General features: G+C 33.6%; 46 protein-coding genes and 4 tRNA genes (2 of these 50 cut by a window edge). 17 read left to right on the top strand and 33 right to left on the bottom strand.

Translation table 11 applies throughout. The features are described from left to right. Positions 1-548: the 3' portion of a phosphatase PAP2 family protein gene (locus tag EDB96_RS05715; RefSeq protein WP_134139612.1), read on the top strand. It extends 214 nt beyond the left edge of the window; 548 of the gene's 762 nt are visible here — the last part of the coding sequence; its start codon lies off the left edge, out of view; the stop codon is at positions 546-548. Between the two features lie 162 nt (positions 549-710). On the opposite strand, the gene EDB96_RS05710 is transcribed toward EDB96_RS05715, so the two are convergent. After that, positions 711-1,484 carry an XRE family transcriptional regulator gene (locus EDB96_RS05710; RefSeq protein ID WP_134139672.1) on the bottom strand — a complete coding sequence of 258 codons (774 nt, stop codon included), beginning with the start codon at positions 1,482-1,484 and terminating at the stop codon, positions 711-713. An 85-nt stretch (positions 1,485-1,569) separates the two neighbouring features. Here EDB96_RS05710 and dinB point away from each other — a divergent pair, with 85 nt between their 5' ends. From dinB to EDB96_RS05675, 7 genes are all read left to right on the top strand, one after another. Then, positions 1,570-2,751, top strand: a complete 1,182-nt coding sequence (dinB, locus tag EDB96_RS05705) for a DNA polymerase IV (protein ID WP_134139610.1) — start codon at positions 1,570-1,572, stop codon at positions 2,749-2,751. Next, complete coding sequence (locus EDB96_RS05700; RefSeq protein WP_134139609.1) at positions 2,751-5,804, top strand: DNA polymerase III subunit alpha; 3,054 nt, start codon at positions 2,751-2,753, stop codon at positions 5,802-5,804. The genes dinB and EDB96_RS05700 overlap by 1 nt, the downstream gene beginning before the upstream one ends. A gap of 44 nt (positions 5,805-5,848) precedes the next feature. Next, on the top strand, positions 5,849-7,234 hold the full coding sequence (locus tag EDB96_RS05695; protein WP_057117035.1) for an exonuclease domain-containing protein: 1,386 nt from the start codon (positions 5,849-5,851) through the stop codon (positions 7,232-7,234). A gap of 53 nt (positions 7,235-7,287) precedes the next feature. Further along, positions 7,288-8,064 carry an exodeoxyribonuclease III gene (gene xth, locus EDB96_RS05690; protein WP_134139608.1) on the top strand — a complete coding sequence of 259 codons (777 nt, stop codon included), beginning with the start codon at positions 7,288-7,290 and terminating at the stop codon, positions 8,062-8,064. A gap of 8 nt (positions 8,065-8,072) precedes the next feature. Beyond that, positions 8,073-8,699 carry an alpha-ketoglutarate-dependent dioxygenase AlkB family protein gene (locus EDB96_RS05685; protein ID WP_134139671.1) on the top strand — a complete coding sequence of 209 codons (627 nt, stop codon included), beginning with the start codon at positions 8,073-8,075 and terminating at the stop codon, positions 8,697-8,699. 156 nt (positions 8,700-8,855) lie between these two features. Further along, the gene (locus tag EDB96_RS05680; protein ID WP_057117037.1) at positions 8,856-9,317 is read left to right on the top strand and encodes a DUF1810 domain-containing protein; all 462 of its coding nucleotides are present in this window, start codon (positions 8,856-8,858) and stop codon (positions 9,315-9,317) included. Between the two features lie 149 nt (positions 9,318-9,466). After that, positions 9,467-9,871: an MFS transporter gene (locus tag EDB96_RS05675; RefSeq protein WP_134139606.1), complete on the top strand. Its 405-nt coding sequence runs from the start codon at positions 9,467-9,469 to the stop codon at positions 9,869-9,871. A gap of 80 nt (positions 9,872-9,951) precedes the next feature. Here the strand turns inward: EDB96_RS05675 and EDB96_RS05670 are convergent, their stop codons facing one another. Continuing rightward, positions 9,952-11,361 carry an APC family permease gene (locus EDB96_RS05670; protein ID WP_134139605.1) on the bottom strand — a complete coding sequence of 470 codons (1,410 nt, stop codon included), beginning with the start codon at positions 11,359-11,361 and terminating at the stop codon, positions 9,952-9,954. A gap of 158 nt (positions 11,362-11,519) precedes the next feature. On the opposite strand from EDB96_RS05670, the gene EDB96_RS05665 reads away from it, so the two are divergent. The 6 genes from EDB96_RS05665 (at position 11,520) to EDB96_RS05640 (ending at position 16,224) form a co-directional block, all read left to right on the top strand. Continuing rightward, entirely contained in the window at positions 11,520-12,230 is a 711-nt protein-coding gene (locus tag EDB96_RS05665) for an SDR family NAD(P)-dependent oxidoreductase (protein WP_134139604.1), read from the top strand. 233 nt (positions 12,231-12,463) lie between these two features. Then, positions 12,464-12,802 carry a hypothetical protein gene (locus EDB96_RS05660; RefSeq protein WP_057117040.1) on the top strand — a complete coding sequence of 113 codons (339 nt, stop codon included), beginning with the start codon at positions 12,464-12,466 and terminating at the stop codon, positions 12,800-12,802. A gap of 52 nt (positions 12,803-12,854) precedes the next feature. Then, on the top strand, positions 12,855-13,199 hold the full coding sequence (locus EDB96_RS05655) for a hypothetical protein (RefSeq protein ID WP_134139603.1): 345 nt from the start codon (positions 12,855-12,857) through the stop codon (positions 13,197-13,199). Positions 13,200-13,226: 27 nt separating this feature from the next. Beyond that, positions 13,227-13,985, top strand: coding sequence for a methyltransferase domain-containing protein (locus EDB96_RS05650; RefSeq protein WP_134139601.1), 759 nt, complete (start codon positions 13,227-13,229; stop codon positions 13,983-13,985). 672 nt (positions 13,986-14,657) lie between these two features. Beyond that, a complete protein-coding gene (locus tag EDB96_RS05645; protein ID WP_241774358.1) occupies positions 14,658-15,851 on the top strand; it encodes a sensor histidine kinase in 1,194 nt (397 codons plus the stop codon). After that, on the top strand, positions 15,841-16,224 hold the full coding sequence (locus EDB96_RS05640) for a response regulator (protein ID WP_057117044.1): 384 nt from the start codon (positions 15,841-15,843) through the stop codon (positions 16,222-16,224). The genes EDB96_RS05645 and EDB96_RS05640 overlap by 11 nt, the downstream gene beginning before the upstream one ends. Positions 16,225-16,227: 3 nt before the next feature. Here the strand turns inward: EDB96_RS05640 and EDB96_RS05635 are convergent, their stop codons facing one another. The 5 genes from EDB96_RS05635 to EDB96_RS05615 form a co-directional block, all read right to left on the bottom strand. Then, positions 16,228-17,385: a peptidoglycan endopeptidase gene (locus EDB96_RS05635; protein ID WP_134139600.1), complete on the bottom strand. Its 1,158-nt coding sequence runs from the start codon at positions 17,383-17,385 to the stop codon at positions 16,228-16,230. Positions 17,386-17,730: 345 nt separating this feature from the next. After that, positions 17,731-19,995 (bottom strand): aconitate hydratase, encoded by a 2,265-nt coding sequence (locus EDB96_RS05630; RefSeq protein ID WP_134139599.1) that lies wholly within the window; start codon positions 19,993-19,995, stop codon positions 17,731-17,733. Between the two features lie 127 nt (positions 19,996-20,122). Beyond that, complete coding sequence (locus tag EDB96_RS05625; protein WP_057117047.1) at positions 20,123-22,894, bottom strand: bifunctional aconitate hydratase 2/2-methylisocitrate dehydratase; 2,772 nt, start codon at positions 22,892-22,894, stop codon at positions 20,123-20,125. A 414-nt stretch (positions 22,895-23,308) separates the two neighbouring features. Next, complete coding sequence (locus EDB96_RS05620) at positions 23,309-24,262, bottom strand: AAA family ATPase (RefSeq protein ID WP_057117048.1); 954 nt, start codon at positions 24,260-24,262, stop codon at positions 23,309-23,311. A gap of 78 nt (positions 24,263-24,340) precedes the next feature. Next, positions 24,341-25,774 carry a peptidylprolyl isomerase gene (locus EDB96_RS05615; protein WP_134139597.1) on the bottom strand — a complete coding sequence of 478 codons (1,434 nt, stop codon included), beginning with the start codon at positions 25,772-25,774 and terminating at the stop codon, positions 24,341-24,343. A gap of 498 nt (positions 25,775-26,272) precedes the next feature. Here EDB96_RS05615 and EDB96_RS05610 point away from each other — a divergent pair, with 498 nt between their 5' ends. Beyond that, positions 26,273-27,712 (top strand): alpha-amylase, encoded by a 1,440-nt coding sequence (locus EDB96_RS05610; RefSeq protein ID WP_134139596.1) that lies wholly within the window; start codon positions 26,273-26,275, stop codon positions 27,710-27,712. Positions 27,713-27,857: 145 nt separating this feature from the next. Further along, on the top strand, positions 27,858-29,450 hold the full coding sequence (locus EDB96_RS05605) for a peptide chain release factor 3 (RefSeq protein WP_057117050.1): 1,593 nt from the start codon (positions 27,858-27,860) through the stop codon (positions 29,448-29,450). Between the two features lie 289 nt (positions 29,451-29,739). On the opposite strand, the gene EDB96_RS05600 is transcribed toward EDB96_RS05605, so the two are convergent. From EDB96_RS05600 to EDB96_RS05510, 19 genes are all read right to left on the bottom strand, one after another. Then, a complete protein-coding gene (locus EDB96_RS05600) occupies positions 29,740-30,051 on the bottom strand; it encodes a DUF3467 domain-containing protein (RefSeq protein WP_012024017.1) in 312 nt (103 codons plus the stop codon). 10 nt (positions 30,052-30,061) lie between these two features. Further along, positions 30,062-34,369 (bottom strand): DNA-directed RNA polymerase subunit beta', encoded by a 4,308-nt coding sequence (gene rpoC / locus EDB96_RS05595; protein WP_057117051.1) that lies wholly within the window; start codon positions 34,367-34,369, stop codon positions 30,062-30,064. Positions 34,370-34,627: 258 nt separating this feature from the next. Further along, entirely contained in the window at positions 34,628-38,440 is a 3,813-nt protein-coding gene (gene rpoB / locus EDB96_RS05590) for a DNA-directed RNA polymerase subunit beta (RefSeq protein ID WP_057117052.1), read from the bottom strand. Positions 38,441-38,703: 263 nt separating this feature from the next. Beyond that, positions 38,704-39,075: a 50S ribosomal protein L7/L12 gene (gene rplL, locus EDB96_RS05585; RefSeq protein ID WP_026730429.1), complete on the bottom strand. Its 372-nt coding sequence runs from the start codon at positions 39,073-39,075 to the stop codon at positions 38,704-38,706. 89 nt (positions 39,076-39,164) lie between these two features. Further along, positions 39,165-39,668, bottom strand: a complete 504-nt coding sequence (rplJ, locus tag EDB96_RS05580; protein WP_057117054.1) for a 50S ribosomal protein L10 — start codon at positions 39,666-39,668, stop codon at positions 39,165-39,167. A gap of 22 nt (positions 39,669-39,690) precedes the next feature. Continuing rightward, positions 39,691-40,380: a 50S ribosomal protein L1 gene (gene rplA, locus EDB96_RS05575; RefSeq protein ID WP_057117055.1), complete on the bottom strand. Its 690-nt coding sequence runs from the start codon at positions 40,378-40,380 to the stop codon at positions 39,691-39,693. A 13-nt stretch (positions 40,381-40,393) separates the two neighbouring features. Then, positions 40,394-40,831 carry a 50S ribosomal protein L11 gene (rplK, locus tag EDB96_RS05570; RefSeq protein ID WP_057117056.1) on the bottom strand — a complete coding sequence of 146 codons (438 nt, stop codon included), beginning with the start codon at positions 40,829-40,831 and terminating at the stop codon, positions 40,394-40,396. A 66-nt stretch (positions 40,832-40,897) separates the two neighbouring features. Continuing rightward, positions 40,898-41,449 (bottom strand): transcription termination/antitermination protein NusG, encoded by a 552-nt coding sequence (gene nusG, locus EDB96_RS05565; protein WP_057117057.1) that lies wholly within the window; start codon positions 41,447-41,449, stop codon positions 40,898-40,900. A gap of 10 nt (positions 41,450-41,459) precedes the next feature. Next, positions 41,460-41,657 carry a preprotein translocase subunit SecE gene (secE, locus tag EDB96_RS05560; RefSeq protein WP_008466927.1) on the bottom strand — a complete coding sequence of 66 codons (198 nt, stop codon included), beginning with the start codon at positions 41,655-41,657 and terminating at the stop codon, positions 41,460-41,462. A gap of 19 nt (positions 41,658-41,676) precedes the next feature. Beyond that, positions 41,677-41,747 (bottom strand) — tRNA-Trp (locus tag EDB96_RS05555). A 59-nt stretch (positions 41,748-41,806) separates the two neighbouring features. Next, on the bottom strand, positions 41,807-42,994 hold the full coding sequence (gene tuf / locus EDB96_RS05550) for an elongation factor Tu (RefSeq protein WP_057117058.1): 1,188 nt from the start codon (positions 42,992-42,994) through the stop codon (positions 41,807-41,809). 55 nt (positions 42,995-43,049) lie between these two features. Further along, positions 43,050-43,121, bottom strand: a tRNA-Thr gene (locus EDB96_RS05545). Positions 43,122-43,201: 80 nt separating this feature from the next. Then, positions 43,202-43,282, bottom strand: a tRNA-Tyr gene (locus EDB96_RS05540). Between the two features lie 60 nt (positions 43,283-43,342). Continuing rightward, positions 43,343-43,416, bottom strand: a tRNA-Thr gene (locus EDB96_RS05535). Positions 43,417-43,506: 90 nt separating this feature from the next. Then, positions 43,507-43,809, bottom strand: coding sequence for a ribosome hibernation-promoting factor, HPF/YfiA family (gene hpf / locus EDB96_RS05530; RefSeq protein WP_057117059.1), 303 nt, complete (start codon positions 43,807-43,809; stop codon positions 43,507-43,509). A 33-nt stretch (positions 43,810-43,842) separates the two neighbouring features. Beyond that, positions 43,843-44,736 (bottom strand): tyrosine-type recombinase/integrase, encoded by an 894-nt coding sequence (locus EDB96_RS05525; RefSeq protein WP_134139595.1) that lies wholly within the window; start codon positions 44,734-44,736, stop codon positions 43,843-43,845. A 95-nt stretch (positions 44,737-44,831) separates the two neighbouring features. Beyond that, entirely contained in the window at positions 44,832-45,026 is a 195-nt protein-coding gene (gene rpsU, locus EDB96_RS05520; RefSeq protein WP_026730435.1) for a 30S ribosomal protein S21, read from the bottom strand. 150 nt (positions 45,027-45,176) lie between these two features. Further along, positions 45,177-46,319 carry an acyl-CoA dehydrogenase family protein gene (locus EDB96_RS05515; protein WP_134139594.1) on the bottom strand — a complete coding sequence of 381 codons (1,143 nt, stop codon included), beginning with the start codon at positions 46,317-46,319 and terminating at the stop codon, positions 45,177-45,179. 13 nt (positions 46,320-46,332) lie between these two features. Continuing rightward, on the bottom strand, positions 46,333-47,223 hold the full coding sequence (locus tag EDB96_RS05510; RefSeq protein WP_134139592.1) for a helix-hairpin-helix domain-containing protein: 891 nt from the start codon (positions 47,221-47,223) through the stop codon (positions 46,333-46,335). A gap of 273 nt (positions 47,224-47,496) precedes the next feature. Between EDB96_RS05510 and EDB96_RS05505 the strand changes: the two genes are divergently transcribed. Further along, entirely contained in the window at positions 47,497-48,963 is a 1,467-nt protein-coding gene (locus EDB96_RS05505) for an APC family permease (RefSeq protein ID WP_057117062.1), read from the top strand. 49 nt (positions 48,964-49,012) lie between these two features. Here EDB96_RS05505 and EDB96_RS05500 read toward each other — a convergent pair whose 3' ends face one another. The 7 genes from EDB96_RS05500 to EDB96_RS05470 form a co-directional block, all read right to left on the bottom strand. Next, the gene (locus tag EDB96_RS05500) at positions 49,013-49,240 is read right to left on the bottom strand and encodes a PspC family transcriptional regulator (protein ID WP_008466940.1); all 228 of its coding nucleotides are present in this window, start codon (positions 49,238-49,240) and stop codon (positions 49,013-49,015) included. 105 nt (positions 49,241-49,345) lie between these two features. Beyond that, a complete protein-coding gene (locus tag EDB96_RS05495) occupies positions 49,346-50,617 on the bottom strand; it encodes a DUF2851 family protein (protein WP_134139590.1) in 1,272 nt (423 codons plus the stop codon). Between the two features lie 76 nt (positions 50,618-50,693). Further along, positions 50,694-51,176, bottom strand: coding sequence for a 3'-5' exonuclease (locus EDB96_RS05490; protein WP_134139589.1), 483 nt, complete (start codon positions 51,174-51,176; stop codon positions 50,694-50,696). 80 nt (positions 51,177-51,256) lie between these two features. Beyond that, positions 51,257-52,618 (bottom strand): pyridoxal-phosphate dependent enzyme, encoded by a 1,362-nt coding sequence (locus EDB96_RS05485; RefSeq protein ID WP_057117065.1) that lies wholly within the window; start codon positions 52,616-52,618, stop codon positions 51,257-51,259. 47 nt (positions 52,619-52,665) lie between these two features. Beyond that, on the bottom strand, positions 52,666-54,651 hold the full coding sequence (locus EDB96_RS05480; protein WP_134139587.1) for a putative porin: 1,986 nt from the start codon (positions 54,649-54,651) through the stop codon (positions 52,666-52,668). A 250-nt stretch (positions 54,652-54,901) separates the two neighbouring features. Beyond that, positions 54,902-56,416: a SusD/RagB family nutrient-binding outer membrane lipoprotein gene (locus tag EDB96_RS05475; RefSeq protein WP_243839310.1), complete on the bottom strand. Its 1,515-nt coding sequence runs from the start codon at positions 56,414-56,416 to the stop codon at positions 54,902-54,904. 3 nt (positions 56,417-56,419) lie between these two features. Next, positions 56,420-57,671: the final stretch of a SusC/RagA family TonB-linked outer membrane protein gene (locus EDB96_RS05470; RefSeq protein WP_134139585.1), read on the bottom strand. The gene runs 2,036 nt beyond the window's last position; 1,252 of the gene's 3,288 nt are visible here — the last part of the coding sequence; its start codon lies off the right edge, out of view; the stop codon is at positions 56,420-56,422.

The following is a 57,671-nucleotide window of genomic DNA, read 5'->3' as shown; positions in this document are numbered from 1 at the left end:
TTACTGAAGACATTGACGAGAAAATTACTATTGACGATTTCTCTCAATACGCACCCGCAGCATCTGTTTATGCTTTGAATGCTTTTGGAGTAAAAGGTAAAAACAATCTACGAGATCGTTCTGTAATATTTGTGACTTCTTATGTTATAATGGCTTCAACGGTTTTAGGTTTAAAATCGATTGTGCATGAAGAACGTCCAGACGGAAGTTCGAACAATTCTTTTCCTTCAGGACATACTGCGACTGCTTTTGCCGGAGCCGAGTTTTTATGGCAGGAATACAAAGATAAATCGATTTGGTACGGAATTGCCGGATATGCCGTTGCAACCGGAACTGGATTATTTAGAATTTACAATAACCGCCACTGGTTAACCGATGTCGCTGCAGGAGCTGGAATTGGAATTTTGAGCACCAAATTAGCGTATTGGATGAATCCTTATATTACCAAAAAATTATTCAAATCTTCTTCTGAAAGTAAGTCAACTTCTATGGTAATGCCTTTTTATAATGGGCAGCAATATGGATTGGGTTTTGTGAAAGTTTTTTAGCGTTTTTAACCACAGAGATTAAAAGGATTAAAAAGATTTTTTGACTAATGTTGTCTATATTTTTCCATCACGAATTTACGAATTACTTTAAATCAAAATTCATAAATTCGTGGCGGAAAAAAATAATCCTTCAAATCTGTGCAATCTGTGGCAAAAAGCCTTTTAAGTGTTCGAAGTATTATTCTTAATCTCCATCACTTCTCTTTTTACTTCAAGAAGCAGTTCTTTCATACTTTCAGTTTCAGATAAGGTTTGTTTTTTATCAGATCGGCCGATGTTGCATTCGTACTCCCAAATCTCTAAAATATCAGAAGCTTTCACTTCATAATTTGGGTAAAAACTATTATCAGATTCCAAAACTAAAGAATTCTTTTTGTTTTTATTGAGACGTTTGTAGACCATACCTTCATTTTTGGTAATCAAGATATAGGTCTTACCATCCATCACCTCTCCTAACCTTTCCACATAACGTCCGATAATAATAGAACCATCTTCGTGTGGCGGCATCGAATCACCTTCTACAGGAAATCCGCGGTGTTTACCAGGCCCTAAAAAAGGAAGCGAAACCTGCTGCAAACTTTCAATGTATTCTGGATCGGCATAACCGTTGAGGTAACCGGCTTTTGCTTTTTGAGATACAATTTCGATATAATTCTCCCCAAAACTATCTACCTGTATGGGTAAAATAAGTCGATTGCCTTCTAGTTTTATTAAATTTTCTACGTTTATTTTACGTATATCGACAGACAATAACAAATCGATACTCATATGAAAATATAAAGCGATTTGCTTTAAAATGTCATACGGCGCTTCGGAAGTTCCATCTTCGTATTTAACGTATCTACCTCTTGTAATTCTTAGGTTTTGGGCTAACTTTTCTTGTGATATTTTATGCTTAACCCTTAATGCTCTGATATTGTCTGAAAATAAGGACATAACTAATTTGTTATAATTTGGAACAGCAAATATACAAAAAATTGTTATCATCTGTGTTAATTTTGTTTCATACAAAAACAAGAAAATGGCAAGGGCAATTGTACACATGGATTTGGATACTTTTTTTGTATCCTGTGAACGACTAACCAACTCAGAATTAAGAGACAAACCTCTTATTATTGGTGGAGGTGATCGTGGCGTTGTAGCCTCTTGTTCTTATGAAGCCCGCAAATTTGGGGTGCGTTCTGCAATGCCTATTCAAATGGCGCTAAAACTTTGTCCAGATGCAAAAGTTATGAAAGGCGACATGGAATTGTATTCACAATTATCGCACGATGTTACTCAAATTCTTCAGGAAAAAGCACCCGTTTTAGAAAAAGCCAGTATCGATGAATTTTATCTGGATATTACTGGAATGGATAAATTTCACGGAAGCTATAAATGGACAGATGAATTGGCAAAATCTGTAATAAAAGAAACTGGACTGCCTATTAGTTTTTCGCTATCTATTAATAAAACTGTTTCTAAAATTGCAACTGGCGAAGGCAAACCTGTAGGGAATCTCGAAATTCCTGAGCAGGGAGTACAGGCTTTTTTAAATCCATTATCGATTCAAAAAATCCCGATGGTTGGAAATGTCACGTTCCAGCTTTTATCCCGAATTGGTGTTCGTAAAATTCAGACTTTAGCAGAAATGCCTCCTGAGGTTTTACAGCAGATGATTGGAAAAAATGGTTTGGACATCTGGAAAAAGGCCAACGGAATCGACCATACGCCTGTAGAACCTTACAGTGAAAGAAAATCAATTTCTACCGAACATACTTTTTCTCAAGATACAATTGATATTGCCAAACTAAAAAGAGTGCTTTTAGGAATGGTCGAAAAACTGGCTTTTCAGCTTCGGTCGGAACAATGGTTAACCTCAACAGTTACGGTTAAAATACGTTATGCCAATTTTGATACAGAAACCAAACAATACAGAGTAGCTTATACATCAGCAGATCACGTTTTGACCAAAAATGTAATGGAACTTTTTGAAAAATTGTATCAGCGTCGTATGCGTTTACGTTTGATTGGTGTTCGCTTTAGCGGATTAGTTCGCGGTACCTATCAAATTGATCTTTTTGAAGATACTCAGGAAATGCTTTCACTTTATGCTGCTATGGATAAAATGAAAAACCGTTATGGCTTTGACGCCGTAATGCGCTGTGCCGGTGCTTCTTTTAAACCCAATAACAAAGACGAAATTTTAAAACGCAGCAAATAATGTATCTCAATTGTCATTCATATCATTCATTACGTTACGGCACAATTCCTCTTGATAAACTTATCGAGGAGGCCGTTTCTTATGGTGTTAAAGCAATGGCACTTACTGATATTAATACAGTAACGGGAATTTATGATTTTATAAAAGCATGTATTGAAAAAGAGATTAAACCATTGGTCGGAATGGAGTTTCGATGCAGTCATGAGTTTCGATATATCGGTTTGGCTCAAAATGCTGAAGGTTTGGCTGAAATGAATCGTTTTTTAACGAATCATAATTTCAGCGGAGAAAAACTGCCATTAACTGCACCCGAATTCAAATCGGTTTTTGTAATTTATACTTTAGAAAATGCTCCGAAAGTTCTTCGTGAAAATGAATTTATCGGCATTCGTCCCGAAGAAGTTTCAAGACTTTTCACATCAGAACATAAAGATAAAATTTCTAAAATGGTTGTACTGCAATCGGTAACTTTTAGAAATAAAAAAGAATTTAATCTGCATAAAATTCTGCGTGCAATTGATACGAATATTATCTTATCAAAATTAACAGAAGCTGATTATTGCAGAACTTCTGAAAAAATGCTGCCTGTAGAATCGCTGTTACCTTTTTATGAAAAGTATCCTGAAATTATAATTAACACAGAAAAAATTATTAATTCCTGCAATTTTGAATATGATTTTTCTACTCCAAAAAACAAAAAATTCTTTACTACAAGTCGTCAGGAAGATTTAAAAATGCTTACCGACTTGGCTATGAAAGGATTAAAAAGACGTTATGGAAACGAGAATCTAGAAGCAAAAAAGCGTATAGAAAAGGAACTAAAAGTGATCGATGAATTAGAATTCAGCGGTTATTTTTTAATTACTTGGGATATTGTACGCTACAGCAATAGTCAGGGTTTTATGCATATTGGCCGAGGCAGCGGTGCCAATAGTATTATAGCCTATTGTTTAGGCATTACAGATATTTGCCCATTAGAATTGGATTTGTATTTTGAGCGATTTTTAAATTTAAATCGTAAAAGTCCGCCCGATTTTGACATCGATTGGAGCTGGAAAGAGCGTAATATAATTTTAGAATATATTTTTGATAAATATGGCCGCGATCATGTTGCTTTTTGCGGTACCAATGTAGAATTCAAACACCGTTCTATTTTCAGGGAAGTCGGGAAAGTTTTTGGTCTTCCAAAAGAAGAATTAGATATGCTGGCCAAAAATCCAATGGCATTGCAAGAAACTAATTCTATTGTACAGCTGGTTCAGTATTATAGTCTTATGATGAATAAATACCCCAATCAGCGCAGTATGCATGCCTGCGGTATTATTATTTCTGAAGAACCAATCACCAATTATACGCCGTTGGAAATGCCTCCAAAAGGTTTCCCTATCGTACTTTTTGATATGCATATTGCCGAAGAAATTGGTTTCGAAAAATTCGATATTCTAAGTCAGCGCGGCATTGGGCATATCGATGACAGCGTAAAACTAATCGAAAAAAACCGAGGCATAAAAGTAGATATTCGTGACACTTCTATATCTAAAGATGAAGCTGTATGCAATGTTCATTTGGCACAAGGAAAAACCATTGGCTGTTTCTATATCGAAAGTCCCGCAATGCGTGGATTATTGCGCCGTTTAAATTGCGATAATTACAGGATTCTTGTAGCAGCTTCTTCAATTATTCGTCCCGGCGTTGCACAATCTGGAATGATGAAAGAATATATTTTTCGTCATAATAATCCAGATCAATTTCAATATTTTCATGAGGTTTTCAAAGAACATCTTGGCGAAACCTATGGTATTATGGTCTATCAGGAAGATGTGATCAAAATTGCCCAGCATTACGGAGGCGTTCCTGCTGCAGACGGCGATATTCTTCGTCGTGCTATGTCTGGAAAAGGGCGTTCTAAAGAAGCGCTTCAAAAAGTAAAAGATAATTTCTTTGCTTCCTGTGCCCAAAAAGGACATCCTGAAGGGCTTAGTCAGGAAATTTACCGCCAGATTGAGTCTTTTGCAGGATTTTCATTTTGTAAAGCGCACTCTGCTTCATATGCGGTAGAAAGTTACCAAAGTTTATATCTCAAGATCAATTATCCTGTCGAATTTATGACAGCGGTTATTAATAATCAAGGCGGATTTTACAGAACAGAAGTTTATGTACACGAAGCACGTATGTCTGGAGCAACAATACTTAATCCGTGTGTGAATAAAAGTGAATATCAAACTACGGTTTATGGAAATGATATTTATCTAGGTTTTATGCATCTGCAGGGCTTAGAATCGAAAATAGCAAATTTGATCGAATCGGATCGTGAGAAAAATGGTGATTTTCTTTCTTTGGAGGATTTTATTAACCGTATTCCAATTGGCATTGAAAGTATTAAAATTTTGATTTTTATAGATGCTTTTCGCTTTACAGGAAAAACCAAGAATCAGCTTCTCGTTATTGCAAGTTTACTTTTAAATAATTTTAAACCAGAAAACAGAAGTTTGATGCTTTTACAAGAACCCGTTAAAGAATATAAGCTTCCAACTTTAGATCGTTCTGTTTTTGAAGATGCTTTTGATGAAATCGAGCTTTTGAGTTTTCCTGTATCCTGTACCGTTTTTGATTTATTACAAACCAAATACCGCGGCGATGTTATGGCAAAAGATCTTGTCTCGCATCATAAAAAACAGGTTCGAATGCTGGCTTATTTAATTGCCCGAAAACAGGTTCCTACCAAAAAAGGAAATATGTATTTTGGAACTTGGATTGATCATGAAGGCTCTTATTTTGACACGGCGCATTTTCCTGATAGTCTCGCGCAGCATCCTTTTCAGGGCGGAGGCTGTTATTTGCTTTTAGGAAATGTAGAAGTCGATTATCACTTTCCAACCATAACGATCCTCAAAATGGCCAAGATGCCTTTTATCCCCGATCCTCGTTATATGGATGCAAAAGATCAGTTTAAAACACAGCGATTAATTAAGGAGGATGTTAGTCCTACGCATCGCGAACCTTATCCGCAGGGACATGAAATTAATCTGCCGAGACATCGAATGAAATTTTAGCATTAAAATAACAAATGAAGAAATAGATTTTACGTTATATAAAGATGAGAAATACGGAATATGCCATAGTCGATATTGAAACCACAGGCGGGAATGCCAGTGGCAGCCGCATTACAGAAATTGCCATTATTATTCATGATGGTAAAAATGTAATTGACCGTTATGAAACGCTTGTAAACCCCGAAAAAGAAATACCACTTTCTATTTTTGGTTTAACAGGGATTAATAACGAAATGGTGGCCAATGCACCTATTTTTGATGATATTTCGGAGAAAGTACTTGAAATGCTTACCGATCGTATTTTCGTCGCGCATAACGTCAACTTCGATTATTCATTTGTTCGTCATCAATTGGAACAAGCTGGTTTTAAATGGACTGCCAGAAAATTGTGCACCGTTCGCGCAGCACGAAAAATTAAACCAGGATTGGGATCATATAGTTTGGGAAATCTCTGCAACTCCTTAAATATATGTTTAGAAAACAGGCACCGCGCCGGCGGAGATGCAGATGCTACTGCTATATTATTTTCTTTATTATTGGAATGGGATGATGCTGGCGAGATCAACAAAATGATCAAAAAAACATCTGAAGACCAGCGTTTGCCACCAAATTTACCTCCAGAAGATTTTAGTAATTTACCCGAAAAGCCAGGAGTTTATTATTTTTATAATCAGCAGAAAAAAGTGATTTATGTTGGAAAAGCGATTAACTTAAAAAAGCGCGTCGCTTCTCATTTCAGCGGGCATAAAATTAATTCCCAAAGACAGCATTTTCTGCGTGATATTCACGGAATTTCGTTTGAAGTCTGCGCAACCGAATTAATGGCTTTGTTATTAGAATGTACCGAAATCAAAAAACTCTGGCCAACTTACAACCGAGCATTAAAACGCTTTGAAGCAAAATTTGGAATTTATCAGTATGAAGCAAGAAACGGATATAAATATTTAGCCGTTGGAAAACTAACCAAATTTCAGACTTGCATTCATGAATTTAATAGTTTGTATAACGCTATAAATTTACTGAGAGAGCTCTCTGAACAATTTGAAATTGATCAAAGATTCTGCAAATATTCCAGACCTGAAGATGGGGAGCTTTTTCATCATAATGATATGAAAAGTCTGCCTGATGCCTTGCTTCATAATCAGCAAGTTGATAATGCAATTGATTTTCTGTTAAACAACCGTCCCACTTTTGCCATTATTGATAAAGGGAGAACCAAAGACGAACGCAGCTGTATTTGGATTGAAAATGGCCATTTTTATGGTATGGGACATATTCCAACAGATGTTTCGATTACAGATCCATCAGAAGTAAAAAACTATGTTACGCCCTATAAAAGCAATCAATACATTGTGCATTTGATTTTTGCTTACGCAGAAAAATATCCAGGTAAAGTATTCTTTAAGAAACAGTTCCTTAACCAAGAATAGAATTAAATGCTTAATTATCAGTAAATTTAATATTACAACTAATTAAATGAAACATGAAAATAGCAACCTATAATGTAAACGGAGTTAACGGACGCTTAAATGTATTACTGCGCTGGCTTGAAGAAGCTGCTCCAGATATTGTCTGCCTTCAGGAATTAAAAGCACCACAGGATAAATTTCCGCTTAAAGCGATAAATGATGCGGGTTACAATGCTATTTGGCATGGACAAAAACAATGGAACGGCGTGGCAATTCTTGCCCGTAACATGGAGATTGAAGAAATAACCCGTATTCTTCCAGGTGATGAAGAAGATATCCAAAGTCGTTATGTCGAAGCTTTAATTAACGGAATTGTAATTGCCTGTCTTTATCTCCCAAACGGAAACCCTGCGCCAGGACCAAAACTTGAATATAAACTGAAATGGTTTGATCGCTTGGCCGAGCGTGCAGAAACCCTATTGAAGTTAAAAATTCCCGTAATACTTGTTGGCGACTATAATGTTATGCCAACAGAATTGGATGTTTATAAACCTGAAAAATGGGTAAAAGATGCGCTTTTCCTGCCTGAAGTCAGAAAAGCTTTTGCAACTATTGTTTCGCAGGGATGGACAGATGCTATTCGGAAATTATATCCTGATAAGAAGATTTATACTTTTTGGGATTATTTTAGAAATGCTTATGAACGTGATGCAGGATTGAGAATTGATCATTTTTTACTGAGTCCGCAAATTGCAAAAGAATTGCGCTCTGGCGGTGTTGACCGTCATGTGCGAGGCTGGGAAAAAACAAGCGATCATGCTCCTGTGTGGATTGAAATTGATAAAAAATGAATGCAACAATGACATTATTTAACGACACCGAATTATTTACCCCAGGTTTGGCAGGAAAAAAAGTATTTGACATTCCTGATTCTGAATTGATTTTGATCGATAATTTTTTCACCAAAGAAGAATCTGATCGCTTTTATGAAAGACTGCTCCGTAAAACCAAATGGAGAGAATACGAAATGGAAATTTACGATAAAATCTACACCGTTCCCAGAATGATTGCCTGGTATGAAGACAAGGATAATCCAGGAGCAGATCCAAAAGGTCCGGACTGGAATTACGAATTATTGACTATTAGAGGCCGCGTAGAGAAAGAAACACAGCTTGATTTTAATACCGTTCTGCTTAATTTATACCGAGATGGAAATGACGGTGTGGGCTGGCATAGCGACAAAGAACACAATACTGGACCAAACCCGATTATTGCATCGGTTACTTTTGGTGAAACTAGAATGTTCAGGCTTCGTCATAAATTCAACAAAGACATTCCGCAGGTTGAAATCCCGCTGCATCATGGCTCTTTTTTATTGATGTCCGGAACAACAAATAGCTTTTGGCAGCACCAAGTTCCGAAAACCGCGCGAGATGTTTTACCAAGAATCAATTTAACATTTAGGCAAACCCGCCGAAATGTGTAAGTTATTAGTAACTAAAAATGAGCCAGTTTTTTGGCTCAATAACGAAGAGGAAAATTCTGTCGAAAAAAGTTAAATTACTGATTGTATGAACGTTTTATTAGGCAGACCCTATCTTTTTTAGTATTTTTGCAACCTTTTTTTAAATACAATACCGTAATGGCATATTCAAACAATGATTTAGCGCGCTTCTTAGATGCGCAAAACAAACTTTATCTTACCGCTCTTTCTGAAATCAGTAAAGGGAAAAAGGAAACACACTGGATGTGGTTTATTTTTCCCCAAATTAAAGGTTTAGGAAAAAGCGATACTGCAATTCTTTACGCCATTAATGATTTAAAAGAAGCATCTGATTATTTAGAACATCCAATTCTAGGAAAACATTTAATCGAGATTTCAGAGCTTTTATTAACCTTCAAAAGAAAATCTGCAGACGGAATTTTTGGCGATTTAGACGCTCGAAAATTACGTTCTTGCATGACTTTGTTTTCTTTAGTAGAAAATACAAATCCGATATTTAACGAAATTCTGGATGCTTTTTTCTCTGGAGAATGCGACCCACTGACTTTGTCTATTATTAATTCAACTATAAAATCATCTACTGAGCCTTCTATTGTATAATTTACAATACTCATAGATTTTTTACATTTTAAAGACACTACAATTGCGTAGTGTCTTTTTTATTTTAAAGCCAAAAAATATCAAGAAGTAAAGTTTTATATTTGATAGCCTTTTAAGTTTTATCTTGCATTATCCTAAAATTCAATATCATGAACGAGAAAATTAAAACTTTACAAGTTATTCATCTTGCTATTTGTGCCGGAACAGTTCTTGCTTATTACTTTTTAGGAGAGCTTTCAATTGAAAAATTAGACATTCCAACAATAGATTCAACATCTCTAGTTTATGTATCTATACCTGTCCTCGCTTTCGTTTTTAGCAGTTTTTTATTCAAATCACAATTAAAACAAATCGATCCAAAATTCAAAGCGGAAGAAAAAATGCGAATTTATCAAGCAGCATCTATTATGCGATGGGCAGTTTTAGAAGGCGCAGCTTTTTTAATATTACTTTTAAAACCAGATTTTGTATTATTCGGAATACTTATTATTATATATATAATTTTCCTGAGACCAACAGAAGAAAGAATTAACAACGATCTATCAGATTCTTAAATAGAATTTACTCAAAAAAGAACGCCCTGTGAAGTACACAAGGCGTTCTTTTTTATATTGGATTTTACAACTTGAACTAACTATTCTTTCGGCTTTGTTAAATAATAAACTGGAATACCCGTCAGCATAATTAAAACTCCCCAGCCGCAGGTAGAGAATTTTGTGATTAGCAAAGAGATACAAATTGCTGCTGCCGTAATAATATACAACATTGGCAAAAACGGATATCCAAAAGCTTTGTAAGGCCTTTCTACATCTGGCATTTTTTTGCGTAAAATGAAGATTCCGTAGATTGTTAAAATGTAAAAAATCAAAACAATGATGATTACAAAATCTAGTAAATCACCATATTTACCTGTCAAACATAAAGCCGAAGCCCAAACACACTGCGCCCAAAGTGCCCAAGCTGGAACACTAGAACTATTTAAAACAGCCGCTTTTTTAAAAAACAATCCATCGTTTGCCATTGTGTAATAAACCCTTGCTCCTGCCATAATTAATCCGTTGTTACAGGCAAAAGTCGAAATCATAATCATGATTGCAATAATCAGTGTTCCAATGTTCCCGAAAATATATTGTGACGCTACAACCGCGACACGATCAGATTTTGCTGTTGCAATTTCGTCTAACGGAATCACTGCCAAATACATAATATTTGTTAAAACATAAATAATCGTTACAATAAAAGTTCCTAAAAACAAACTGAAACCCACATTACGTTTAGGATTTTTAATTTCACCAGCAATAAAAGTTACACCGTTCCAGGCATCGCTAGAAAATAAAGATCCAACCATTGCTGCAGAAATTCCAGTTATTAAAGCTGATCCTCCAATTGGGAGCCATGATCCAGTTTCTTTGTCAAATGCACGAGTATTCCATCCATCTGCCCAGTTTGCATCCCAAACAGAAGCTTTTGCTGCAAGCGTTAATCCAAAAACTATTAATCCCAGCAATGATAAAATCTTAATAATCGTTAAAACTGTTTGCAGAATTTTTCCGTTTTTGACACCTCGGCTATTGATGTAAGTCAATAAAACAATTGTAAAAATAGAAACTAACTGCGCAGCATTAAGTTTAAAAGAACCTAACTCATAAAGAATATTTTCATCACTAAAAGGTTCATACAAATAAGCAGCAAATTTCGAAAAAGCTACTCCCACCGCTGCAATTGTTCCAGTTTGAATCACAGCAAAAAAACTCCAGCCGTACAAAAAGGCAATTAATTTATTATAAGCTTCTTTTAAGTATACATATTGGCCTCCCGCTTTTGGGAACATTGCACTTAATTCACCATAACTTACGGCAGCAATAATGGTAATCAATCCAGAGATCAGCCAAATTAAAGTCAGCCATCCAGCAGATCCTACTTGTCTGGCGATATCGGCGCTAACAATAAATATCCCAGATCCGATCATAGAACCCACAACAAGCATGGTTCCGTCTAATAATCCGAGTTCTCTTTTAAAATGTTCTTGGTCGTTTTCTTGCATTTTTATTGGTTTAGGGTTGGTTAAAGATATACTTTTTTTAGAAATTTTAGATTTTAGAAAATAAATCGCAAATACGTTTTGCATTCTAAAAGAAAAATAAAATTACAACAAAATATTTTTTGTAGTATTTTTACGCATTATTTATAAAAATTTAAAGTATGAATTTATTTAGTAATTCTGTTGTAATCTTAACAGGAGCTGACGGTGACATAGGAAAAGCTTTCATAGAAGAGTTATTAAATCAAAATGTAAGGAAAATATATATTACAGGAATAAATATAGAAAAACTATCTGCTCTTGCATCTCTACATCCTAACAATTTATTTCCATTTCTTTTAGATGTAACAGATAGTAATCAAATCAAAGATTTTTGCTCTAACCACACAGATATTAACATATTAATTAATAATGCTGGAATAGAGTTGAAATCTAATTTTTTGAATTTAAAAGCTCATGAATATGCTAAACTAGAAATGAATATAAATTATATTGGAGTTGTAAATCTCACCAACGAATTAATCCCTACTCTAAAATCAAATTCAAATGCAGCTATAATTAATATTTTATCAATTGCAAGTCTTTATGTTATTAAAAGATTATCAACGTATTGTGCATCAAAAACGGCAGCACATATTTTTACGCAATTAATCAGAGAAGATTTAGCAGAAGATAATATTAAAGTATTTGGAATATATCCTGGTTATGTCGATTCAAAAATGTCTTCAGACGTAGAATATAATAAAATTTCACCTCAAGCATTAGTCAAAAATATCTGCAATGATATAAATTTAGATTTCTATGATGTATTTCCAGACCCAATGTCTATTGCATTTAAAAATAGTAATAAATTAACTATAGATTATATATAAGTATTTTGTAAATGGTTGTAGTCATTTTTGGCATGACCTTAAAGCTATTTCAAATTTATAAATTAAGATAAAAAATAACTTTTCCAATATTTTCTCTAAACTGCAAGCTTCACAACTTGCAGTTTTTTTTATAAATAAATTTCATCCTTACGCTTTCCCGTAAACATTTACGATTTCAAGTATTTATATTTGATCGACTAATCAAAATAAACCAAAATCTAAAAAATCAATTTATGGAAACCAGTGCAACAAGTTCATTAGAAATTTCAAGTCAGTTTTACAATTATGCTGCTGACTTGATGGTAAATCAAGAGAAATCTGCTTCTGAAACCAAAAATGCTTTGATCTCACAAGGCCTTACTCCAGAAAATGCAGCATTTGTTGTTGAGAATATCGAAGGTCAAATAGAAGAAGCAAAAAATGATAAAGCTAGAAAAGACATGATTTATGGAGCTTTATGGTTTGCTGGCGGTACTATTTTGACTCTTTCAAATATTGGCTTTATTTTTTGGGGAGCTATTTTATTTGGCGGTATTCAATTTTTTAGAGGATTGATAAATTTAAATTCTTAACTTTAATTCAGCATTTCAAAATTATTCTCTCATTTTTCAAAACTCAAAAAACATGAAAAAAATTACTTTTTTGCTTTTATTCTTTTTTGCTTCGTTAAACACATTTGCCCAAGATATTACAGGTGATTGGAAAGGAGTTTTGAAAGTGCCAGGCGCAGAACTTAATCTTGTTTTGCATGTGACAAAAACTGAAAATGGTTTTAGCGCCACTTTAGACAGTCCAGATCAAAAAGCATTTGGACTTCCAGTGACAACAACAACATTCGCAAATTCAACCCTCAAATTTACTGTAGAAAATTTAGCGGTAGAATATGAAGGCGTTCTGGATAAAGATCAGGTTATAACTGGAACTTTCAAACAAATGGGACAAGCGATCCCATTAATTTTAAAACGTTAGCAATACTATATTTTAAATAAACTGATTATGACTTGGGATCCAAAAAAATACAACGAGTTCAAAGAAGAACGTTCGAAACCTTTTTTGGATCTTACAAGTCATATTGTTGATAAACCAAACCTAAAAGTTATCGATTTAGGATGCGGCACAGGCGAACTCACAAAAAAACTGTCCGAAAAACTTACTAATCCAATTGTATTGGGTATCGATAATTCTGCTGAAATGTTGGCAAAAGCTCCCTTAGGATCGCATCTTAACTTTGAAAAAAGAACAATTTTAGAACAGCTCGAAAATGAAACCAAATGGGATTTAATTTTTTCTAATGCGGCATTGCAGTGGATTGATAATCACAATGAACTTTTTAAAAAAATTATTTCTCGTATAAATCCAGGCGGTCAATTAGCTGTTCAAATGCCACAGCAAAACGAAAATATTCTTAACAAAATACTTTTAAACCTAGTTCAAGAAGAACCATTTTCATCTTACTTGAATAATTGGACACGTCCTTCTCCGGTATTAACTCTAGATGAATATGCTAAAATTCTTTTTGAAAATAACTGCAAAGATTTGGTTCTTTACGAAAAAGTATATCCCTTAATTTCTGCTAATAAAAACGATTTTTTCGATTTTATTTCTGGCTCTGCATTAACAGTTTATCAGGAACGTTTAAAACCAAATGAATTTGAAGAATTGTCAAATGAATTTAAAAAAAGAATCGATACCTATTTTCCAGTTGTCCCTTCTATTTATGCTTTTAGACGATTGATTATATATGGTAAGTTTTAATTAAATTCTTGGATTCAAAAAGCATAATTTTTTCTCTACTTTTAATTTAACGATTATTCAAAAATCATTAAACAAAAAATCATTTACAATTGATTGCTCAAGGGTTTTAATATTCCCTTTGTAAACTCATTTTATCTTCTCAGAAAAACAATTCATTCTTATATGAAAATTAAATACAAAAACACAAAAACCTAGAAAACAAATAATTAAGCAAAAGCAAACCTTGATTTTATATTCTTTTGGACAGTTATTTTTTTTGTAAAAATAATAAGATAAATTTTATTATATTTGAGAAAACCATTCCAGATATTTTTTTCAATGACAAATAATTTTAACAAGTGTTTAATTTATATTAGCTGATAAGCTTTCCCCATAAGTTTATTTCTAAGTCTAGAAAAGCACACAAAAGGCACTTTATATTAACCTATTAATTATAAGATTATGTCTAAGTTACAAGCATTAAAAAACTTTCGTTTTCCAAAAGTTTTCATTCTTATTTTAATAGTTTTTATCTCGTGTGCACTGCTAATCTGCATTAACTTTTTTACTATCAAAATTTTATCCGCTAATCGAGCTTATGTTAATGGTGAATCTCATTATTCGAAAGGACAAAAAGACGCATCAAGACATCTTATAACTTATCTATATACTAAAAATCCAAATCAGTGGAAATTGTATTTAGAAGAATTAAAAGTTCCTCAGGGCGATGGTATTGCTCGAATTACACTTTTAAAAGCCGGCGACAATAAAATTGCTCGTAACGGATTTTTAATTGGCCGAAATCATGAAGAAGATTTAGATGATATTATTTGGCTTTTTGACAATTTTAAACAGATTTCTTATCTATCAAAAGCAATAGATGAATGGGGAAAAGGTGACAAATTGATTTTCAAATTATTTGTTATCGGCCAGCAGATTAATGCTAAAATTGAACGGAATCTTTTGACGATTGAAGATCAGCAGCAATACTTAAAACAAATCAGCGCTATAAGTGATCAATTAACTATTAACGAACGGAATTTTTCTAATGTTTTAGGTGAAGGAACCCGAAAAATAAAGGATTTATTGATTATTTCGAATGTCTTTTTTATTCTAATAATAATCTGCAGTGTTTGTCTTTATTATTCTATTATGGTCAAAAGACTGCTTGTTTCCAAAAAAGAGACTGAGATAAAAAATGAAAATCTTATTATCGTAAATCGCGAATTAGACCGATTTGTATATAGTGCATCTCATGATTTAAGATCTCCTATAACTTCATTAAAAGGTCTTATAGAAATTACGGCATTAGAAGATGATGTAAATCAAGTTCGAAATTATCTTGAAATGATGCATCAGAGTCTCGCTCGACAAGATCAATTTATTAGCGATATCATTGATTATTCTAAAAACAAAAGAAAAGAAGTAATCATGGAGCCAGTAAGCTTGAAAGAATTGTTTAATGAAGCTATTTTACAATTAATGCATATTGAAAATGCAAGTAAAATCAAATTTACGCAGGAACTCGAAGTAGATCAGATTGAAAGTGATGGTCTTCGTTTAAAAATCATTATTAATAATCTGCTTTCAAATGCCATAAAATATGCTGACTGCAGCAAACAAGAAATGTTTATTACTATTAAAACATATTTTAGTGAAGGCTTAAATAAAATTGAAGTAGCAGATAATGGTATTGGAATTCACGATGATCATAAGGACAATATTTTTGATATGTATTTTGGAACAAACAAAAATAAAGGTTCTGGACTAGGTCTTTATATTGTAAAAGAAGCTGTAGAAAATATTAAAGGCGATATTTCTGTTTTTTCAGAAAGTACTGTTGGAAGTAAATTTATTGTAACGATACCTAATTCAAATGCAATTTAAACCGCAATTTCTAATTATAGAAGACAATTTAATTGACCAATTTATCATTAAAAAACTGCTAAAAAAAGGATTAGATATCAATCCTTTATTTATAGCTAATAATGGAAAAGAAGGAATAGATTGGCTTGTCCAAAATCCAGATCATAAATCGCTGATTATTCTTTTAGATATTCAGATGCCTATAATGAATGGATTTGAGTTCTTAGCAGAATTTGCCACTCTAGAAGAAAACTTAAAAGCTAAAATTGAGATTTTTGTTCTTTCATCAACTTTGGATATTGACGAAATTAAAAAGGTAAAAAACAATAAATATGTTTCAGATTTTTGGAACAAGCCTTTACGACTGGATTTACTAGAAAGTATTTCTCTCTAACTATTATTCTAAAACGCGATTTACTTGAGAAAATGCTCTAGTGTAGTACGGTTCTTTTGTAGAAGAAATCATAACACCTCCGTGAGTTGATGAATGAACAAATTTTATTTCACCATCGGCAACTTCGACAATCATTCCAACGTGATTAATGTGGCGTCTCCCATTGGTTCTAAAGAAAATTAAATCTCCTTTTTGAGCTTCTTCTGTGTTCACTTTTGTACCAATACGAGATTGTTCTATTGAACTTCTTGGCAATTTAATATCAAAATTATTAAAAGTACAAATCATTAAACCAGAACAATCAAACCCTGCTTTTGTGGTCCCGCCCGATCTATAACGCACTCCAATGTTTTCTGTAGCATTTGCAATAAGCTGATCTATTAATTCTGAATGACTGCCAGTTGATAATCTAACAAATGTAGAATCTTTTTTAATTTCAGCAGTTTGTGCTATTTGCACTGGTGAAGATACTACAGCATTTTGTGATTCTTTAATTGCAATAGCCGATTGAATCGCGTCTGCTTTTTCTTTTGGAACTCGAATTTTTAAAAGATATCCAACAGGTACTTTCCCTTTTATAGACGGATTCTGGCGCTCTAATTCTGCAACAGTAATTCCATATTCTTTAGAAATACCGTATTTCGTCTCTTTCGGTTTCACTTCTCTATAAAGCTCAACTTCTGTAGAGATAACTTCTGGTGCATTCTCACGTGGCTTTTCATTTGTGGATGCAACAACATCAGAAGAATTAGAAGGAATTGTTATTTGCTGTCCAATTTTCAATCCTTCCGTTTCCAAAAGCGGATTAGCTTTCTTTAAATCATCAACAGAGACGTTGTATTTTTTTGAAATTCCCCACAGCGTTTCTTTGGCTGCTACTTCGTGTGAATTTGGGCTAGTAGTTATAACTACTTCAGATTTAGGCTCAGACTTAGTTTTAACGTTAGCATTATTTTTATTTGGAATTAAAAGAACCGAATTTAGTTTTAAGATTTTAGAAGCGTTTGGATTTGCATCAGAAATCTCTTTAACTTTTACTCCATATTTTTTAGCAATAACAGAAAGATTTTCTCCTTTTGAAATTTTGTGCTTAACAAAATTATCTTGTGCAAATACTCCAACACTGAAAAAAAACATTCCTATTATTAATCTAAAAATCATAAATTACTATTTAAGTTAGTATTTCTTTTTTTTAAGTTTAGTTACATAATTAAACTTAAAAATTATAAATATATTACCTCAAAGGCGAATTTAACTCTTAAAACCAGAAAAACCATAATTTTTAACAATTAATTTATTCCAAAATGTCAAATTTAAACTTGACTTAATATCAAAAAAAGCTTCATTATTGATTTTCAGATAATTAAAATTTAAGCTTATTTTTCTTATAAAATGATGTCACAAAACAGTAATTAAAAAAATAAGTTTTTCCATTTAGCGATCTTAAATAAAAAACGCCCCGTTTTCACAGAGCGTTTTTTTAATATATAAGGTAAATCTTAAAGATTAAGCTTTTCCAGCAGCAATTAAGTTTAAAGCAGAGCCTGCAACAAACCAGCCAATTTGACCTGCGTTGTAAGTATGGTTCGCCAAGATTATATCTTTTGTACCATCTGCATGAACAAACTCTAATGTTAATGGTTTTCCTGGAGCAAATTCAGTTAAATCTAAGAAGTTGATTGTATCATCTTCCTGAATTTTATCGTAATCTGCTTCGTTAGCAAATGTCAATCCTAAAAGACCTTGTTTTTTAAGGTTTGTTTCATGGATACGAGCAAATGATTTTACTAATACTGCTTTAACTCCTAAGAAACGAGGCTCCATAGCAGCGTGCTCACGAGAAGAACCTTCTCCATAATTATGATCTCCAATTACTATAGACGGAACCCCAGCTGCTTTGTATGCACGCGCTACAGCAGGAACGGCATCGTAAGTACCTGTTAATTGATTTTTAACCGAATTTGTTTTTTGGTTGAATGCATTTACAGCACCAATCAACATATTATTAGAAATATTATCTAAATGTCCACGGAAACGAAGCCATGGCCCAGCCATAGAAATGTGGTCAGTTGTACATTTTCCAAATGCTTTAATCAGCAGTTTAGCACCTGTAATGTTTTTACCATCCCAAGCATCAAAAGGAGCTAATAATTGTAAACGCTCAGATGTCGGGCTGACTACTACCTGAACTCCTGAACCGTCTTCAGCCGGAGCTTGAAATCCTGGATCTTCAGCATAGAAACCTTTAAGAGGAAGTTCGTCTCCAGTTGGAGCATCAAGCATTACTTCTTCTCCGTCTTCGTTTATTAATTTATCTGTTAATGGGTTAAATCCTAAATCTCCAGCAATGGCTAACGCAGTTACCAATTCTGGAGAACCTACAAATGCCAAAGTGTTTGGATTACCATCTGCACGTTTTGAGAAATTACGGTTGAAAGAGTGAACGATTGTGTTTCTTTCTTCTTTCTCTGCTCCTTCTCTATCCCACATACCAATACATGGTCCGCAGGCATTAGCAAATACAGTAGCATTGATTTTATTAAAAGTTTCTATAAAACCATCTCTCTCTATTGTAGAACGCACCACTTCAGAACCTGGAGTAATAGTAAACTGAGCTTTAGTTTTTAAATTCTTAGCCGCAACTTGTTTTGCCAAAGATGCTGCACGAGAGATATCTTCGTATGATGAATTTGTACATGAACCGATTAAGCCTACTTGAATTTGTAATGGCCAGTTATTTTTAATTGCTTCCTCTTTCATTTTAGAAATTGGAGTAGCTAAATCTGGAGTAAAAGGACCATTTAAGTGTGGTTCTAATTGAGATAAGTTAATTTCAATAACCTGGTCAAAGTATTTTTCTGGGTCAGCATAAACTTCTGGATCTCCAGTTAAATAAGCAGCTACTTTGTCTGCCGCATCGGCAACATCAGCTCTGTTTGTAGAACGCAGGTAACGACTCATAGAATCATCATAACCAAAAGTTGAAGTTGTAGCTCCAATTTCAGCACCCATATTACAAATAGTTCCTTTACCCGTACAAGACATTGCAGTTGCACCTTCTCCAAAATATTCAACGATAGCACCTGTACCACCTTTTACAGTAAGAATACCAGCCACTTTAAGAATAACATCTTTAGGAGCAGTCCAACCTGATAATTTACCAGTTAATTTAACTCCAATTAATTTAGGAAATTTAAGTTCCCAAGCCATACCAGACATAACGTCTACAGCATCGGCTCCACCAACTCCAATTGCCACCATTCCTAAACCACCTGCATTTACAGTGTGAGAATCGGTACCAATCATCATTCCACCAGGGAAAGCATAATTTTCAAGTACTACTTGGTGAATAATTCCAGCTCCTGGTTTCCAGAAACCAATTCCGTATTTATTTGAAACTGACGACAAGAAATCGAAAACTTCATTACTTTGTGTTTTTGCTCTGGCCAAATCGGTTTTAGCATCTACCTTTGCTTGAATCAAGTGATCACAATGCACTGTTGTAGGAACTGCTACTTTAGATTTACCAGCATGCATAAATTGTAATAAAGCCATTTGAGCAGTTGCATCTTGACAAGCTACACGGTCTGGTGCAAAATCAACATAATCAACTCCTCTTCCAAACGCCTTTGTTGGATTTCCATCCCAAAGGTGATTGTATAAAATTTTCTCTGTTAAGGTAAGTGGACGACCAACAATCTCGCGTGCCTTGTCAACACGACTTGGCATGTTTTCGTACACTTTTTTAATCATTTCGATATCAAAAGCCATAAGTTTTATAATTATTTTTTGTTTTTTTATTTTATTTTGAACATCACAAGTTACAAAAAATAGAGGAGCTATAAAAGAAAAAGCCCGAGTTTATCGCTCGGGATTTAATATATTAATAATCGAAGGATTACATTACTAATTGCTTGTTAGAAGGCGCAAATTTAGTTAAGTTGATGCCTTCAACTGCAGTTGTATATTCATCTAATGTTGGAGTTCTACCTAAAATTGTAGATAAAACTACAACTGGTGTAGAAGAAAGTAACGACTCTCCTTTTTTACCTTCAGAATCTTCTACGACTCTTCCTTGGAAAAGACGAGTAGAAGTTGCCATTACAGTATCTCCTTTTGCCGCTTTTTCTTGATTACCCATACAAAGGTTACATCCTGGACGCTCTAAATACAACATGTTTTCATATTCTGTACGCGCTGCACCTTTTGGAGCATTATCGTCAAATTCGAAACCTGAATATTTTTGTAAAACTTCCCAGTCACCTTCAGCTTTAAGTTCATCGACAATGTTATAAGTAGGAGGCGCTACAACAAGCGGTGCTAAAAACTCCACTTTACCTTTTTGATCTTCAATATTCTTAAGCATTTGAGCAAGAATTTTCATATCTCCTTTGTGAACCATACAAGAACCAATAAATCCAAGATCTACTTTTTTCACTCCTCCGTAGAAAGAAAGAGGTCTAATTGTATCGTGAGTATATCTTTTAGAAACATCAACATTATTTACGTCTGGATCTGCAATCATTGGCTCAGCAATCTGATCCAAATCAACTACAACTTCAGCGTAATATTTAGCGTTTGCATCTGGAGTTAAAGCTGGTTTCTCAGCAGATTTAATTTCAGCGATTCTCTTATCAGCTTTATTAATTAACCCTTGAAGAACGTGTTTATCGTTATCCATACCTTTATCGATCATAATCTGGATTCTGCCTTTTGCAATTTCCAATGATTCGATTAAAGTATCATCTTCAGAAATACAGATAGAAGCTTTTGCTTTCATCTCTGCAGTCCAGTCAGTAAACGTAAATGCCTGGTCAGCAGTAAGAGTTCCAATGTGAACCTCAATAATTCTACCTTGGAATACGTTTTCTCCTCCAAACTGATGAAGCATTTGTGCTTGAGTAGCATGAACTACATCACGGAAGTCCATGTATCCTTTCATATCTCCTTTGAAAGTAACTTTTACAGATTCTGGAATTGGCATAGAAGCCTCACCTGTAGCTAATGCAAGAGCAACTGTTCCTGAGTCAGCTCCAAAAGCAACACCTTTTGACATTCTGGTGTGAGAGTCACCACCAATTATGATAGCCCACTCATCTATAGTGATATCGTTAAGTACTTTGTGAATTACGTCTGTCATTGAGTGATAAACACCTTTTGGATCACGAGCTGTAATTAAACCAAAATCGTTCATGAATTTCATCAACTTTGGAATATTCGCCTGAGCTTTTTTATCCCAAACGGAAGCAGTATGACAACCTGATTGGTACGCACCGTCTACTATTGGAGAAATTACTGTAGCAGCCATAGATTCTAACTCCTGAGCAGTCATAAGTCCAGTTGTATCTTGAGAACCTACAATATTAACTTCTACACGAACATCAGAACCAGCGTGCAATACTTTACCAGCAGGTACACCAACAGCGTTTCTGTTAAAGATTTTTTCTACTGCTGTAAGACCTTGTCCTTCAATAGAGATTTCTTTTGATGGAGCAAATACAAGAGGAGCTTCAATACCTAAAACTTTCGCCGCTAATGTTTGAAGTTTTTTACCAAATACAATCGCGTATGAACCTCCAGCTTTAATAAATTCCATTTTCTGAGGTGTAAATGCCTTAGAAATGTCTATTAATTCCTGATCGCCGTTGTATAATTTTTTCTCTTTAATATTAATTGTAAGAACTGTTCCTGTTGCTACAGAATATGCCTGCTCTAGAATTGGTTCGTCATTTTCATTACGAACAACATTACCATTCTCATCAAGTTTTTTAACCCAGTTTTTTAGATCTAAACCAATACCACCAGTAACATCAACAGTAGTTAGGAAAATTGGAGAAATTCCGTTTGTTCCACCAACAATTGGAGCGATATTTACGAATGGAATATATGGACTTGCTTGTTTTCCTGTCCAAAGTGCCACGTTATTTACACCTGACATTCTTGAAGAACCTACACCCATTGTTCCTTTTTCTGCAATAAGCATAACGCTTTTATCAGGATGCTGTGCTTGAAGCATTTTGATTTCGTCCTGTGCTTGAGGAGTAATCATACATTTACCGTGAAGTTCACGATCTGAACGGGAGTGAGCTTGGTTACCTGGAGATAGCAAGTCTGTAGAAATATCTCCTTCACCAGCAATATAAGTAACTACTTTAATTTCGTCAGCTACTTCTGGAAGTTTTGTAAAGAACTCAGCTTGAGCATAACTCTCAAGGATTTCTTTTGCAACTGCATTGTCATTTTTATATGCCTCTATTAAACGATCTGTATCCGCCTCATAAAGGAAAACTTGTGTTTTAAGAACTTTTGCCGCTTCTGCTGCGATAGCAGCATCATTTCCTAGAGCTAAATCTAGCAGTACTCCAATTGAAGGACCACCCTTCATGTGAGATAATAATTCAAAAGCAAAAGTTGGAGTTATTTCTTTTACAACAGATTGACCAAGAATAATCTCTTTTAAAAACTTAGCTTTTTCACCAGCTGCACTAGTTGTCCCTGGCAATGTGTTGTAAATAAAAAACTTAAGAGAATCTTCTCTATATTCGTTATCTACATCTTTAATTTGCGAAATGATTTCGCTTAATAATTCTGCACCATCAATCGGCTTTGGATGAAGTCCTTGGCCTTTTCTTTCTTCAATTTCTTTAATGTAATCTTTGTAAGTATTCATAATATAGTAGAAGTATTTTTTTTTTGTATGCAAATTTAAAAATTAAAGCCGAGAATTAAAAAGAATATAATAGATCTCGCCTTTTCAAAAATTATTATTGCTAAAAAACGATTTTCAATGTCTGTTTTTGCTAAAACAGCAATTTTGAATCAAAAAAATGAATTATTGATATTTTAAAATCTTTTCATTAACAAAGTCGAAATTTAATGTTACGAAGTAAGTGGGATTTTACCTCTATTTTCACAAAGAACTGTTCTAAATAAGTAATTATAACGTTATAGTTGTCTTGAACGGATCAATTTATTATTTTTTAAAGACATCGAAATTCAATATTTTTTCTATTTTATTAACCACGTAAAATAAAAAAAGCCTGATAAAATTATCAGGCTTTTTTTTTCAATTTCAATTGATATTTTACATCAGCTTTTTAATAATAACTTCTTCTGTTATTCCTTCGGCATCTGCTTTATAATTTTTAATAATTCTATGACGTAAAATTCCAGTTGCAACAGCTTGGACATCTTCAATATCTGGTGAAAACTTTCCATTGAATGCTGCATGAGCTTTTGCTGCCAAAATTAAGTTTTGTGAAGCTCTCGGTCCTGCTCCCCAATCGAGATAATTTTTCACAAAATCATTTGTCAAAGCATTATCAGGACGAGTTTTGCTTACTAAAGTAACTGCATATTCTATAACATTATCAGCAACAGGAATTCTACGAATTAAATGCTGAAAATCTATAATTTCCTGAGCTGTGAATAGTGGATTTATTTCTGTCTTTACATCAGAAGTTGTACGTTTTACAACTTGAACTTCTTCTTCAAAACTTGGATATTCTAATTTTATTGCAAACATAAAACGGTCTAACTGCGCTTCTGGCAGCGGATATGTTCCCTCCTGTTCAATTGGGTTTTGAGTAGCTAAAACAAAATAGGGTAAATCTAATTTATGATGCTGTCCTGCAATAGTTACCGATCTTTCCTGCATAGCCTCAAGAAGAGCTGCCTGAGTTTTAGGCGGTGTTCTGTTAATCTCATCTGCCAAAATAATGTTAGAAAAAATTGGCCCTTTTATAAATTTGAAATTTCTATTTTCGTCTAGAATTTCACTTCCTAAAATATCAGAAGGCATTAAATCCGGCGTAAACTGAATTCTTTTAAAATCTAAACCTAAAGCTTGAGATAAAGTATTAATCATTAAGGTTTTTGCCAAACCCGGAACACCTATTAAAAGTGCGTGTCCTCCAGAAAATATACAAAGTAAAATTTGATCTACAACGGCGTCTTGCCCTACAATGATTTTCGCTATTTCTTTTTTTAATTCGTTTCTTTTTTGAACTAAATTGTGAATTGCTGTTACGTCAGACATTTATGAATATATTTTAAATTAAAAAGAGTTAATTCTATGAATTCATAAAACTAACTCTTTTTATTTATTTAATAAAAATTATTTTTTCAACCAGTTGTTTGCGAAAGCACATTCTTTGTATTCACCAATAATTTTAATATAAGTATCTTTAATCTTAGTATCAAACCATTTTGCGATTGCATTGATTTGTTTTTCTTTCAATGCTAATTCTTTGATTTTTGTATAATCCTTAGCATAATCTGCTGTATGTTCGTCAATTCTGTTTGTAACAGTAATCAATTTATACGTTTTTTTTCCTTTGTCATCTGTATTTAAAAGTGGCTGAGAAACTTCATCTCCTTTTAAATTAGAAACCTGACTGTATAATACCGGATCCATTTTCGTCAATTCGAAACGAGTATCTTGAGTGGTAGGATTTACTAAAGTTCCCCCATTTGCTCTTGTTTCTTTTTCATCAGATTCTGTTCTTGCAGCATCAGCAAAAGTGATTTCTTTATTGATTATCTTATTTCTGATGTTTGTAATTCTTTCTTTTGCTTCTTTTAAAGCAGCTTCTGAAACAGTTGGAGCAATCAAAATATGACGAAGTTCTACTTCTTGTCCTTTTATTTTCTCAACCATAATAATATGGAAACCAAAAGTTGTTTCAAATGGCTGTGAAATCTCACCTGCCTGTAAACTAAAAGCAACATCTTTAAATTCTTTTACAAAAGGAGTTTTTCTAGTCATTTTATAATAACCTCCATTTGGAGAAGATCCTGGATCTTGAGAATATAAAACGGCTTTTGTAGCAAAACTAGAACCATCTAAAACGTCCTGTCTTATCGAATTTAATCTGTCAATTACTTTTTGCTTATCTTCTTTAGAAACTTTTGGTTCTACAATAATTTGAGCTACTTCCATCTCGGCACCAAAGGTTGGCAATTCATCTTTTGGTATTTTCTTAAAGAAATTACGAACTTCTTCTGGAGTAATTTCAACATCTTTAATGATTTTGTCTCTCATTTCTGAAGCAAGTTTCTGCTCTTTTAAGATGTCGGCAAAATATGTTTTAAATTCTTCAACAGAACTCTTTTTGTAGTATTCAACCACTTTGCTGATATCTCCACCAACTTGCTGCGTCATATAATTTAGACGCTCTTCCATCATACTTCTAACTTCGGCATCACTAACAATGATACTATCCTGAATAGCTTGATGTGCATATAATTTATCTTCTAAAAGCTTACCAAGCATTTGGCATCTCGTTATATCTTTAGTAGAACCACCTTGCGCAGTAATTTCTAAAAATCCTTTATCAATGTCAGAATCCAAAACAATATAATCTCCTACTGTTGCAATAATTCCGTCAATTTTTAATTTTCCTCCTGAGTGAGTTTCAACAGGTTTTTCGGCTACAACATCAGGAATTATTTCTTGAGCTGTAATAATTGGAGCAAAAAAAAGAAAAAAACAAATTGCTAGTGCAAACTTGAAATCAATTGTTTTTAGCTGTAATTTTTTTAATGACATTATTTTAAATTTAATTTGAATGTAAGCCTGTTTTAAATAATCCGCCAAAATTATAGATGTTTTTTAAATACTAGTTAAACATAAATAATTAGAGTATAGTTCTTTCGTAACTTATAACGAACAAAAATAACAATTCAATTACATAATACAACTATCCGGTATACTATTAACAAAAAATTATATGATGATTATATTCAGGTACTTTAAAGAGGTTAACTAGTTTCCTTTATATCAATCAAATAACTATTCCTTAAACTAGCTTTAGAATCGAGGTTGCCTATTGCAAATAAATACCTTAAAGTAAGCCGAATAAAAAAAGTTCTCAACACTACAACGTTTTCGTAACAAACTATTTTCTTACAAATTAAAATTAATTCAAAAAATATATACTTTAGATGCGTAATTAGTAATTTATCACATATAAAAATAACAATATCTTCTTTTTATAGCCTTTAAATTAAATAATTGCAATAACTATTTAACTAAACCCTATCTATTATGAAAAAACCTTTTTTAAAGTTGTGCCTTATTACAGCTGTTACGGGACTGCTGTATTCCTGTTCACAAAATGAAACCAACGAAATTGATTCAAAGGCTGAAAGCCAGCAATTCAAAATTATTGATGTTACGCATCACGATGGAAAACCTTTTAGCACAGGAACTTCAAGTTCATCCACAGGTAAATATGTAGACAACCCAGGCGGCGGCGTAATGATGCAGGCCTTCTATTGGGATGTTCCTGCAGGCGGAAACTGGTGGAATACTGTAAGCTCAAAAGTAACCGCGTGGTCAAATGCCGGAATTGGTTCTATTTGGCTTCCACCTGCTTCTAAAGCTCAAAACGGAGCTTTTTCTATGGGTTATGATCCAACAGATTATTTTGACTTTGGAGATTACAATCAAAATGGAAGCACAGAAACTAGATTTGGATCCAAAACCGAATTGGTTAGTTTGATAACAGCTGCTCATACTGAAAACATGAAAGTGTATGCCGATATTGTAATTAATCATAACAGTGGAGGCCAGTCAGAAGCTAATCCTTTTACTGGAACAAATACTTGGACCAACTTTACTGGAATTGCCTCTGGAAAATTCAAGCGTACTTATAATGATTTTTATAAAAACAGTTACGGGAATAATGATGAAGGTGCCTTTGGAGGGTTTCCAGATTTATGTCACGCTGCACCAAATGTTCAAGACTGGCTTTGGCTGAGAGCTGATGGAGTTGGTAAATATTACAAGAACACTATGAAGTTTGACGGCTGGAGATTTGACTACGTTAAAGGATTTGGTCCTTGGGTTGTAAATGCTTGGAATGCAAATGTAGGCGGATTTTCTGTTGGTGAATATTGGGATTCTAATGTAAATACTCTTGAATGGTGGGCTAATAATGCGAATAGCTCTGTATTTGATTTTGCCTGCTATTACAAAATGAATGATGCCTTTGATGGAAATAATCTTGCGCTGCTAAATGATGATATGATGTGGAAACGTAATCCATACAAAGCTGTAACTTTTGTGACTAATCATGATACAGATGAAATATGGAGCAAATTATTGGCTTATTCTTATATATTAACACACGAAGGTTATCCAACAATTTTCTACAGAGATTATGAAGAATGGCTGGACAAAAACAAATTAAATAATTTGATTTGGATTCATAATAATAAAGCAACTGGAACAACGTCTATTTTATATTCTGATAACGACGAATATGTTGCAAGAAGAAATGGTTACAATGGAAATCCTGGATTGGTCGTTTATATTAACAATTCTGATGTCTGGCAGGAAAGATGGGTTCAGACCAATTGGGCCAATACACAAATTAAAGATTTCACCGGAAATTCGACTTGGTATCCAACGACGCAAGCCGATAAATGGGTAAAAATACAATGTCCTCCAAAAGGATATTCAATTTGGTCAATTAATCAGTAATTTAAAATGACTATTGTAAGGCTGTTTTATAACAGCCTTATTTTTTTCTTTTAGACTTGAAAGAGAAAAACTGTTCCAATTTAAGAAGTGAATATTTTTATTAAGCGGTAATTAATAGTATTTTTGCAACCTATTTATACGAAATATGAGCTTTTTAAAAGAAATACAACGCAGAAGAACATTTGGAATTATATCGCATCCCGATGCTGGTAAAACAACATTAACAGAAAAATTACTGTTATTTGGAGGTGCAATTCAGGAAGCAGGAGCTGTAAAGAATAACAAAATAAAAAAAGGAGCAACGAGTGACTTTATGGAAATCGAACGCCAAAGAGGTATTTCGGTTTCGACTTCTGTACTTGCTTTTAATTATAAAGACAAAAAAATCAATATCCTTGATACGCCAGGACACAAGGATTTTGCCGAAGATACATTTAGAACTTTAACCGCTGTTGATAGTGTAATTGTTGTTATTGACGTTGCAAAAGGGGTTGAGGAACAAACAGAAAAATTAGTTGCTGTTTGTAGAATGCGTAACATTCCGATGATTGTTTTCATTAATAAGTTAGATCGTGAAGGTAAAGATGCTTTTGATTTAATGGATGAAGTGGAACAAAAATTGGGTTTAACTGTTACACCATTAAGCTTCCCTATCGGAATGGGTTATGATTTCCAAGGAATTTATAATTTATGGGAAGAAAACATTAATCTTTTTAGTGGTGACAGCCGTAAAAATATTGAGGAAACAATTGCTTTTTCTGATGTTCAAAATAATCCAGAACTAGATAAAATTGTTGGTCAAAAAGCTGCTGAAAAACTTCGTGAGGAATTAGAATTGATTGATGAAGTGTATCCAAAATTTGAGCGTCAGGATTATCTTGACGGAAAAATTCAGCCTGTATTTTTTGGTTCAGCTTTGAATAATTTTGGAGTTCGTGAATTATTAGACTGTTTCGTTACAATCGCTCCATCACCAAGACCAAAAGATTCAGAAACTCGTTTAGTTGATCCTACCGAAGAAAAAATGTCTGGTTTTGTATTTAAAATACATGCTAACATGGATCCTAAACACCGTGACCGTCTGGCATTTATTAAAATTGTTTCTGGAACTTTCGAAAGAAACAAACCTTATTACCATGTCCGACAAAAGAAAAATCTAAAATTCTCTAGTCCAAATGCCTTTTTTGCTGAGAAAAAAGAAATCGTGGATATTTCTTATCCAGGTGATATTGTTGGTTTACATGATACAGGAAACTTTAAAATTGGTGATACTTTGACAGAGGGCGAAGTGATGAGCTTTAAAGGAATTCCAAGTTTCTCTCCAGAGCACTTTAGATATATTAATAACGCTGATCCGATGAAAGCGAAACAATTGGACAAAGGTGTTGATCAATTAATGGACGAAGGTGTTGCTCAGTTATTTACTTTAGAAATGAACAACCGGAAAGTAATTGGAACTGTTGGAGCGCTTCAATATGAAGTTATTCAATATCGTCTAGAGCATGAATACGGTGCAAAATGTACATATGAAAATTTCCCTGTTCATAAAGCGTGCTGGGTAAAGCCAGATGATGCTAAGAATGAAGAGTTCAAAGAATTTAAACGAATCAAACAAAAATTCCTTGCACATGATAAATATGGCCAATTGGTATTTTTAGCCGATTCAGACTTTACCATTCAAATGACTCAAAGTAAATATCCAAGTGTGAAATTATACTTTACATCAGAATTTGATTAATTCTATTGGAAAGAAAAAAATATAAAAGGCTGTCTAATAAATTTTAGACAGCCTTTTTATTTGCAATAAAAAAAGCGCTAATATTAAAATTAGCGCTTTTCTTTAATTTGAATTAAATCAACCTTACTAAGTCATTATATTTCAAAAATAATCTTTCATACAAGCTACCAAATTACTCTAATACAATTATTTAAAGAAATTTAATCGACTAAAGGAGATTAAATCAGATAAAATGCATTTAATCCTATTTATAATAAAAAAGCCCCATTAAAAAATGGGGCTTTAAAATTTATGCTTGTCCCGCAGGACCAAAATTAAGCGGTATTGGTGCTTGTTCTGTCTCTTTGATTTCACCATGGGCTGCTTCAAATCGATGGATGTTTTCACCTATTGCTCTTAATAATCTTTTAGCATGTTGTGGTGTCAAAACAATTCTTGACTTTACCTTGGCTTTAGGAATACCGGGCATAATGCTCACAAAATCTAAAACAAACTCTGACGATGAGTGATTAATAATCGCAAGATTAGAATAAATTCCTTCTGCAATAGTTTCGTCTAACTCAATATTAATTTGCTCTTGTTGTTGTTTCGGATTACTCATAGTTTCCTAATTAATAAATGTATTCTTCTTTATTAGCCATCATTTCGTTGTAATCGTCTTTAGATCCTACGATAGTGTTATCGTATTCTCTCATACCAGTTCCCGCAGGAATTCTGTGTCCAACAATTACATTTTCTTTTAATCCTTCTAAATCATCTACTTTACCAGCTACAGCAGCTTCGTTAAGTACTTTTGTTGTTTCTTGGAAAGAAGCAGCAGAGATGAATGATTTAGTTTGTAACGAAGCTCTTGTAATACCTTGAAGAACTGGCGTTGCAGTTGCAGTAATTACGTCTCTTGCTACAACAAGATTTCTATCATTTCGTTTCAACAATGAATTTTCATCACGTAATTCACGAGGTGTAATGATCTGACCTGGTTTCAATACTGAAGAATCTCCAGCATCTTCAACTACTTTCATACCATATAATTTATCGTTTTGAACGATGAAATCTTTAGTATGAATTAATTGATCCTCTAAGAATAAAGTATCACCTGGATCCTGAACTCTTACTTTACGCATCATTTGACGAATAACTACCTCAAAGTGCTTGTCATTAATTTTTACCCCTTGTAAACGGTATACCTCTTGAATTTCATTTACCAAGTACTGTTGAACAGCAGCTGGACCTTGAATTCTTAAGATGTCATCTGGTGTAATTGCACCATCAGACAATGGAACTCCCGCTCTTACGAAGTCATTTTCTTGTACTAAGATTTGGCTAGAAAGTTTAACTAAATACTTTTTAATTTCACCAAATTTAGACTCGATAACGATCTCACGGTTACCTCTTTTAATTTTTCCGAAAGATACAACACCATCAATTTCAGACACAACTGCTGGGTTTGAAGGGTTACGAGCTTCAAGCAACTCCGTAATTCTTGGTAAACCTCCCGTGATATCACCTGCTTTAGAAGAACGACGAGGGATTTTTACTAATACCTTACCTGCTTTAATTTTCTCACCATTTTCAACCATTAAGTGTGCACCTACTGGTAAGTTGTAAGAACGAATCAATTCTCCTTCTTTACCATAAACCAATAAAGTTGGGATTAATTTTTTGTTTCTAGCCTCAGAAATTACTTTTTCTTGGAAACCAGTCTGCTCATCGATCTCAACCATGAATGATTGACCTTGTTCTAAATCTTCGTAAGCAATCTTACCAGTAAATTCAGAAACAATTACACCGTTATATGGATCCCACTTACAGATTACAGTTCCTTTTGCGACAGTATCACCATCATTTACAAAAATACTAGAACCGTAAGGAATGTTATGTGTATTTAAAACAATTCCAGTTTTCTCATCAACTAACTTTAATTCAGTTGAACGTGAAACAACGATATCAACAGAGTTTCCTTCTCCGTCTTCTCCTTTAACTGTTTTTAAATCTTCAATTTCAAGTCTACCGTTAAATCTTGTAATAATACTAGATTCTTCAGAAATACCTCCAGCAACCCCTCCAACGTGGAACGTACGAAGTGTTAACTGTGTACCTGGCTCTCCAATAGACTGAGCTGCAATAACTCCGACAGCTTCACCTCTTTGTGTCATCTTACCAGTAGCTAAGTTTCTACCGTAACATTTAGCACAAATTCCTTTTAAAGCTTCACATGTTAATGGAGATCTAACTTCTACTTTTTCAATTGGAGAAGCTTCGATAGTTCTCATAATTGATTCCGTAATTTGCTCTCCAGATTTAACCATTACTTCATTAGTAAGAGGATTAATAACATCTTGCAATGCAACACGTCCTAAGATTCTCTCACCTAAAGATTCAACGATTTCCTCATTTTTCTTCAATGCAGCAACTTCAACACCTCTAAGAGTTCCACAATCTTCGATGTTAACAATAACATCTTGAGAAACGTCATGAAGCCTTCTTGTTAAGTAACCAGCATCGGCCGTTTTAAGAGCCGTATCCGCAAGACCTTTACGAGCACCGTGAGTAGAAATAAAGTACTCAAGAATCGAAAGGCCTTCCTTAAAGTTAGAAAGAATCGGGTTTTCAATAATCTCACCACCACCAGCAGTAGATTTTTTAGGCTTAGCCATCAAACCACGCATACCAGTTAACTGACGAATCTGTTCCTTAGAACCCCTCGCTCCAGAGTCAAGCATCATATATACAGAGTTGAAACCTTGCTGGTCTTCTCTAATATTTTTCATTGCTAATTCTGTTAACTGCGCATTTGCTGAAGTCCATACGTCAATAACTTGGTTGTAACGCTCGTTATTTGTGATAAGACCCATGTTATAGTTAGTTGAGATACCTTCAACTTGCTCTCTAGCATCTGCAATTAACTTAGTTTTTTGTTCTGGAATTCTAATATCACCTAAAGAAAATGACAAACCTCCTCTAAATGCGAATTTATATCCCATATCTTTCATATTATCCAAGAAAGCTGCTGTAGTAGGTACATCAGTCACACTTAAAATGTGTCCGATAATATCTCTAAGGTTTTTCTTAGTCAATACGTCATTGATATATCCAGCTGCTTCAGGTACTACTTCGTTAAATAATACACGTCCTGCAGTTGTTTGAATAATTTGGTACACTAATTCTCCAGCTTCATTAAAATCTTTTGCTCTAATTTTCACACGAGCATTCAATTCTAATCTTCCTTCGTTTAATGCAATGTTTACTTCTTCAGCAGAATAGAAAGTCAAATCTTGACCTAAAATTTTGTGATCTTCTGTAGAAATACGCTCTTTGGTCATATAATATAGACCCAAGACCATGTCCTGAGAAGGTACAGTAATAGGCGCACCATTTGCAGGATTCAAGATATTATGAGAAGCCAACATTAATAATTGAGCCTCTAAAATAGCCTCTGGTCCTAATGGTAAGTGAACCGCCATCTGGTCACCATCGAAATCGGCGTTGAAAGCCGTACATACTAATGGGTGTAATTGGATCGCTTTTCCTTCAATTAATTTTGGCTGGAAAGCTTGAATACCAAGTCTGTGCAAAGTAGGAGCACGGTTAAGTAATACTGGGTGTCCTTTAATTACATTTTCAAGGATATCCCAAACTACTGGCTCTTTTTTGTCAATGATTTTCTTTGCAGATTTTACTGTTTTTACAATACCTCTTTCGATCAATTTACGGATAACGAAAGGCTTGTATAATTCAGATGCCATATCTTTTGGCAATCCACACTCATATAATTTTAACTCTGGACCAACAACAATTACCGAACGAGCAGAATAATCCACACGTTTTCCTAAAAGGTTTTGACGGAAACGTCCTTGCTTACCTTTTAATGAGTCAGATAATGATTTTAATGGTCTGTTAGATTCTGTTTTTACAGCAGAAGCTTTACGTGTGTTGTCAAATAATGAATCAACAGATTCTTGTAACATACGTTTCTCGTTTCTTAAGATAACTTCTGGAGCTTTAATCTCCATTAATCTTTTTAAACGGTTGTTACGGATGATTACACGACGATATAAATCGTTCAAATCTGAAGTTGCAAAACGACCTCCATCAAGTGGCACAAGCGGACGTAATTCTGGCGGGATAACTGGAACCACTTTCATAATCATCCATTCTGGACGGTTTTCGCGGTTTTCGTTAGACTCACGGAAAGACTCAACAACTTGTAATCTTTTTAAAGCTTCAGTTTTACGTTGTTTAGATGTTTCGTTGTTAGCGCTGTGTCTTAATTCATAAGATAAAGCATCTAAGTCAATACGAGCTAATAAATCCATAATACACTCTGCTCCCATTTTGGCAACAAATTTATTTGGATCTAAATCATCTAAATATTGGTTTTCTTGTGGAAGAGTATCTAAAATATTTAAATATTCTTCTTCAGTTAAGAAATCTAATCTTTGTAAAGATTCTCCATCTGCATTTTTAGCAATACCAGCTTGGATTACTACGTATCTTTCGTAGTAAATGATCATGTCTAATTTCTTAGATGGAAGACCAAGGATATAACCAATTTTATTTGGAAGAGAACGGAAATACCAAATGTGAGCAATTGGCACAACAAGGTTGATGTGTCCTACTCTATCACGACGTACTTTTTTCTCAGTAACTTCAACACCACAACGGTCACAGATGATACCTTTGTAACGAATTCTTTTATATTTACCACAAGCACACTCAAAATCCTTAACAGGTCCGAAGATTCTTTCGCAGAAAAGTCCGTCACGCTCAGGCTTGTGCGTTCTATAGTTGATAGTTTCTGGCTTTAAAACCTCTCCTCTTGATTCTTTCAAGATAGATTCTGGTGAAGCCAATCCAATTGAGATTTTATTAAATCTTTTAACTGGATTTTTATCTTTATTGTTTCTGTTATTCATCATAGTTTTTACTATTGATTTATTTGCAATTAAAAAATTGATTTTAGATTTATAATCTACTCTTTTAGAATAAAGAGTTAATCATTCAGCTACTACCTCGGGTTACTTCTCTAAACCTCAGAATTAAATTTGAAGTGCTAGTTATAAAATGCCTCGCATTTTTATAAAAAATCGGAACGGTTTACGGGTATAAATCTTTAAAAACTTTATAAATGAGTAATCAGTCCCATTAAAAAATGAGACTGATTACAAAACTTTTTTTTATTCTTCTAAACGAATGTCTAGTCCTAGACCTTTCAATTCGTGCATCAATACATTGAATGATTCTGGTAAACCTGGTTCTGGCATAGATTCACCTTTAACGATAGCCTCGTAAGTTTTAGCTCTACCAATAACGTCATCAGACTTAACAGTTAAGATCTCACGTAATGTGCTTGAAGCTCCATAAGCCTCAAGTGCCCAAACCTCCATCTCTCCAAAACGCTGACCTCCAAATTGAGCCTTACCTCCAAGTGGCTGTTGCGTAATCAATGAGTATGGTCCGATAGAACGTGCGTGCATCTTATCATCAACCATGTGTCCTAATTTAAGCATGTAAATTACACCCACAGTTGCTTTTTGTGCAAAACGCTCTCCAGTTCCACCATCATAAAGGTATGTATGTCCAAAACGTGGTACGTTAGCCTCATCAGTCAAAGCATTGATTTCGTCAAGAGAAGCACCGTCAAAAATTGGAGTAGCAAATTTTCTACCCAAGTTCATACCAGCCCATCCAAGAACAGTCTCATAAATCTGACCAATGTTCATACGTGAAGGTACCCCAAGTGGATTCAATACGATATCTACTGGTGTTCCATCTTCTAAGAAAGGCATATCTTCATGACGAACGATTCTAGCAACAATACCTTTGTTACCGTGACGACCTGCCATTTTATCCCCTACTTTCAATTTACGTTTCTTAGCAATATAAATCTTAGCTAATTTCAAGATTCCAGATGGTAATTCATCTCCAACTGTAATAGTGAATTTTTCTCTTCTTAAAGATCCTTGTAAGTCGTTCAGCTTAATTTTATAGTTATGAATTAAATCATTAACCATTTTATTTGTAGCGTCATCAGCAACCCATTGGCCTTTGCTTAAGTGAGCAAAATCTTCTACTGCGTAAAGCATTTTTTGAGTATATTTTTTACCTTTTGGTAAAACTTCTTCACCCAAATCATTCATTACACCTTGAGATGTTTTTCCGTTAACAATCAAGAATAATTTTTCAACTAATCTGTCTTTTAATTCAACAAATTTAGTTTCAAACTCCATTTCTAAAGCGCCTAAAGCATCTTTATCTTGAGTACGTTTACGTTTATCTTTTACGGCTCTTGCAAATAATTTTTTGTCAAGAACTACACCATGTAAAGATGGAGAAGCTTTTAATGAAGCATCTTTTACATCACCTGCTTTATCCCCGAAGATTGCACGAAGCAATTTCTCCTCTGGAGTAGGATCTGATTCTCCTTTTGGTGTAATTTTTCCGATTAAAATGTCGCCAGGTTTAACCTCTGCTCCAATTCTAATCATACCGTTTTCATCTAAATCTTTAGTAGCTTCTTCAGAAACGTTAGGAATATCGTTTGTTAACTCTTCGTTTCCTAACTTAGTATCTCTAACCTCTAATGAATAATCATCAACGTGGATAGAAGTAAAAATATCATCACGAACTACTTTTTCAGAAATTACAATCGCATCCTCGAAGTTATACCCTTTCCATGGCATGAACGCAACTTTTAAGTTTCTACCTAAAGCTAATTCACCATTTTGAGTAGCATATCCTTCAGACAATACTTGCCCAGGAACAACTCTATCACCTTTTCTTACGATAGGTTTCAAGTTGATACTTGTACCTTGATTGGTTTTTCTAAATTTAATTAAGTTGTAAGTTTTCTCATCAGCATCAAAACTAACCATTCTCTCATCTTCAGTACGATCGTATTTAATAGTAATGATATTAGCATCAACATACTCAACAGTACCATGCCCTTCAGCATTGATTAATACTCTTGAATCTGAAGCTACTTGACGCTCTAAACCTGTACCAACAATCGGCGCTTCAGGACGGATCAAAGGAACTGCCTGACGCATCATGTTTGATCCCATCAACGCACGGTTAGCATCATCATGCTCCAAGAAAGGAATTAAAGATGCAGAAATCGATGCAATTTGGTTAGGAGCAACGTCTGTATAATGTACTGATGTTGGTTCAACAACTGGGAAGTCACCTTCCTCACGAGCAATAACATTGCTAGCTGTAATTTTACCAGAAGCATCCATTTCAATGTTTGCCTGAGCAATCATTTTTCCTTCTTCTTCTTCAGCACTTAAATAAATAGGTGTACTTTCTAAATCAACTACACCATCAGTAACTTTACGGTAAGGAGTCTCAATAAATCCCATTCCGTTTACTTTTGCATAAACACCAAGAGATGAAATCAAACCAATGTTTGGTCCCTCAGGAGTTTCAATCGGACATAAACGACCATAGTGAGTATAGTGAACGTCACGAACCTCGAAACCAGCTCTCTCTCTCGAAAGTCCACCTGGTCCTAGTGCAGAAAGTCTTCTTTTGTGTGTAATCTCAGCTAATGGATTCGTTTGATCCATAAATTGAGATAACTGGTTAGTACCAAAGAAAGAGTTGATAACTGATGATAATGTTTTAGCATTAATCAAATCAATTGGTGTAAACACCTCGTTATCTCTAACGTTCATTCTCTCACGAATAGTTCTAGCCATACGTGCTAAACCTACACCGAATTGTTGAGACAATTGTTCACCAACTGTTCTAACACGACGGTTTGATAAGTGATCGATATCATCAATCTCTGCTTTAGAGTTAATTAATTCGATCAAATATTTTACGATTGTAATGATATCTTCTTTAGTAAGCACTTGCTTATCCATTGGGATATCTAAATCTAATTTTTTGTTCATTCTGTAACGACCTACTTCACCTAAGTTGTAACGTTGGTCAGAGAAGAACAATTTATCTATAATACCACGAGCAGTTTCCTCATCAGGCGGTTCAGCGTTACGCAACTGACGGTAAATGTGCTCTACAGCTTCTTTTTCAGAGTTTGTTGGATCTTTTTGTAACGTATTGTGGATAATAGCATAATCTGCTTGGTTATTATCCTCCTTGTGTAACAAGATAGATTTAACGTTAGAATCGATGATCTCTTCTACATTATCTTTGTCGATAATAGTATCACGATCAAGGATGATTTCATTACGTTCGATAGAAACTACCTCTCCAGTATCTTCATCAACGAAATCCTCGTGCCATGTATTCAAAACACGCGCAGCAAGTCTTCTTCCAATATATTTTTTAATTCCTGTTTTAGAAACTTTAATTTCTTCAGCTAAGTCGAAAATTTCAAGGATATCCTTATCTCTTTCGAATCCAATTGCACGGAATAAAGTTGTTACAGGTAATTTTTTCTTTCTATCGATATAAGCGTACATTACACTATTGATATCTGTAGAAAATTCTATCCAAGAACCTTTAAAAGGAATTACTCTGGCAGAATATAGTTTTGTTCCATTTGCGTGGAATGATTGTCCAAAGAAAACCCCAGGAGAACGGTGTAATTGAGATACTACTACACGCTCGGCACCATTAATAACAAAGGTACCACTTGGAGTCATATAAGGAATTGTACCTAGATAAACATCTTGTACAATTGTTTCAAAATCTTCGTGTTCTGGATCTGTACAGTATAGTTTCAACCTAGCTTTTAAAGGCACACTATAAGTAAGACCTCTCTCTATACATTCTTGAATTGTATAACGTGGTGGATCAACAAAATAATCTAGGAACTCCAATACAAAGTTGTTTCTTGTATCTGTGATTGGAAAGTTTTCCATGAAGGTGTTGTATAACCCTTCGTTGCCTCTTTCGTCAGATTTCGTTTCTAATTGAAAGAAATCTTTAAAAGATTTAACCTGAACATCTAAGAAATCTGGATAGTCAGGAATATTTTTTGTAGAGGCAAAATTCAATCTTTCAGTCTGATTTGTTATCATCAATGGACAAAATTTTGATTAAAAAAAAGTAATTTTTGTGTAAACACACACTGTTTAATCTATACTTTCTTATTATAATCAATACATCTTTAAAAATAAACTGTAAAAAAGAGTTCAATTTTTTGTCTTCGTATTGATCAAAAACTTTTTCGTATTTTAAACTATTTGATAATAAAACTTGATCTATTTTATTATACGAAAAATGGTTTAGACCCTTGGATGATTCCATCCAAGGTCTAAACCTAGTTCTAAACTGCGTTTTGTTATTTTAACTCAACAACAGCTCCAGCTTCTTCTAATGCTTTTTTAAGACCTTCAGCCTCTTCTTTAGAAACACCTTCTTTAACGTTACTTGGAGCACCGTCAACTACATCTTTAGCTTCTTTAAGACCTAAACCTGTAAGTTCTTTAACTAATTTTACAACAGCTAATTTAGAAGCTCCAGCTTCTTTTAATACAACTGTAAATTCAGTTTGTGCTTCTTCAGCAGCACCTTCTCCACCACCAGCAGCAACTACTACAGCTGCAGCAGCAGGCTCGATACCATACTCGTCTTTTAATATTGTTGCTAATTCGTTAACTTCTTTAACTGTTAAGTTAACTAATTGTTCTGCGAATTGTTTCAAATCTGCCATTTTTTCTATCGTTTAAAATGATTTGTAAAATTATATTTTGTTTATTGTGCGCTATTTAAGCTGTAAGAGAAATTCTCTTACAATAATTATTATGCTTCAGCTTCTTCTTCGCTACCAGCGAATTTGTTTTGTAAAGCAGAAATAATTCTTTGAGCTGGAGATTGTAACAATCCAATAAGCTCTCCAAGAAGTTCTTCTTTAGATTTAATAGTTGCTAATGCATCTAATTGATTATCTCCAATATAAACTTCATTATTGATGAAAGCACCTTTTAAAACTGGTTTATCAGATTTCTTACGGAAATCTTTGATGATTTTTCCAGGAGCATTAGCTACATCAGAAATGAATATAGCACTATTACCAGTCAATACTGAAGGTAAATCACCATAATCATTAGCAGAAGCTTCCATTGCTTTTGCAAGCAAAGTGTTCTTAACAACTTCTAATTTGATTCCTGCTTTAAAACAAGCTCTACGTAAGTTTGAAGTTGTTTCTGCGTTTAATCCAGAAATATCAGATACATAAATGATATTTGTACCAGCTAACTGCGCAGTTAAATTTTCAATCGCGATTGATTTTTCTTCTCTAGTCATACTAAAAATTTTTAACTACCAATTATACTGCTTTAGGATCCAATGCAATAGCTGGACTCATAGTGCTTGTAAGGTGAATACCTTTAATGTATGTACCTTTAGCAGCAGTTGGTTTAAGTTTTATTAATGTTTGAATAATTTCGTGTGCGTTGTCAACAATTTGCTCAGCTCCAAAAGAAACTTTACCAATTCCTGCGTGAACGATACCAGTTTTGTCAACTTTAAAGTCAATTTTACCAGCTTTAACCTCTTGAACAGCTTTAGCAACATCCATAGTTACTGTACCTGTTTTAGGGTTTGGCATTAAACCTCTAGGTCCTAAAATACGACCTAATGGACCTAATTTACCCATAACAGCAGGCATAGTAATGATCACATCAACATCTGTCCAACCGTCTTTAATTTTTTGTAAATAATCGTCAAGACCTACATAATCAGCCCCAGCTTCTTTAGCTTCCGCTTCTTTATCTGGAGTAACCAATGCTAATACTTTAACGTCTTTACCTGTTCCGTGAGGTAATGTAACCACACCTCTAACCATTTGATTCGCTTTTCTTGGATCTACACCCAAACGAACTGCGATATCAACAGACTCATCAAATTTTGCAGAAGCAACTACTTTTATTAATGCAGCTGCATCTTTAAGAGAATATAGTTTGTTCTTTTCAATTTTTGAAGCAGCCTCTTTTTGCTTTTTTGTTAATTTTGCCATGTCTTTTTCTTAATTAAAAAGGAGCGTCTCCTGATACAGTTATACCCATAGATCTAGCTGTTCCAGCAACCATACTCATTGCAGCTTCCACAGTGAAAGCGTTTAAGTCTGGCATTTTGTCTTCAGCAATAGTTCTAATTTGTTCCCAAGTAACGCTAGCTACTTTTTTACGATTAGGCTCACCAGAACCAGATTTTAGCTTTGCAGCTTCCATTAACTGAACCGCTGCTGGAGGAGTCTTAACAACAAAATCAAATGATTTGTCTTTGTACACAGTGATTTGCACTGGACAAATTTTGCCAGGTTTATCTTGAGTTCTAGCATTAAATTGCTTACAAAACTCCATGATATTAACCCCAGCAGCTCCTAAAGCAGGTCCAACCGGTGGCGACGGGTTCGCAGCACCTCCCTTAACTTGTAGTTTAACTACCTTACTAATTTCTTTAGCCATTTTTAAAAAATTTAACACTGTAATCAATGGAAGCGATTACAATGGTTATTATAGTGTAACAAAAAATTATACTTTTTCTACTTGCATAAAGCTTAATTCTAATGGTGTTTTTCTTCCGAAAATCTTAACCATAACCTCAAGTTTACGCTTCTCTTCATTGATTTTTTCAACAGAACCATTAAATCCGTTAAAAGGACCATCAATAACCTTAACAGTCTCGCCAACACTAAATGGTATAGATCTTGTATCTGTATTTACAGCCAATTCATCTACCTTACCTAACATACGGTTAACTTCAGAAAGTCTCAAAGGAACAGGTTCCCCGCCTTTAGTCTCTCCTAAAAAACCAATAACACTAGTAATTGACTTAATAATATGAGGTATCTCACCAACCAAGTTGGCTTCGATCATAACATATCCAGGAAAATAAACTTTATCCTTAGACATTTTCTTTCCCTCTTTTACAGTAACTACTTTTTCTGTAGGCACTAAAACCTGGGAAACATAATCACCCATACCTAATCTGGCAATTTCAGTTTCGATATAAGCTTTGACTTTGTTTTCTTGTCCGCTTACAGCTCTAACTACATACCATTTTTTCACATTATTATCTGCCATCACAAAAAAATTATCCTTTTAACCAGTTAAAAAATCCAGCCAAAGCTTTTGCAAAAAATTCATCTACTCCCCATGTTGCCAAAGCGAATAAGATAGAAAATACAGCCACAACAATTGTCAATTTTTGAACTTCAGCCCAAGCTGGCCAAGTAACATTTGACTTTAACTCTTCGAAAGCCTCTGATAAATAATTAGTAACTTTTGTCATTTGATATATTTTTTTATTGCACGGGCGGAGGGATTCGAACCCCCATCAACGGTTTTGGAGACCGCTATTCTACCCTTGAACTACGCCCGTAATTAAAAGCCAGTGACCTCATTTAAGAAAGTCAACTGGCTTTTTAATATTTATAGAAATTATTCTAAAATTTCAGTAACCTGACCAGCACCTACTGTTCTACCACCTTCACGGATAGCAAAACGTAAACCTACGTTCATTGCGATTGGGCTTAATAAAGCAACCTCAATTGTCAAGTTATCACCTGGCATTACCATCTCTACACCTGCTGGTAAAGAAATAACTCCTGTTACGTCAGTTGTACGTACGTAGAACTGTGGACGGTAGTTATTGTGGAATGGAGTGTGACGTCCACCTTCTTCTTTTTTCAAGATATAAACCTCAGCTTTGAATTTAGCGTGTGGTTTTACTGAACCTGGCTTAATAATAACCATACCTCTTTTGATATCAGCTTTATCAATACCTCTTAACAATAAACCTACGTTATCTCCAGCTTCTCCTCTGTCAAGGATTTTACGGAACATCTCAACTCCTGTAATAGTAGAAGTTAATTTTTCAGCTCCCATACCAATGATTTCAACAGGATCTCCTGTATTAGCAATACCAGTTTCGATACGACCTGTAGCAACAGTTCCACGACCTGTAATTGTAAATACGTCCTCTACTGGCATCAAGAATGGTTTAGCTACGTCACGTACTGGCTCTTCGATCCAAGCATCAACAGCATCCATCAATTCTAAAATTTTAGGAACCCATGCAGCATCATTATTCAATCCTCCTAAAGCAGAACCTTGAATAACTGGACCATTATCTCCATCATATTCGTAGAAAGATAATAAATCTCTAATTTCCATCTCAACAAGCTCTAACAACTCAGCATCATCAACCATATCCACTTTGTTCATGAAAACAACGATTCTTGGAATACCAACCTGACGACCTAAAAGGATGTGCTCACGAGTTTGTGGCATTGGACCATCTGTAGCAGCAACTACTAAGATAGCTCCGTCCATTTGAGCTGCTCCAGTAACCATGTTCTTTACGTAATCCGCGTGACCTGGACAGTCAACGTGAGCGTAGTGACGGTTAGCTGTTTCATACTCTACGTGTGATGTATTAATAGTAATACCTCTTTCTTTCTCCTCTGGAGCGTTATCGATTTGATCAAACGATTTTGCTTGACAGTAACCAGCATCTGACAATACTTTAGTAATTGCAGCAGTTAATGTAGTTTTTCCGTGATCCACGTGTCCAATTGTACCTATGTTTAAGTGCGGTTTGGAACGATTAAAATTCTCCTTTGCCATTTTACTTAATTTTTAATCTTAGTTATATATTAATTTTCAATTTCCTACTTACTTGAGCCAATGTCGGGATTTGAACCCGAGACCTCTTCCTTACCAAGGAAGCACTCTACCCCTGAGCTACACCGGCAGAGAGTTCTGATTTTAGATTCCGAATTTAGATTTCAGATTTTCAAAATCTAAAACCCAAAATCTCACCTTCTTTTTTTGTGGGGAGAGCAGGATTCGAACCTGCGAAGTTCACACAGCAGATTTACAGTCTGCCCTCGTTGGCCGCTTGAGTATCTCCCCTAATTTTTTAATTCCATTATTTTAAGAACGAATTTCAAATCGCATTTGAAACTTTTTTTGAGCCGATAGAGGGACTCGAACCCACGACCTGCTGATTACAAATCAGCTGCTCTAGCCAGCTGAGCTACATCGGCGAATGCATTAAAAAAGTCCGCTATTTCTAACGGACTGCAAATGTAGGTATTTTATCTTTTAATCAAAACATTTTTTAAAAAAAATTTCAATTAAATATGTGCTCTTATTTTTTCTTTCCTTTTTACAAGCAAACGTTCTAAAGATTCTGCAGAAAGCTCTACCGCCTCCTCAAATGTCTTACACTGTTTTTTTACCAAAAAATCATCACCAGGAACATTAATCTTTATCTCTACCACCTTATTTTCTTTATCACTTGTTCTTTCAACTTTTAAAAAAACATCTGAAGAAACCACTCGATCGTAGTATTTTTCTAACTTATCCATTCTTTCCTGAATAAAATCGACCAATTTTCTGTCGACAGTAAAATTAACTGCATGAACATCTACCTTCATAATACAAATTTTAGGATTTAACATTTAGAATTATCACTTATTTCTAGGATGCGCACCTTTATATACTTTTTTAAGCTCCGCCAAACTATTATGAGTATAAACTTGTGTAGACGCCAAACTAGAATGCCCTAATAATTCTTTAACTGAATTCAAATCTGCCCCATTATTCAATAAGTGAGTTGCAAAAGTATGACGAAGCACATGCGGACTTTTCTTCACCTTTTCTGAGACCCTACTAAAGTATGAATTTATTAATCGATAAACAAAAGATTCACTCAATTTTAACCCTTTTTTCGAAATAAAAAAATAGTCCGAATCCACAATATTACCCAAACCATCTCTCTCCTTTATATAAGAATCAATTTGATCTACTATAATTGGTAAAATAGGAATAATACGTTCTTTATTTCTTTTTCCTAAAACTTTTATAACACCAGCCGAACGATCAACATTTTTAATCATTAAATGAATTAATTCAGCACGACGCATTCCCGTAACATAAAACATTTCAACAATAAGCTTATCACGAACTTCTTCAAAACCTACCGGGACTTCAATTTGACTTAATAAATCCTTCAATTCTTTTTCAGAAAAAGGAACCTGAACAACTTTTGGCGTTTTTAAAGCCTTATGTTTCAACATCGGATTAATCTCAATCTGTTTTGTTTTTAAAAGGAATTTATAAAATGCTTTTAAAGAGGCCATCTTTCTATTAACAGAAACATTAGAAATATTTTGATCAACCAAAAAAACAATCCAGCTCCTAACCTGACTATAATTTACAGCATCAATATTATCCTGATCAAAAGATTCAACAACAAAAGACTCAAAAGAAACAATATCATTTAGATATGCCCCAACCGTATGAGGAGAATATTTTTTCTCTAACAAAAGATAATCCCTAAAAGCTTCTTTATTTGTTTTCATCAAAATTGAATCTAAAAATTAAGCACAAAAAAACCGTTAGCATCAAAATTAAAACATTTTGACCACTAACGGTAATTATTTTTGAAAAGCTAATACTAACTCTCTAAACTATCTTTCAAGCCTTGGATATAAGCAGCTTTTTGAATTTGAGCTCTTTTGATAACAGAAGGCTTAATAAAAGCAGTACGTGCTCTTAATTGACGAACAGTTCCTGTTTTATCAAATTTTCTTTTATAGCGCTTTAATGCTCTATCGATATTTTCTCCGTCTTTAATTGGTATAATTAACATAATATAGACACCTCCTCTCGTTAAGGCTGCAAATGTAAATATTAATTATGAATTATGAGTTATAAATTACGAATTATTTTTAAAAAGAGAGAAAAGATGATAGAACAAAGAAAATAGACATAATATTCTTTATTCTTTATTCTTTAGTCTTTAGTCTTTCAATAAATTTCTTGAAATAACTAATTTTTGAATTTCAGTTGTTCCTTCTCCTATAGTACATAATTTCGAATCTCTATAAAATTTTTCTACAGGAAAATCTTTTGTATAGCCATATCCTCCATGAATCTGAACTGCATCATTCGCTATTTTAACACAAGCTTCTGAAGCATACATCTTTGCCATAGCTCCGGATGTAGTTACTGGTTTATGCTGTTGTTTTAAGAAAGCTGCTTTGTGCAGTAATAACTCCGAAGCTTCAATCTCAGTTGCCATGTCTGCCAATTTAAAAGAAATACCTTGAAAGTTACTTATCGGCTGACCAAACTGATGTCTTTCTTTTGAATATTTTAATGCTGCTTCATAAGCTCCTTTTGCTATTCCTAAAGATAAAGCTCCGATGGAAATTCTTCCACCATCCAAGATTTTCATAGCCTGAACAAAACCTTGTCCCACTTCACCTAATCTATTTTCATCCGGTACTCGGCAATTATCAAAAACTAACTCTGCAGTTTCGCTTGCTCGCATCCCTAATTTATTTTCTTTTTTTCCTGACGAAAAACCAGCCATCCCTTTTTCAAAAACAAAAGCGGTCATTCCTTTAGAATCACCTTTTTCTCCAGTACGTACTATAACAACTGCTATGTCCCCAGAAATTGCATGAGTTATGAAATTTTTTGCTCCATTTACAATCCAATGATCTCCGTCTCTAACGGCTGTTGTATTCATTCCTCCTGCATCAGAACCTGTATTATGTTCTGTTAATCCCCATGCTCCTATATATTCTGCCGTAGCTAATTTTGGAAGCCATTTTTTCTTTTGTTGTTCATTTCCGAAGGTTAAAATGTGGTTAGTACATAAGGAATTATGTGCCGCAACTGATAATCCTATTGAAGGATCTACTTTTGAAATTTCTTCAATTACAGTAACATATTCGTGATACCCCAAACCTGAACCACCATATTCTTCGGGTACTAGAACTCCCATAAAGCCCATTTCGCCAAGTTGTTTGAACAATGGGATTGGAAAAATCTGCGATTCATCCCATTCCATTATATAAGGTTTTATATTTTTTTCAGCAAAGTCTTTTATCGACTGCGCTATCATCTGCTGTGTTTCGTTGTAATCAAAATTCATTAGTTACTTTCTTTTAGAACTCCAAATATAAACTAATTATTTTTGCTTTTTCAACAGGAAAATCTTTAATTTTTGCTAAATCCTCAATATTATTAAAATTTCCATTCATGCTTCTGTACGTGACAATCTGTTTTGCCAGTGTATATCTGAAATATGGAAACTGGGATAATTCTTTTAAAGAAGCATTATTTACATCTATTTTTTTTATAGTTGAGGGAATAACAACTTTAAAATGGCTCTTTAGCTCAGTTATAACCTCTGGCGAAAGCCCCCAAACTTCTTGCATTTGGTCCATTGACACAAAACATCCTAGAATTTCTTTCTGCTTTAGTATTCTAGACGATAAGCCTTCTCCAATTCCATAAATTTTTATTAGATCTTCTTGTGTTGCTTTATTGATATCTAATACTTCAAACTTCTCAACTTTTTTTGAAAAGCTCTTCGCAGTATATTCTGTTTTTTCTGTTTGGAAACGTGTTTTATTCTGAACCCAATCTGGGAATTTAAATAAAGTAGAAATCTTATTTAATAATGAATCTGAAACTCCCGTAACCTTTTGAAATTCTTCTGCTGAATTTACATATTTATTTTCTTTACGAAATGCTATCAGGCGATCAATTTGTTCAACTGACATTCCAAGTTTATATCCTTTATAGTCCGAAATAAAATTTGGATTAAATAGATAATTTACTGGCTTCCTATTTTGTTTAATAGATTTTTGTTCATCAATATCTGATTGATAAGCCATCCATTCTTCTTTATTAGGGCTTTTGGTTTCTGAAGTACTAAAATCTGAAAACAAGTAGAATAATTGCAATGATATTATAATTATAAACAGGATAAAGATTCCTATTCGTTGATGTTTTGTAAAATGCAAATACTTATTTAAATGTGTGAAATTCATAAACAAAAAAGAGTTTTAAATTTATTCAAAATTAAAAATCAGAAAAATCTTTCAAATTTATTAAGAAAATTAGTAAGAAAATAGTTTTTAAAAAAATTATCAAATCTGCTACAAAAGAGCAATTAATTTAATGAATATCAATACTTAAAGAAGCATCCTTGAGAGTCCTTTAAAAAAATTCAATAATTTATAACTTAAAACATCATATTTGTTTTTATTTTTTACAAAAAACAATACATTTGGAGCTTAATAACAATAAACCAATATAATAGTATGTCAATTTGGAGAGTTAAACCAATATCTGCCTTTGAGGCCGATATAAAAAAAAGTAATTTAAAGAGAGTCCTTGGAAAATGGAGTCTTACTGCGATTGGAGTTGGTGCCATTATCGGTGGAGGAATTTTTGTACTTACCGGTACTGGAGCTTATTATCATGCAGGTCCAGCATTAGCTGTTTCGTTTATTATTGCAGGTATTGCCTGCGTTTTTGCAGCTCTTTGCTATTCTGAATTTGCGTCAATTTTACCTGTAGAGGGATCTGCTTATGCATATGCTTATGGTACAATTGGTGAAATTTTTGCCTGGATAATTGGCTGGGGGCTTATTCTCGAATATGCAATGGGATCCATGACGGTCGCCGTTTCCTGGTCGGGATATTTTAATAAATTGCTCAAAATGTTTCACATCAAACTTCCTGACTGGCTTACAACAGATCCAGCAAGCTACACTGGAGAAGGTTTCTCTATGAATCTTCCAGCTTTTTTGATCGTCATTCTAGTTATTTCACTACTTATTAAAGGAACAAAAAGTGCTGCTAAAGCCAATAATGCAATTGTTATTCTTAAAGTTTCTGCCGTAATCTTTGTAATCATTGCAGGTCTTTTCTTTATTAATACTGCAAACTGGCACCCATTTATTCCTGAAGCTACTCAAATTGTTGAAAAAGAAACTACTCATAATGCTTACGGAATTGGAGGTATTGTTTCTGGAGCTGCGGCGATTTTCTTTGCTTATGTTGGTTTTGATGCTGTTTCTACGCAAGCTGGAGAAGCTATTAATCCGAAAAAAGATGTTCCGTTTGCTATCATTGCTTCTTTATTAATCTGTACAACTTTATATATTCTTGTTTCTTTAGTTTTAACAGGAATGATGAATTACCAAGATTTTAATCCGCTAGGAAAATATCCAGAAGCTATTAAAGCACCAGTTGCTTATGCTTTTGATATCGCCGGACAAGGCTGGGCTGGTTTTATTATTACTGTTGCTGCTACTATCGGTTTAGTTTCTGTATTGATGGTAATGATTATGGGACAATCTAGAATTTTCCTTGGAATGTCTAAAGACGGTTTAATTCCAGCTGTTTTTTCTAAAGTAAATCCTCTTTCTGGAACACCAAAAACTAATTTAATGATTTTAGGAGGTATTATTGCCACAGTTGCTGCATTTACACCAATTAATAAATTAGCAGATATGACAAGTTTTGGTACTTTATTTGCCTTTACAATGGTTTGTATCGCTGTTTGGATCTTAAGAGTAAAACAACCTGAATTAAACCGAACATTTAAAGTTCCTGCTTTACCTGTAATCGCAGTATTAGGAATTTCAATCAATACTTACCTAATTATTAATTTGAGTTTAGACGCTCAATTATTATCATTAGGATGGCTTGTTATTGGTATTCTAGTTTACTTTGGATACAGTAAGAAAAGATCGAAACTTAACAACGGAATCGAAGAATAAAAATACTATTTCAATAAAAAAGCTCCAAATTTTCATTTGGAGCTTTTTTTTATAAATCAAATACTGATGTTCTTTTTGAGCGAATTAAATCTTTTAATCTAATCCAAAAAGCAAGAGTCAAGTAAACTCCAAACCCTAATCCTGCTGTCACAAAAGATATATAAATAAAAAATAGTCGTACGCTTGTTACACGCATTCCTAGTTTATCTGCCAATCTTGAAGAAACATGAAAACCATATTTTTCAAAAAAGAATTTAAGTTTTAAAATAGCTGACATTTTTATTTTAGATTTTAGACTTAAGATTTTAGAATCATTTACCTCTAAGAGGAATTACAAAAGTACAAATTATCTCATTATCTTATTTTCTAATTTTCTAATTTTCTAATTACTTTTAAGTAATTCTAAACCTAGTCCGCATTTTAAACATGCTTTATTATTACAATATTCATTTTTTAGCTCTAATAAAGTCTGGCTTTCAAACGCATTTTTCGACTTTATTCCAAACGAATCAAACTTATCTATTATTGCATTTTTTTCGGAACTTACTTCATTCATAAAATCAATCAAATCTTCCGCTATAGATTCTCCCATTATATTAGAATAAGCAAATTGAATTGGTATAATTGTATTTATAACTATCAAATCTAAAAATGATTTTGATACAATTTTTGCTTTCTTCGGACTTTCTTTATCAAATTGATAGTGGTCTTTCCAATAAGGACTTACTGAAACATTCAATAATTCGTACACGTTCTTCAAAGATTTTAATTCAATTATTTTAGAAAACAAATTTTGATGTTTATGATATAAACCTCCCAATTGAGAAAGTCGAATCGTAGGAAAATTATCAGGGCGAAGTTTAAAAAATTGAACTGGTTCAATAAACGTCTTCTCTAATTGATACTTATGAAGTAAGTAAAAATATCTGAATTTTAGATCCTTATAATAAACATCTTCTTTTTCTGAATCTAATAATCCTGCAGTTCCAAAAAGCAATGCTTCTAAATTTTCTATTTCAAAACTCTCCTTTCGGATAATTGAAAATGGAATTGCTTTTGATATTTGTAAAAATGAAGTTCCGTTTGTATTTAAACCAAAATTCTTTGCTAAAAGGCAAAATAAAACTGCTTCCCAATCTTGATTTGTCTCCTCTAATAAATCATAAATAAACTTTGATTTTCGTTCTAAACGTTCAAAAAATAATCTTTCCTGCCAGCTTTTAAAAACAAAATCATCGATATCTTTTATTTGTTTCTCGCACGAAATCCAAGTTTTTGGAGAAAGCAATTCCCTATAATTTTTTACAACATCTTTTGAAACATAATCTTTTAAAACCAAAACAGGAATTTCGGTATTATTTTCTCTAAAAATTGGAGTATCATTCTCCCAAACTACATGAAGAATTACATTTTTATAAGCTGGATCTTTTTCGTGATTGTGCAAATACCAATCAGAAGATTTTAAATGTATTTCTACATTGCCAGCCCATTTTTGATTTCCAATTTTAATTTGGGCATTAAAAAAGTCAGGTCCAGAAAGTTCTAAATAATCTCCCGTTTTAATAATGGTAATTGACTCACCTTGAGCAGTTTTTAAATCCAAGAGATCAAATTTCTTGAATTTCCAGAGATAATGAAGGAAGTCTTCTTTCATTTTAGATTTTAAAGTATAATTATAAAATCTAAAAATAATAAAATTTTAATATTATTCTTACAAAATATATTTTATTTTAGCGAAGCATATATAATTTAGCACATGCTCTTGCATCAGATAAAGCTTCGTGATGATTGAGCTGAATATTCATTTCACGACAGCAATCACTTAATTTTGTTGGCTTTAAACCTTTAGCTTTATAAATTTTAACTGTACATTCCCACTTTGGCGCAATGTTTAAATCTTCGTAGTTTAAACCGTGAAGCAACATTGATTTCATTAAAACATTTCGGTCAAAACTTTCATTGTGAGCTACTACAACTCTATTTTTTAATCTTCTTTCAATTTCAGGATAGACCTGGTAAAAAGATTTTGCAGTGACTGTATCTTTAGGATAAATTCCGTGAACGCGAATTGTAAAAGGATTATACTCGTTATTCGGCGGTTTTATCAATGTCACAAATTCGTCCACAATAATTCCGTTTTGGACTGTAACAATACCCACTGAGCAGGGATGATATCCCGTTGCAGTTTCAAAATCAATAGCTGTAAAATTCATTTTATATTTTTAAAAAGACAAATCCACAAATCTAATTGCCAAAACAATAAGATTTATGGATCAGTTTTATTAGTAACGGCTTATTTTATAGAGCCGATAATATCATATTTTGTAATAATGTGATGGTGACCGTTTCCTAAATCAATTAAAACAGCATCGTTTTCTTTGGTGAAAAGTTTAGAAACTTCTTCGATTGGCGTTCCTAATTTTACAATTGGAAAAGGTTTGCCCATTACATCTTTAATTGGTTTTTCGGCCACATTTTTATCTGCAACATAACTTCTAAACAAGTCAGTTTCATCAACAGAACCTACAAAACCATTTATGTCTACAACTGGAATTTGAGAGATTTTATATTTACGCATACGCTCAATAGCATGCGAAACCAATTCTTCTGTACGAACAACAATTAATTCCTTGTCAATATGATCTTTAATCACATCTTCTGCCTTCGTGATATTTTCTTCTAAGAATCCACGCTCGCGCATCCAGTCGTCGTTAAACATTTTACCTACATAACGGCTTCCTGAATCGTGAAATAGAACTACTACAACATCATCCGGCTTAAATTGATCTTTTAACTGTAATAGTCCTTTAATACAAGCTCCCGCTGAGTTTCCAACAAAGATTGCTTCTTCTAGGGCAATTTTTCTTGTATAAACTGCAGCATCTTTGTCTGTTACTTTTGTAAAGCCATCGATTAAAGAAAAGTCAACATTTTTAGGTAAAATATCTTCTCCAATTCCCTCTGTTATATAAGAATAGATTTCGTTTTCATCAAAAATACCTGTTTCATGGTATTTTTTAAAAACAGAACCGTAAGTATCAATTCCCCAAATTTTAATGTTTGGATTTTTCTCTTTTAAGTACTTTCCAACACCTGAAATTGTTCCTCCTGTTCCTACACCTACAACAAAATGCGTAATTTTTCCGTCTGTCTGTTTCCAGATTTCTGGTCCCGTCTGCTCATAATGTGCCAATGAATTTGATAAATTATCATATTGGTTTACATACCAAGAATTTGGTGTTTCTTCAGCCAAACGCTTTGAAACTGAATAATAAGAACGAGGATCTGTAGGTTCTACATCGGTAGGGCAAACAACAACTTTTGCTCCAACAGCACGAAGAATATCCATTTTCTCTTTTGACTGTTTATCTGAAATAACACAAATTAATTTATATCCTTTGATAATTGCTACAAGAGCAAGTCCCATTCCTGTATTTCCAGAAGTTCCTTCAATAATAGTCCCTCCAGGTTTTAGTCTGCCGTCAGCCTCTGCATCTTCAATCATTTTTACCGCCATTCTGTCTTTTACAGAATTACCAGGATTAAAGGTTTCGACTTTTGCTAATACTAGCGCATCAATTTCAGCAACAATTTTATTGAGCTTTACCAATGGTGTGTTACCAATTGTTTCTAAAATATTCTTTGAAAAGTCCATTTTTATTTAAGTTTAATATGTGGTTTTAAAATGAAAGTAAGTTTTTCTTATTGGAAGAAATTCCAAACTAAACCAAAACGCAATACAAAATCACGATAAGGATTATTTGGCGTAGCATAATAATTGCTTTGCGAAAAAGCGGCATTAAAATGCTCTGCTTTTAAATAAAATCTTGTCTGGCGTATTCTAGCATTTACGAAAAAATCGAATGTAGCAAAACCACCAATCTTTTTGTCTTGCTGTACAAAAAATTCTGCAATAACAGGATTATAATCATCTCCATAATACTTAGTCTGATAATTAAATACAAGACCTGTTTGCATGTATAAAGCTTTCTTAAAAAAGTAACCTGAATAATAAAATGTATTTCTAGTTACGAAATCTGGAACATTTAAGATTAAATCTGACTGATCTACTTTTTGGTACAAAAGTGTATTATCTAATGCAAAAGGTCCAAATTTAAATTCTCTACTCGCTTTTATCTCTAAATAATTAATAGCGTTTCCATATTGAAATGGTTTTACAATTTGAACATTTCCTGCTTTCTGTTCATCGGTTGCGGCATTAGTAAAATACAAGTGATCTTTTAATACTGTATATTGAACTTGTCCTGTTAACCAAGGCGTCTGAATCTCAGCGCTAAGAGAATTTATTTTTTCGTTTTTAAAATTATTAGACCAATTGTATTCTATCCAGCTGCTTTGGTATAAATTATAATTGTTGTTTGGCAGTTTATTGATGTTACGATATCTAAAATCAAATTTAATTTCATCATTCAGATCATATCTTAACTTCGCATCTAAATCAGAAAGAGATTGATTGGTAATTGATCTAGAATATAGAAATCTACCATTCCATTTGTTTTTCTGATATTCATATTGTCCTCCTACATTATTGATCTGCAAAAACAAATTATCTGGAATTGCTTTTCCTGTGCTGTCAATAATAATTCTAGTATACTTATAATTTGATCTATAATCATCAATAAAAAAATTGAACTTTCCTAGAAGGGAATTTTCATAAGCAAGACCTGCTTTATTATAAAGCCGCTCATATTTGGTCTGATCATTTATACTACTTGCCACATACGAATCTCCAAAACGCTGCACTTGAGTACTATTATTATTGCTATCTGTAACTGTAGAAATTACTGTAGGCTGTTTATATTCATACCCTTTATTCTCATAATTAAATTGATGTGTTACATACAAATTATTAAAACCGTTTGTTGGATTTACTCTAAAAGCATGATCAAAAAATAATCTTCTTCCTTTCAATAAAGATTCTGCATCGGTTAAATAAACCTGCAATCTTTGGCGGTTTTTATAATCTTTATTATCGCTTTCAAAGTTTTCATCGTTTGTAATTCCGCCATTTTCTTCATTTAATACATCTTGAAAAGTATAGTGAGCATTTATCGCATAACGTCTGCTGGTAGTTGCATAACTAGTTGTAAATCTAAAATTTCCAGCACTAACCAATTGATTAATATAATCTCCTTCAGATCTCAATCCTCGATAAGCAATTGAGAAATTAAGATTTTTAGAAACGTTTAATGTGATAAAAGAATCTACATTTTGTCCTTTATTAATTGTTGTATTAAAAAACAATTCTGTAAAAGGTGTTGCCGCAGAATAATATCGAATCTGATCTGCTTGGATATAATTAAAATGTTTACCGCTAAAACCTATTTCTGGATACGGAGAAAAATTGGTTAAACTATATTGTAAAGTGTTTAAAGGCTGTCCGATGTTTGAAAATTCCTGATATCCGAAAAGATCTTTTCTAAGGTGATTTTGTCTGTAAGCACTTTTAATTGTCAGCGATGTATCTGCATAAATAGTATCGTGCTCCAGCGTAATAATTTTATATTGGTCTATTGTGGCGATTTTAGCTTTTTTCTTTTTTACGGTATCTGTAATACTTGAATATTCCGTATTCATATCTAAATTATTTTTAGAAGCTGGCTTTTTTACTTGAGAAAACAATAACGTAGGTACAACTAATAGATATAGAAAAATGAATATTCTCATTTGATGGCTTTGTATAAATTTAATTCGACAAAATTTGCTAAGCAAAGGTAAGATAAAAACGTATAAACGAAAAAAACATAATATATAATATGAAACCAGAATCGCTTAGGTCTTTTTGGAAACGAAAACCCCGTATACAAAAGTATACGGGGCTCTCAAAAAAAATCAAAATATTTATTATTCTTATTCCCAAAATGGGTATAATTTACTTTGAATATTAACTTAATTGATATAGATTATATTCTAAAGATTAGAATTTATCCCAGAACAATTTAGTATTTAATAAATCTCCACCAATGTCAGAAGCTGCTTTAGTATAATTTGTTTTATTTATACTTGCTTCTACACCCGGATAAGTATATCTAACAGGCACAGTAAAAATAAGTTTGTTTATAGCTGCTTGAGGTGCTTTTAAAACTGGGAAATCCAATCTTCTGTAAGATGTCCATGCTTCGTATCCTCTGTTATAAAGAGCAAACCATGCTTGATTACCAATTTTTTCTTTCCATGTTGCTCCACTTAACGGATTATTATAATCTACTTTTGGACTTGCAATATAAGCATCAATAGCTGCAGTGCTAGTTACTCCCCAATCTGCCATAGAAGCTTTAATACCTGCTTCGTAATATACTTTTGCCTGAGCAGACCCCCCTGGAATTAAATTTTTCTCAGCAGCTTCTGCTAATAAGAAATTCAACTCAGCGAAATCAAAGATAGTTCCTGGGAAAACTGGATTGTTTAATGTCGATGTTATTTGTGAATAAGCTGTATAAACATTTCCTGCACCATAAGTTCCACCTACAAAAGTTCTTCCTGCAGGAATAACTGGAGCTGGAGAAGTTAGATTCGTAAAATATTTAGGCATCCTTGGGTCACCACCAGGAACAACAGCATCCATAGCAGAAACAAAAGGCTCAGCAGGAATAAAATCAAATCGCTGACTAGTTACTAAATCAGCATATAATGGATTTTGATTTCCTGATGTTGTTAAATAAGTCAATTTTGTATTATCAGCATTACCTGCTAAAGCACCAGAAGCAAGAGCTGCCTGAACTTGAGTAGTTGCATAAGCTGGATCAACATCAGACATATTAACTGCCATTCTAATGATCAATGAGTTCGCAAATTTTGCCCATTTTGCATTACTTGCAGCATTTCCTGAATAGATAATATCTGCTGCACCAAAGTTAGCTACTGTACTGTTCGCTTTTAAAACCGCAACATCTGCACTTAATCTTTTAATAAGATCTTGGTAGATAGTTTTTGCATCATCATAAGCTGGTAAAGGATATTTTTGAATATCAATTGCCTGTGAGTAAGGAACATTTCCAAAAGTATCTACTAATACACTATAAGCATAAGCTTCTAAAATATCTATAAGAGCTAATTTATTTTGCTTAACTGCTTCCTCTGCAGGAGTTGCAGGAGTTGTTGCTGAAATCATAACTCTTGAATCGTGAAAATCAGCTAGAACATCTCTGTACAAAACCAAAAAGTGTGTATCAGGAATTTTTCTGTTTGTAATGTTGTACTGACTTTCATCAGGATAAGTTGTCTCTGTCCATTGTTGTGCAAATAATCTAAAAACATTATTATTCACACTAGTACTAACCATTTGATCGACTAATTTTTTCTCAGCATTTGTAAATAAATATTCCGATTTGGTAGTTGTTGGTCTTTTCGGATCAACATTCATATCTGTAATGTCCTGGCTGCACGAAACCATCATACCTACCACAGACATTAATAAAAGTACTTTTTTCATGATTTAAAATTTTAATGTTAGGTTACAACCGATATTTCTTGTTGTAGGAAGTGAACCTCCTGAATAACCTGATGATAAGTTACCTGAACTTAGACCACTTTCTGGATCTGCATCTGGAAGATTTTTGCTGATGATCCATAAGTTAGAACCTACTAAAGAAAGACGTAAATCATTCAAACCTGCTTTAGTTATAAATTGTTTAGGAAAACTATAAGTAATACTTACCTCTCTTAATTTTACATAACTTGCATCGTAAACAAATGCTTTTTGTGGATTATTATTGTACCCATAGATACTTCCAGCAACTTCAGGACTTGGTGTTCTTGTAGTATTAGGAGTTCCATCTTCATTTACTCCAGGTAAAATAACACCACCACCATTAGCAAGTGTATTTCTTACAGGATTTCCAAGCTCATTGTTTCCTGCTGTAGAAGTATATAAACCAGAACTTTGACCGTAATATTGATCAAGAGAGAAGATATCTCCTCCTTTTTGAACATCAATTAAGAAACCTAAAGAAACTTGTTTGTAAGTAAATTTGTTACGGATACCACCAATCCAATCTGGTGTAACATTACCAATTACATTATTAGTAGTTGCAGTTTGTAAATACACTCCATTTTTAGTTACTTTTTGTCCGTCAGCATTGTAGATATAATCTTTACCAAGGATATCTCCATAAGGATGTCCTTTTGTACCAACGATACTAACACCACCTTGGAATGTACCAATTGTTAAAACATCAACACCTGGTGTTAAAGCTACAACTGTATTTTCATTTTTAGACCAGTTTAGGTTAATATCCCACTGAAAATTATTTGTTTTTAAAGGGGTTAGATTGAATATTACCTCAACACCTTTATTTTCTACAGATCCCGCGTTTACATATCTAGAAGAGTTACCAGTTGCAGTAGAATAATCTACTGGGAAAATTTGATCTTCACTTAAACTTTTGTAAACACTTACATCAAAACCTACTCTTCTGTCAAGGAATTGCATCTCTAAACCAAGTTCTTGCGATGTAGTTTTTACAGGGTGCAAATCTGGGTTATTAGCAGTGTTTGGTCTTGAATAAAGTTGGTTTGAACCAAATGGATTAAATTTGGTATATACATCTTGTAATGCATAAAGATCAATACTTCCTTGTGGATTCTCAGCATAACTTGCTCTTAATTTACCGAAAGTTAACCATGGTCTATTAATGTGGTTTGTAAAAACATAACTTCCAGATACTGAGTATGTATTAACATCGTTA

This window comes from Flavobacterium sp. S87F.05.LMB.W.Kidney.N (genome assembly GCF_004366435.1).
In the GTDB taxonomy this organism is placed as follows: domain Bacteria; phylum Bacteroidota; class Bacteroidia; order Flavobacteriales; family Flavobacteriaceae; genus Flavobacterium.
The sequence above is the reverse complement of the archived record's forward strand: the minus strand, read 5'-3'. Positions and strand labels throughout refer to the sequence as shown.

What these genes read in the sequence shown, in the direction of transcription:
- EDB96_RS05495 (WP_134139590.1), bottom strand. Translation starts at nt 50,617, where the DNA reads ATGAAAGAAGACTTCCTTCATTATCTCTGGAAATTCAAGAAATTTGAT.
- EDB96_RS05630 (WP_134139599.1), bottom strand. Translation starts at nt 19,995, where the DNA reads ATGGCTTTTGATATCGAAATGATTAAAAAAGTGTACGAAAACATGCCA.
- EDB96_RS05695 (WP_057117035.1), top strand. Translation starts at nt 5,849, where the DNA reads ATGAGAAATACGGAATATGCCATAGTCGATATTGAAACCACAGGCGGG.
- EDB96_RS05660 (WP_057117040.1), top strand. Translation starts at nt 12,464, where the DNA reads ATGGAAACCAGTGCAACAAGTTCATTAGAAATTTCAAGTCAGTTTTAC.
- EDB96_RS05685 (WP_134139671.1), top strand. Translation starts at nt 8,073, where the DNA reads ATGACATTATTTAACGACACCGAATTATTTACCCCAGGTTTGGCAGGA.
- EDB96_RS05500 (WP_008466940.1), bottom strand. Translation starts at nt 49,240, where the DNA reads ATGTCAGCTATTTTAAAACTTAAATTCTTTTTTGAAAAATATGGTTTT.
- rplA (WP_057117055.1), bottom strand. Translation starts at nt 40,380, where the DNA reads ATGGCAAAATTAACAAAAAAGCAAAAAGAGGCTGCTTCAAAAATTGAA.
- EDB96_RS05490 (WP_134139589.1), bottom strand. Translation starts at nt 51,176, where the DNA reads ATGAATTTTACAGCTATTGATTTTGAAACTGCAACGGGATATCATCCC.
- rpoC (WP_057117051.1), bottom strand. Translation starts at nt 34,369, where the DNA reads ATGATGAATAACAGAAACAATAAAGATAAAAATCCAGTTAAAAGATTT.
- EDB96_RS05610 (WP_134139596.1), top strand. Translation starts at nt 26,273, where the DNA reads ATGAAAAAACCTTTTTTAAAGTTGTGCCTTATTACAGCTGTTACGGGA.
- EDB96_RS05510 (WP_134139592.1), bottom strand. Translation starts at nt 47,223, where the DNA reads ATGAATTTCACACATTTAAATAAGTATTTGCATTTTACAAAACATCAA.
- EDB96_RS05505 (WP_057117062.1), top strand. Translation starts at nt 47,497, where the DNA reads ATGTCAATTTGGAGAGTTAAACCAATATCTGCCTTTGAGGCCGATATA.
- EDB96_RS05675 (WP_134139606.1), top strand. Translation starts at nt 9,467, where the DNA reads ATGAACGAGAAAATTAAAACTTTACAAGTTATTCATCTTGCTATTTGT.
- dinB (WP_134139610.1), top strand. Translation starts at nt 1,570, where the DNA reads ATGGCAAGGGCAATTGTACACATGGATTTGGATACTTTTTTTGTATCC.
- EDB96_RS05625 (WP_057117047.1), bottom strand. Translation starts at nt 22,894, where the DNA reads ATGAATACTTACAAAGATTACATTAAAGAAATTGAAGAAAGAAAAGGC.
- rpoB (WP_057117052.1), bottom strand. Translation starts at nt 38,440, where the DNA reads ATGATAACAAATCAGACTGAAAGATTGAATTTTGCCTCTACAAAAAAT.
- EDB96_RS05680 (WP_057117037.1), top strand. Translation starts at nt 8,856, where the DNA reads ATGGCATATTCAAACAATGATTTAGCGCGCTTCTTAGATGCGCAAAAC.
- rplK (WP_057117056.1), bottom strand. Translation starts at nt 40,831, where the DNA reads ATGGCTAAAGAAATTAGTAAGGTAGTTAAACTACAAGTTAAGGGAGGT.
- EDB96_RS05635 (WP_134139600.1), bottom strand. Translation starts at nt 17,385, where the DNA reads ATGATTTTTAGATTAATAATAGGAATGTTTTTTTTCAGTGTTGGAGTA.
- EDB96_RS05525 (WP_134139595.1), bottom strand. Translation starts at nt 44,736, where the DNA reads ATGAAAACAAATAAAGAAGCTTTTAGGGATTATCTTTTGTTAGAGAAA.
- EDB96_RS05475 (WP_243839310.1), bottom strand. Translation starts at nt 56,416, where the DNA reads ATGAAAAAAGTACTTTTATTAATGTCTGTGGTAGGTATGATGGTTTCG.
- rplJ (WP_057117054.1), bottom strand. Translation starts at nt 39,668, where the DNA reads ATGACTAGAGAAGAAAAATCAATCGCGATTGAAAATTTAACTGCGCAG.
- tuf (WP_057117058.1), bottom strand. Translation starts at nt 42,994, where the DNA reads ATGGCAAAGGAGAATTTTAATCGTTCCAAACCGCACTTAAACATAGGT.
- EDB96_RS05670 (WP_134139605.1), bottom strand. Translation starts at nt 11,361, where the DNA reads ATGCAAGAAAACGACCAAGAACATTTTAAAAGAGAACTCGGATTATTA.
- EDB96_RS05640 (WP_057117044.1), top strand. Translation starts at nt 15,841, where the DNA reads ATGCAATTTAAACCGCAATTTCTAATTATAGAAGACAATTTAATTGAC.
- rpsU (WP_026730435.1), bottom strand. Translation starts at nt 45,026, where the DNA reads ATGTTAATTATACCAATTAAAGACGGAGAAAATATCGATAGAGCATTA.
- EDB96_RS05700 (WP_134139609.1), top strand. Translation starts at nt 2,751, where the DNA reads ATGTATCTCAATTGTCATTCATATCATTCATTACGTTACGGCACAATT.
- hpf (WP_057117059.1), bottom strand. Translation starts at nt 43,809, where the DNA reads ATGAAGGTAGATGTTCATGCAGTTAATTTTACTGTCGACAGAAAATTG.
- EDB96_RS05615 (WP_134139597.1), bottom strand. Translation starts at nt 25,774, where the DNA reads ATGTCATTAAAAAAATTACAGCTAAAAACAATTGATTTCAAGTTTGCA.
- EDB96_RS05655 (WP_134139603.1), top strand. Translation starts at nt 12,855, where the DNA reads ATGAAAAAAATTACTTTTTTGCTTTTATTCTTTTTTGCTTCGTTAAAC.
- EDB96_RS05480 (WP_134139587.1), bottom strand. Translation starts at nt 54,651, where the DNA reads ATGAGAATATTCATTTTTCTATATCTATTAGTTGTACCTACGTTATTG.
- EDB96_RS05485 (WP_057117065.1), bottom strand. Translation starts at nt 52,618, where the DNA reads ATGGACTTTTCAAAGAATATTTTAGAAACAATTGGTAACACACCATTG.
- xth (WP_134139608.1), top strand. Translation starts at nt 7,288, where the DNA reads ATGAAAATAGCAACCTATAATGTAAACGGAGTTAACGGACGCTTAAAT.
- rplL (WP_026730429.1), bottom strand. Translation starts at nt 39,075, where the DNA reads ATGGCAGATTTGAAACAATTCGCAGAACAATTAGTTAACTTAACAGTT.
- EDB96_RS05665 (WP_134139604.1), top strand. Translation starts at nt 11,520, where the DNA reads ATGAATTTATTTAGTAATTCTGTTGTAATCTTAACAGGAGCTGACGGT.
- EDB96_RS05650 (WP_134139601.1), top strand. Translation starts at nt 13,227, where the DNA reads ATGACTTGGGATCCAAAAAAATACAACGAGTTCAAAGAAGAACGTTCG.
- secE (WP_008466927.1), bottom strand. Translation starts at nt 41,657, where the DNA reads ATGACAAAAGTTACTAATTATTTATCAGAGGCTTTCGAAGAGTTAAAG.
- EDB96_RS05620 (WP_057117048.1), bottom strand. Translation starts at nt 24,262, where the DNA reads ATGTCTGACGTAACAGCAATTCACAATTTAGTTCAAAAAAGAAACGAA.
- EDB96_RS05600 (WP_012024017.1), bottom strand. Translation starts at nt 30,051, where the DNA reads ATGAGTAATCCGAAACAACAACAAGAGCAAATTAATATTGAGTTAGAC.
- EDB96_RS05515 (WP_134139594.1), bottom strand. Translation starts at nt 46,319, where the DNA reads ATGAATTTTGATTACAACGAAACACAGCAGATGATAGCGCAGTCGATA.
- nusG (WP_057117057.1), bottom strand. Translation starts at nt 41,449, where the DNA reads ATGGCAGATAATAATGTGAAAAAATGGTATGTAGTTAGAGCTGTAAGC.
- EDB96_RS05710 (WP_134139672.1), bottom strand. Translation starts at nt 1,484, where the DNA reads ATGTCCTTATTTTCAGACAATATCAGAGCATTAAGGGTTAAGCATAAA.
- EDB96_RS05605 (WP_057117050.1), top strand. Translation starts at nt 27,858, where the DNA reads ATGAGCTTTTTAAAAGAAATACAACGCAGAAGAACATTTGGAATTATA.